54 protein-coding genes (2 of these 54 cut by a window edge) are annotated in these 55050 nt (G+C 71.7%); 33 read left to right on the top strand and 21 right to left on the bottom strand.

Annotated elements, in window-relative coordinates:
- Both ABZZ74_RS19850 and ABZZ74_RS19845 read right to left on the bottom strand, forming a co-directional pair.
- A protein-coding gene (locus tag ABZZ74_RS19850; RefSeq protein ID WP_356766577.1) for an acyl-CoA dehydrogenase family protein crosses the window boundary here: on the bottom strand, positions 1 to 775 show its 5' portion. It extends 362 nt beyond the left edge of the window; only the first 775 of its 1137 coding nucleotides appear in the window; it begins with the start codon at positions 773 to 775; its stop codon lies beyond the left edge, outside the window.
- A gap of 18 nt (positions 776 to 793) precedes the next feature.
- Positions 794 to 1561 carry an enoyl-CoA hydratase/isomerase family protein gene (locus ABZZ74_RS19845; protein ID WP_356766575.1) on the bottom strand — a complete coding sequence of 256 codons (768 nt, stop codon included), beginning with the start codon at positions 1559 to 1561 and terminating at the stop codon, positions 794 to 796.
- A 96-nt stretch (positions 1562 to 1657) separates the two neighbouring features.
- On the opposite strand from ABZZ74_RS19845, the gene ABZZ74_RS19840 reads away from it, so the two are divergent.
- Both ABZZ74_RS19840 and ABZZ74_RS19835 read left to right on the top strand, forming a co-directional pair.
- Positions 1658 to 2524: a crotonase/enoyl-CoA hydratase family protein gene (locus ABZZ74_RS19840; RefSeq protein ID WP_356766573.1), complete on the top strand. Its 867-nt coding sequence runs from the start codon at positions 1658 to 1660 to the stop codon at positions 2522 to 2524.
- Between the two features lie 132 nt (positions 2525 to 2656).
- Positions 2657 to 4057, top strand: coding sequence for a family 1 glycosylhydrolase (locus tag ABZZ74_RS19835; RefSeq protein WP_356766571.1), 1401 nt, complete (start codon positions 2657 to 2659; stop codon positions 4055 to 4057).
- On the opposite strand, the gene ABZZ74_RS19830 is transcribed toward ABZZ74_RS19835, so the two are convergent.
- Together ABZZ74_RS19830 and ABZZ74_RS19825 are read right to left on the bottom strand one after the other, a co-directional pair.
- Positions 4036 to 4536, bottom strand: coding sequence for a MaoC/PaaZ C-terminal domain-containing protein (locus ABZZ74_RS19830; protein WP_356766569.1), 501 nt, complete (start codon positions 4534 to 4536; stop codon positions 4036 to 4038). The two genes, ABZZ74_RS19835 and ABZZ74_RS19830, sit on opposite strands and share 22 nt — an antisense overlap.
- Positions 4537 to 4561: 25 nt before the next feature.
- Positions 4562 to 5383 carry an enoyl-CoA hydratase/isomerase family protein gene (locus ABZZ74_RS19825; RefSeq protein WP_356766567.1) on the bottom strand — a complete coding sequence of 274 codons (822 nt, stop codon included), beginning with the start codon at positions 5381 to 5383 and terminating at the stop codon, positions 4562 to 4564.
- A 108-nt stretch (positions 5384 to 5491) separates the two neighbouring features.
- Here ABZZ74_RS19825 and ABZZ74_RS19820 point away from each other — a divergent pair, with 108 nt between their 5' ends.
- Genes ABZZ74_RS19820 through ABZZ74_RS19805 form a run of 4 tightly spaced genes read left to right on the top strand, consistent with a single transcriptional unit; the run spans position 5492 to position 9080 of the window.
- The gene (locus ABZZ74_RS19820; RefSeq protein WP_356766565.1) at positions 5492 to 6610 is read left to right on the top strand and encodes an acyl-CoA dehydrogenase family protein; all 1119 of its coding nucleotides are present in this window, start codon (positions 5492 to 5494) and stop codon (positions 6608 to 6610) included.
- Positions 6611 to 6637: 27 nt separating this feature from the next.
- Positions 6638 to 7816 (top strand): acyl-CoA dehydrogenase family protein, encoded by a 1179-nt coding sequence (locus ABZZ74_RS19815; RefSeq protein ID WP_356766563.1) that lies wholly within the window; start codon positions 6638 to 6640, stop codon positions 7814 to 7816.
- On the top strand, positions 7813 to 8325 hold the full coding sequence (locus tag ABZZ74_RS19810) for a nuclear transport factor 2 family protein (RefSeq protein WP_356766561.1): 513 nt from the start codon (positions 7813 to 7815) through the stop codon (positions 8323 to 8325). The genes ABZZ74_RS19815 and ABZZ74_RS19810 overlap by 4 nt, the downstream gene beginning before the upstream one ends.
- On the top strand, positions 8325 to 9080 hold the full coding sequence (locus tag ABZZ74_RS19805; protein WP_356766559.1) for an SDR family oxidoreductase: 756 nt from the start codon (positions 8325 to 8327) through the stop codon (positions 9078 to 9080). The genes ABZZ74_RS19810 and ABZZ74_RS19805 overlap by 1 nt, the downstream gene beginning before the upstream one ends.
- A 10-nt stretch (positions 9081 to 9090) precedes the next feature.
- Here the strand turns inward: ABZZ74_RS19805 and ABZZ74_RS19800 are convergent, their stop codons facing one another.
- On the bottom strand, positions 9091 to 10287 hold the full coding sequence (locus tag ABZZ74_RS19800; protein WP_356766557.1) for a CoA transferase: 1197 nt from the start codon (positions 10285 to 10287) through the stop codon (positions 9091 to 9093).
- Between the two features lie 145 nt (positions 10288 to 10432).
- Between ABZZ74_RS19800 and ABZZ74_RS19795 the strand changes: the two genes are divergently transcribed.
- From ABZZ74_RS19795 to ABZZ74_RS19770, 6 genes are read left to right on the top strand one after another with little or no spacing between them, the layout of a single operon-like run.
- The gene (locus tag ABZZ74_RS19795) at positions 10433 to 10960 is read left to right on the top strand and encodes a PaaI family thioesterase (protein ID WP_356766555.1); all 528 of its coding nucleotides are present in this window, start codon (positions 10433 to 10435) and stop codon (positions 10958 to 10960) included.
- A 4-nt stretch (positions 10961 to 10964) separates the two neighbouring features.
- A complete protein-coding gene (locus ABZZ74_RS19790; RefSeq protein WP_356766553.1) occupies positions 10965 to 11813 on the top strand; it encodes an enoyl-CoA hydratase-related protein in 849 nt (282 codons plus the stop codon).
- Positions 11814 to 11831: 18 nt separating this feature from the next.
- Complete coding sequence (locus tag ABZZ74_RS19785; RefSeq protein ID WP_356766551.1) at positions 11832 to 12284, top strand: MaoC family dehydratase N-terminal domain-containing protein; 453 nt, start codon at positions 11832 to 11834, stop codon at positions 12282 to 12284.
- On the top strand, positions 12281 to 12703 hold the full coding sequence (locus ABZZ74_RS19780) for a MaoC/PaaZ C-terminal domain-containing protein (protein ID WP_356766549.1): 423 nt from the start codon (positions 12281 to 12283) through the stop codon (positions 12701 to 12703). Before ABZZ74_RS19785 ends, ABZZ74_RS19780 begins: the two co-directional genes overlap by 4 nt.
- 4 nt (positions 12704 to 12707) lie before the next feature.
- A complete protein-coding gene (locus tag ABZZ74_RS19775) occupies positions 12708 to 14198 on the top strand; it encodes a class I adenylate-forming enzyme family protein (RefSeq protein WP_356766547.1) in 1491 nt (496 codons plus the stop codon).
- The gene (locus tag ABZZ74_RS19770; protein ID WP_356766545.1) at positions 14191 to 15288 is read left to right on the top strand and encodes a serine hydrolase domain-containing protein; all 1098 of its coding nucleotides are present in this window, start codon (positions 14191 to 14193) and stop codon (positions 15286 to 15288) included. The genes ABZZ74_RS19775 and ABZZ74_RS19770 overlap by 8 nt, the downstream gene beginning before the upstream one ends.
- 49 nt (positions 15289 to 15337) lie before the next feature.
- Here ABZZ74_RS19770 and ABZZ74_RS19765 read toward each other — a convergent pair whose 3' ends face one another.
- Both ABZZ74_RS19765 and ABZZ74_RS19760 read right to left on the bottom strand, forming a co-directional pair.
- The gene (locus ABZZ74_RS19765) at positions 15338 to 16519 is read right to left on the bottom strand and encodes an amidohydrolase family protein (protein WP_356766543.1); all 1182 of its coding nucleotides are present in this window, start codon (positions 16517 to 16519) and stop codon (positions 15338 to 15340) included.
- 126 nt (positions 16520 to 16645) lie between these two features.
- Positions 16646 to 17449, bottom strand: coding sequence for an FCD domain-containing protein (locus tag ABZZ74_RS19760; RefSeq protein ID WP_356766541.1), 804 nt, complete (start codon positions 17447 to 17449; stop codon positions 16646 to 16648).
- 169 nt (positions 17450 to 17618) lie between these two features.
- Between ABZZ74_RS19760 and ABZZ74_RS19755 the strand changes: the two genes are divergently transcribed.
- Positions 17619 to 18446: an enoyl-CoA hydratase-related protein gene (locus ABZZ74_RS19755; RefSeq protein WP_356766539.1), complete on the top strand. Its 828-nt coding sequence runs from the start codon at positions 17619 to 17621 to the stop codon at positions 18444 to 18446.
- The gene (locus tag ABZZ74_RS19750; RefSeq protein ID WP_356766537.1) at positions 18443 to 19015 is read left to right on the top strand and encodes a DUF2889 domain-containing protein; all 573 of its coding nucleotides are present in this window, start codon (positions 18443 to 18445) and stop codon (positions 19013 to 19015) included. The genes ABZZ74_RS19755 and ABZZ74_RS19750 overlap by 4 nt, the downstream gene beginning before the upstream one ends.
- Here the strand turns inward: ABZZ74_RS19750 and ABZZ74_RS19745 are convergent.
- Entirely contained in the window at positions 19002 to 20228 is a 1227-nt protein-coding gene (locus ABZZ74_RS19745) for an acyl-CoA dehydrogenase family protein (RefSeq protein ID WP_356766533.1), read from the bottom strand. The two genes, ABZZ74_RS19750 and ABZZ74_RS19745, sit on opposite strands and share 14 nt — an antisense overlap.
- 124 nt (positions 20229 to 20352) lie before the next feature.
- On the opposite strand from ABZZ74_RS19745, the gene fabG reads away from it, so the two are divergent.
- Genes fabG through ABZZ74_RS19720 form a run of 5 tightly spaced genes read left to right on the top strand, consistent with a single transcriptional unit; the run spans position 20353 to position 25819 of the window.
- The gene (gene fabG, locus ABZZ74_RS19740; protein ID WP_356766531.1) at positions 20353 to 21099 is read left to right on the top strand and encodes a 3-oxoacyl-ACP reductase FabG; all 747 of its coding nucleotides are present in this window, start codon (positions 20353 to 20355) and stop codon (positions 21097 to 21099) included.
- A 33-nt stretch (positions 21100 to 21132) separates the two neighbouring features.
- Entirely contained in the window at positions 21133 to 22362 is a 1230-nt protein-coding gene (locus tag ABZZ74_RS19735; RefSeq protein ID WP_356766530.1) for an acetyl-CoA C-acetyltransferase, read from the top strand.
- Position 22363: 1 nt separating this feature from the next.
- Positions 22364 to 23803 carry an OB-fold domain-containing protein gene (locus ABZZ74_RS19730; RefSeq protein WP_356766528.1) on the top strand — a complete coding sequence of 480 codons (1440 nt, stop codon included), beginning with the start codon at positions 22364 to 22366 and terminating at the stop codon, positions 23801 to 23803.
- Positions 23800 to 25008 (top strand): acetyl-CoA acetyltransferase, encoded by a 1209-nt coding sequence (locus ABZZ74_RS19725; RefSeq protein ID WP_356766526.1) that lies wholly within the window; start codon positions 23800 to 23802, stop codon positions 25006 to 25008. Before ABZZ74_RS19730 ends, ABZZ74_RS19725 begins: the two co-directional genes overlap by 4 nt.
- Before the next feature lie 16 nt (positions 25009 to 25024).
- On the top strand, positions 25025 to 25819 hold the full coding sequence (locus tag ABZZ74_RS19720; protein ID WP_356766524.1) for a glucose 1-dehydrogenase: 795 nt from the start codon (positions 25025 to 25027) through the stop codon (positions 25817 to 25819).
- A 64-nt stretch (positions 25820 to 25883) separates the two neighbouring features.
- Here ABZZ74_RS19720 and ABZZ74_RS19715 read toward each other — a convergent pair whose 3' ends face one another.
- Complete coding sequence (locus ABZZ74_RS19715; RefSeq protein WP_356766522.1) at positions 25884 to 28580, bottom strand: branched-chain amino acid ABC transporter permease/ATP-binding protein; 2697 nt, start codon at positions 28578 to 28580, stop codon at positions 25884 to 25886.
- Positions 28581 to 28707: 127 nt separating this feature from the next.
- Here ABZZ74_RS19715 and ABZZ74_RS19710 point away from each other — a divergent pair, with 127 nt between their 5' ends.
- The 4 genes from ABZZ74_RS19710 to ABZZ74_RS19695 are packed head-to-tail and all read left to right on the top strand — an operon-like array spanning position 28708 to position 33438.
- Positions 28708 to 29946, top strand: coding sequence for an ABC transporter substrate-binding protein (locus ABZZ74_RS19710; RefSeq protein ID WP_356766520.1), 1239 nt, complete (start codon positions 28708 to 28710; stop codon positions 29944 to 29946).
- A 15-nt stretch (positions 29947 to 29961) separates the two neighbouring features.
- Complete coding sequence (locus ABZZ74_RS19705) at positions 29962 to 30687, top strand: ABC transporter ATP-binding protein (RefSeq protein WP_356766518.1); 726 nt, start codon at positions 29962 to 29964, stop codon at positions 30685 to 30687.
- A gap of 10 nt (positions 30688 to 30697) precedes the next feature.
- Positions 30698 to 32041, top strand: a complete 1344-nt coding sequence (locus ABZZ74_RS19700) for a hypothetical protein (protein WP_356766516.1) — start codon at positions 30698 to 30700, stop codon at positions 32039 to 32041.
- The gene (locus ABZZ74_RS19695; RefSeq protein ID WP_356766514.1) at positions 32038 to 33438 is read left to right on the top strand and encodes an acyl-CoA reductase; all 1401 of its coding nucleotides are present in this window, start codon (positions 32038 to 32040) and stop codon (positions 33436 to 33438) included. Before ABZZ74_RS19700 ends, ABZZ74_RS19695 begins: the two co-directional genes overlap by 4 nt.
- Here ABZZ74_RS19695 and ABZZ74_RS19690 read toward each other — a convergent pair.
- Together ABZZ74_RS19690 and ABZZ74_RS19685 are read right to left on the bottom strand one after the other, a co-directional pair.
- Positions 33413 to 34498, bottom strand: coding sequence for a HAMP domain-containing sensor histidine kinase (locus tag ABZZ74_RS19690; RefSeq protein ID WP_356766512.1), 1086 nt, complete (start codon positions 34496 to 34498; stop codon positions 33413 to 33415). The genes ABZZ74_RS19695 and ABZZ74_RS19690 overlap by 26 nt on opposite strands.
- Before the next feature lie 10 nt (positions 34499 to 34508).
- Positions 34509 to 35204 (bottom strand): response regulator transcription factor, encoded by a 696-nt coding sequence (locus ABZZ74_RS19685; RefSeq protein ID WP_356766510.1) that lies wholly within the window; start codon positions 35202 to 35204, stop codon positions 34509 to 34511.
- 87 nt (positions 35205 to 35291) lie between these two features.
- On the opposite strand from ABZZ74_RS19685, the gene ABZZ74_RS19680 reads away from it, so the two are divergent.
- Positions 35292 to 35933 carry a M15 family metallopeptidase gene (locus ABZZ74_RS19680; protein ID WP_356766508.1) on the top strand — a complete coding sequence of 214 codons (642 nt, stop codon included), beginning with the start codon at positions 35292 to 35294 and terminating at the stop codon, positions 35931 to 35933.
- A 23-nt stretch (positions 35934 to 35956) separates the two neighbouring features.
- Positions 35957 to 37036, top strand: a complete 1080-nt coding sequence (locus tag ABZZ74_RS19675) for an endonuclease/exonuclease/phosphatase family protein (protein ID WP_356766506.1) — start codon at positions 35957 to 35959, stop codon at positions 37034 to 37036.
- A 247-nt stretch (positions 37037 to 37283) separates the two neighbouring features.
- On the opposite strand, the gene ABZZ74_RS19670 is transcribed toward ABZZ74_RS19675, so the two are convergent.
- The 4 genes from ABZZ74_RS19670 to ABZZ74_RS19655 all read right to left on the bottom strand — a co-directional run bounded on the left by ABZZ74_RS19670 (position 37284) and on the right by ABZZ74_RS19655 (position 40082).
- Entirely contained in the window at positions 37284 to 38285 is a 1002-nt protein-coding gene (locus ABZZ74_RS19670) for a glycoside hydrolase family 43 protein (protein WP_356766725.1), read from the bottom strand.
- Positions 38285 to 38572: a DUF1905 domain-containing protein gene (locus ABZZ74_RS19665; protein ID WP_356766504.1), complete on the bottom strand. Its 288-nt coding sequence runs from the start codon at positions 38570 to 38572 to the stop codon at positions 38285 to 38287. The genes ABZZ74_RS19670 and ABZZ74_RS19665 overlap by 1 nt, the downstream gene beginning before the upstream one ends.
- 74 nt (positions 38573 to 38646) lie before the next feature.
- Positions 38647 to 39822 carry an SPFH domain-containing protein gene (locus ABZZ74_RS19660; RefSeq protein ID WP_356766502.1) on the bottom strand — a complete coding sequence of 392 codons (1176 nt, stop codon included), beginning with the start codon at positions 39820 to 39822 and terminating at the stop codon, positions 38647 to 38649.
- 11 nt (positions 39823 to 39833) lie between these two features.
- Positions 39834 to 40082, bottom strand: coding sequence for a hypothetical protein (locus tag ABZZ74_RS19655; protein ID WP_208779198.1), 249 nt, complete (start codon positions 40080 to 40082; stop codon positions 39834 to 39836).
- A 191-nt stretch (positions 40083 to 40273) separates the two neighbouring features.
- Between ABZZ74_RS19655 and ABZZ74_RS19650 the strand changes: the two genes are divergently transcribed.
- Entirely contained in the window at positions 40274 to 41470 is a 1197-nt protein-coding gene (locus tag ABZZ74_RS19650) for an acyltransferase (protein WP_356766500.1), read from the top strand.
- A 5-nt stretch (positions 41471 to 41475) separates the two neighbouring features.
- Here ABZZ74_RS19650 and ABZZ74_RS19645 read toward each other — a convergent pair whose 3' ends face one another.
- Positions 41476 to 41949 carry a helix-turn-helix domain-containing protein gene (locus ABZZ74_RS19645; RefSeq protein WP_356766498.1) on the bottom strand — a complete coding sequence of 158 codons (474 nt, stop codon included), beginning with the start codon at positions 41947 to 41949 and terminating at the stop codon, positions 41476 to 41478.
- A gap of 93 nt (positions 41950 to 42042) precedes the next feature.
- On the opposite strand from ABZZ74_RS19645, the gene ABZZ74_RS19640 reads away from it, so the two are divergent.
- The 6 genes from ABZZ74_RS19640 to ABZZ74_RS19615 all read left to right on the top strand — a co-directional run bounded on the left by ABZZ74_RS19640 (position 42043) and on the right by ABZZ74_RS19615 (position 50113).
- Complete coding sequence (locus ABZZ74_RS19640; RefSeq protein ID WP_356766496.1) at positions 42043 to 42537, top strand: PaaI family thioesterase; 495 nt, start codon at positions 42043 to 42045, stop codon at positions 42535 to 42537.
- A gap of 480 nt (positions 42538 to 43017) precedes the next feature.
- Complete coding sequence (locus tag ABZZ74_RS19635; RefSeq protein WP_356766494.1) at positions 43018 to 45750, top strand: glucosidase; 2733 nt, start codon at positions 43018 to 43020, stop codon at positions 45748 to 45750.
- The gene (locus ABZZ74_RS19630) at positions 45747 to 47195 is read left to right on the top strand and encodes an alpha-amylase family glycosyl hydrolase (protein ID WP_356766492.1); all 1449 of its coding nucleotides are present in this window, start codon (positions 45747 to 45749) and stop codon (positions 47193 to 47195) included. Before ABZZ74_RS19635 ends, ABZZ74_RS19630 begins: the two co-directional genes overlap by 4 nt.
- Positions 47196 to 47251: 56 nt before the next feature.
- Positions 47252 to 47917 (top strand): NUDIX domain-containing protein, encoded by a 666-nt coding sequence (locus ABZZ74_RS19625; RefSeq protein ID WP_133048066.1) that lies wholly within the window; start codon positions 47252 to 47254, stop codon positions 47915 to 47917.
- Between the two features lie 72 nt (positions 47918 to 47989).
- Positions 47990 to 48973, top strand: a complete 984-nt coding sequence (locus ABZZ74_RS19620) for an aldo/keto reductase (RefSeq protein WP_356766490.1) — start codon at positions 47990 to 47992, stop codon at positions 48971 to 48973.
- 408 nt (positions 48974 to 49381) lie between these two features.
- Positions 49382 to 50113 (top strand): hypothetical protein, encoded by a 732-nt coding sequence (locus ABZZ74_RS19615; RefSeq protein WP_356766723.1) that lies wholly within the window; start codon positions 49382 to 49384, stop codon positions 50111 to 50113.
- A gap of 600 nt (positions 50114 to 50713) precedes the next feature.
- Here ABZZ74_RS19615 and ABZZ74_RS19610 read toward each other — a convergent pair.
- Complete coding sequence (locus tag ABZZ74_RS19610; protein WP_356766488.1) at positions 50714 to 51271, bottom strand: dihydrofolate reductase family protein; 558 nt, start codon at positions 51269 to 51271, stop codon at positions 50714 to 50716.
- A gap of 55 nt (positions 51272 to 51326) precedes the next feature.
- A complete protein-coding gene (locus ABZZ74_RS19605; RefSeq protein ID WP_356766486.1) occupies positions 51327 to 52268 on the bottom strand; it encodes a sigma-70 family RNA polymerase sigma factor in 942 nt (313 codons plus the stop codon).
- Positions 52269 to 52286: 18 nt separating this feature from the next.
- Between ABZZ74_RS19605 and ABZZ74_RS19600 the strand changes: the two genes are divergently transcribed.
- Positions 52287 to 53105, top strand: coding sequence for a DUF427 domain-containing protein (locus ABZZ74_RS19600; RefSeq protein WP_356766484.1), 819 nt, complete (start codon positions 52287 to 52289; stop codon positions 53103 to 53105).
- Here the strand turns inward: ABZZ74_RS19600 and ABZZ74_RS19595 are convergent.
- The 3 genes in view from ABZZ74_RS19595 to ABZZ74_RS19585 are tightly spaced (at most 15 nt apart) and all read right to left on the bottom strand, a layout consistent with a single transcriptional unit that may run on beyond the window.
- Positions 53068 to 53604, bottom strand: a complete 537-nt coding sequence (locus ABZZ74_RS19595) for an NUDIX hydrolase family protein (RefSeq protein WP_133048061.1) — start codon at positions 53602 to 53604, stop codon at positions 53068 to 53070. The two genes, ABZZ74_RS19600 and ABZZ74_RS19595, sit on opposite strands and share 38 nt — an antisense overlap.
- 15 nt (positions 53605 to 53619) lie before the next feature.
- Positions 53620 to 54756, bottom strand: coding sequence for an amidohydrolase family protein (locus ABZZ74_RS19590; RefSeq protein ID WP_356766482.1), 1137 nt, complete (start codon positions 54754 to 54756; stop codon positions 53620 to 53622).
- A 1-nt stretch (position 54757) separates the two neighbouring features.
- On the bottom strand, positions 54758 to 55050 hold the 3' portion of the coding sequence (locus ABZZ74_RS19585; protein WP_356766480.1) for a glutamine synthetase family protein. 1111 nt of this gene lie beyond the right edge of the window; only the last 293 of its 1404 coding nucleotides appear in the window; its start codon lies beyond the right edge, outside the window; the stop codon is at positions 54758 to 54760.

Below are 55050 nucleotides of genomic sequence, written 5' to 3'. Positions count from 1 at the left end.
GGACCTTGGCGTACTCCACCGCCATGTCGAGCGCGCGGGAGGCCACCCCGACCTGCTCGGCGGCCAGTGCGACGACGGCCCGGTCCAGGACCTGGGCGACCAGGTCCCAGCCGTCGCCGTGCGTCCGCAGCCGGGTCGCCGGAACCTCGAGGTACTCCAGGCGGGCCTGCCGGCGGGTCGGGTCCAGGGTGGGCAGCGGCGCACGCGTCAGACCGGGCGCGTCACCGTCCACCACGAAGACGCCGATCCCGTCGGCGGCGCGCGCCACGGTGAGCACGACATCGGCGGCCGCACCGTCGAGCACGAACGTCTTGTGCCCGGTCAGCAGCCAACTGCCGCCGGACTCACGGGCGGTGAGCCCGACCCCCGCCGCGTCCCAGCGTGCCGAGTCCTCGGTCAGGGCCAGCGTCGCGACGAGCTCTCCTGCCGCCAGCCCCGGCAGCAGACGCTTGCGCGCCTCCTCGTCGGCGCAGCGCAGCAGCGTGGTCGTCGCCAGGACGGCGGAGGACAGGATGGGCGCGCACAGCAGGGCGCGGCCCGTCTCCTCCATGACCACGCCCACCTCGACCGGCCCGCACCCGGCCCCGCCGTACTCCTCGGGCACGGCGAGCCCCTGCAGGCCCAGCTCCGTGCCCATCCGGCGCCACAGCGCCCGGTCGAAGCCCTCGGCGGTCTCCATCAGACGCCGTACCTCGGTCTCCGGCGAGGTGGCCGTGAGGAACGCCCGTACCGTGCGGCCGAGTTCCTCCTGCTCCTCGCTGAACGCGAAGTCCATCCCGTGCTCCTCTGCGGTTCAGCGGCGGCCGCGTGCGGCGATGATGCGCTCGACGGCGGCGATGTGGTCCGGTGCGTGCATGGTCTCCCGCTCGGCGAGCAGGGCCGGCTCCATCACCGTGTCGAGGGCCTGCTCCAGATGCCGGTTGACGGCGCGCTTGGTCTCGCGCAGGGCCTGCGCGGGCAGGGCCGCCAGCCGTCCGGCCAGGTCCATGGCCTCGTCCATGAGCTTGTCCCTGGGCACGGCGCGGTTGGCGATGCCGAGCCGGACCGCGTCCTCGGCGCTCACCCGTTCGCCCAGGAAGAGCAGCTCCTTCGCCCGGGTCAGGCCCACGAGCAGCGGCAGCACGTACGCGCCGCCGTCGCCCGCGACCAGTCCGACCTGGACGTGCGGGTCGGCGACGTACGTGTCGTCGGCGATCAGCACGAGGTCGCTGAGCAGGGCGAGACTGCAACCGAGGCCCACGGCGGGGCCGTTGACCGCCGCGACGACGGGCAGGGGGCAGCGGACCAGGCCGGTGATGATCCCGCGCGCCTCGTCGACCTGCCGCTGCCGGAAGGCGCCGTCGCGCTGGACGCGGGTCATGGTGTCGAGGTTGCCGCCGGCGCTGAACGCCCGTCCGCGCCCCGTCAGGACGATCACCCGTGCCTCCGGATCGGCGGCGAGGTCGGCCCACACCGACGCGAGGCCGGAGTGCAGCTCGTCGCTCATCGCGTTCAGCTGCTCGGGCCGGTTCAGCTCGACCAGCCGGATGGGCCCGACGGCCGTCACCACCAGATCCGTCATCTTCGCCGCCCTCGTCCAGGGATCCGTCATTAGAGTTGAATGCTATAACTAATTAAGCTTTCTGGAAACCGGGTCGCGGAGTGACGGAGGACGCGCATGCCGCAGCGGGAGTACGAGACCGTACGGGCCGAGCTGGCCGACCGGATCCTCACGGTCACCCTCGACCGGCCGGAGAGGCTCAACGCCTTCAACCCGCGCATGATGCAGGACCTGCTCGACGTCCTGGACGCGGCGGACGCGGACGACGAAGTGCGGGTGATCGTGGTGACCGGCGCCGGACGCGGTTTCTGCGCGGGCGCCGACGTCAGTTCCGGCGGTTCGTCGTTCGACCACCGCAAGGCGGGCGCCTGGCACCGGGACACCGGCGGCCGGGTCGCGCTGCGGATCTTCGCCAGCACCAAACCGGTCATCGCGGCGATCAACGGCCCGGCGGCGGGTGTCGGGGCCAGCATGACCCTGCCCATGGACATCCGGCTGGCGTCGACGACCGCGAAGTTCGGCTTCGTCTTCGCCCGTCGCGGCATCGTGCCCGAGTCCGCCGCGAGCTGGTTCCTGCCCCGGGCGGTCGGCATGCAGCGGGCCATGGAGTGGGTGGCCACCGGCCGCGTCTTCGGCCCCGAGGAGGCACTGGCGGCGGGGCTGGTCCGCTCCGTCCACCCGCCGGAGGAGCTGCTCCCGGCGGCGTACGCCCTGGCCCGGGAGATCGCCGAGAACACCTCGGCGGTCTCCGTCGCCCTGTCCCGTCAGATGATGTGGCGCATGCTCGGTGAGCCCCACCCGATGACCGCGCACCGGCTCGACTCACGGATCATGAGCCAGATCGGCGGCGGCCCGGACCCCGTCGAGGGCGTCGAGTCGTTCCTCGCCAAGCGGCCGCCCGCCTTCCCCGGCCTGGTGAGCAAGGACATGCCGGCCGTGTACCCCTGGTGGGGGGAGGAGGAATTCCGGCCGTTCGGGGAGTAGCCGGCGGTCCACACGCTTTACATACCGACGAGATGTGGCCGAAACATTGTCGTGCTTTGCATGAAGTGTTAGCGTCCGGTCGGCGGACATTCAGTTGAATGCGCTAAACCATTGACCGCCTGGACGGTAACCATGAGCGATGGTTTCCTGCATGAATCGCTGCGCGGAGTCGACTGGGGGGTCGCCACCGCGGACACCGTCGCGGCCCCGCAGCCGCCCGCACAGGAGCGCGGCGGGCACTTCGGACAGTGGACCGACGACATCCGGCACCTGCTCGGCGTCACCGCGGACACCCACCGCATGGTCGCGGGCTGGCCGCTGCTCCAGCCCGACGGCCCGGGAAGCTGGGACCGGCGGGCACTGGACCGGTGCGAGCGCGCGCTCGACGCCCTGCTCACCCAGGGGAAGCGGCCCGCTCTCACCCTGGTCGACCGCACGCTGCCTTCCTGGCTGGACGACGCCGGAGGCTGGCTCGCCCGCGACACCGCCGAGCACTTCGCCGCGTACGCCGCCGAGCTGGGCCGCCGCTTCGGCGACCGGGTGGAACGCTGGATCACCTCCACCGACCTGGCCGGGCCCACCCTCGCCGACCATGTGGCCGGAATGTACTCACCGGGCCGCGGCGCGGGCCGCGCCGGTCTCCCCGCGGTCCACCACATCCTCCTCGCCAACGGACTCGCCACCCAGGCCCTGCGTGCCGCGGGTGCCGCAGGCCGCATCGGGACCACGGTCACCCTCGTGGGCGGCTACCCGGCCACCGACGACCCCTACGACCGGCTCGCCCTGGAGCGCCTGGAGAGCTGGACCAACCGCATCTTCCTCGACCCGCTGCTGCTCGGCGAGCACATGGTGACCGAGGACGACCTCGCGCCCGTGCCGGCCACCGGCTGCGTACGCCCCGGCGACCTGGACGTCATCACCACCGCCCAGGACCTGCTGGCCGTCTCCTGGCACACGCCGTTCCGCGTCACCGCGCCCGAGAACCTGCCCCGGGTGCTGCCGAGCGCGAAGTGCCGCAGCGCCCTCAACGAGGTCAACCGGCTGCTCGTCGGCCTCGGCTTCGCGATCGTCCCCTTCGACGAGGTGGAGACCACCGCCTACGGCTGGCCCATCATCCCCGAGGGGCTCGCCGACGCCGTCGCGGGCCTGTGGGACCTGTACGGGGACCTGCTGCCCCCGCTGTCCGTCGTCGACAACGGCATGGGCGACCTGGACCTGGTCGACGGCGCGGGCAACCGCGACGACACCCGGCGCCGGGCGCTGCTGCGCGCCCGGCTCTCCTGGCTGGCGGGGCTCGTCGACGCCGGAGTGGAGGTGTGCGGCTACGAGTACTGGTCGGTCCTGGACAATCTGGAGGCCAAGTTCCGCTACACCCGCCTGTACGCGATGGCCGTCCCCGACCACGAGCTCGCGCCCCGGCCCGCGATGCCGTCCGACTGGGTGCGCGGCGGAGCCTTCGCCGCCCCGCCCGCCGACGGCCCGCGGACCGGCCTGACCCTGGTGACCCCCGCTCAGGGCGCCGGCGCCTCGTAGTTCCGGCCCCGGATCAGCCGTACCGGGCAGTAGACCAGCACGTCCTCGTCCCGCTGGTTGCGCACGGTGACCCGGCTGGTCACCACGCCCCGGCCGGGCTTGCTGGAGGGGCGCGAGCCGGTGGTCTCCACGACGGCGTACAGCGTGTCGCCGACGTACACCGGCCCGTGCACGGTCAGTTCCATGTGCAGGAAGGCGAGGCCCGTTCCGTGCAGGACGTTCGTCTGCAGGACGAGGCCCTCGGCGAGGCAGTACGTCAGGCCGCCGGGTACCAGCCGGCCCGTGTAACCGCCCTCCGCCGCGTGCGTGGCGTCCCAGAACAGCGGCTCGGTGAAGCCGCCCCAGGTGACGAAGTTGACCAGGTCGGTCTCGGTGACGGTCCGGCGGGCGGTCCGGAAGACCTGCCCGACCGGCATCTCCTCGTAGGTCAGCCCCTTCACCAGGGGCGGGATGTCGGTCGTCGTGTCCTGCGCGGTCATGGGTCGGATCCTTTCGGTGGCGTCGTCACAGGTCGAGCGGGTGCTTCTCGGCCACGGCCGCGAAGTCCGGGGAGCGCTTGTCGCGATGGGCCGCCAGGCCCTCGACGACCTCGTGGCCCGCGAACCCGAAGAACTCAAGGCCCAGCGAGGCCTCGAAGGCGGGCTGGGCGGTGCGGTACCAGTGGTTGAGGGACCGCTTGGTCCAGCTGATCGCGCTCGCGGGACCGGCGGCCAGGACCTTCGCCACGCGCAGCGCCTCGGCGTGCACCTCCTCGTCGGCCACGCACTTCGACACCAGTCCGATCCGCTCGGCCTCCTCACCCGTGAGGGCCTCGCAGGTCAGCAGGTAGTACTTGGCCTTGGCCATGCCGCACAGCAGGGGCCAGCAGATGGCCGCGTGGTCCCCGGCCGCGACCCCGAGGCGGGTGTGTCCGTCGACGATCTTCGCCGTGCGGGCCGCGATCGAAATGTCCGCCAGCATGCCGATGACCAGCCCGGCCCCCACGGCCGGCCCGTGGATCGCGGAGACCACCGGCTTGGAGCAGTTCATGACCCCGTACACCATGTCCCGCGCCTCGCGCATCACCCGGGCGCGCACCGCGTGGTCCTCGGTCAGGGCCTGGATCGAGTCGAAGGTCCCGCCCGCGGAGAACGCCCGGCCCGCCCCCTGGACCAGCACCGCCCGGGTCAGCTCGTCCCGGTCGATCACCGGCCAGATGTCGGCCAGTTCGCCGTGCATCCGCGGGTCCACCGCGTTGAGGTTCGGAGCGTCGAGCACGACACGCAGCACGCCGGACGCGGGCCGCTCGAAGGTCAGGCTCGTGAACGGGGCATAGGGATCGGTCACGTCGCGCTCCTGGCGTAATCAGTGCGGATACTATAATTATCTAACTGTATCGAGCGGAGAGCGGCAAGCGTTCGGCAGCCGCGTCGTAGCGAGGACGGGAAGTCCGGCATGGATCTCACCTTCAGCGAGGAACAGGACGAACTGCGCTCGGTCGTACGGTCCTTCCTGTCCAAGTACTCCGACGAGGCGGCCGTGCGTCGGCTGTCCGCCGACCCGCGCGGCCACGACGCCGTCGTCTGGCGGCGGATGGCCGGCGAGCTGGGCCTGCAAGGGCTCGCCGTACCGGAGGAGTACGGCGGCTCGGGCTTCGGCTATGTCGAACTCGGCGTCGTCTTCGAGGAGGCGGGCCGCGCGCTGCTGTGCGAGCCGTACTTCGCCACCGTCGCCCTGGCCGCCGAGACCCTGCTGCGCTGCCCCGACGACCAGGCGCGGGCCGACCTGCTGCCGGGCATCGCCTCCGGCGCGACGATCGCCACCCTGGCGCTCACCGAGGACAGCGGCCGCTGGGACGAGCCCGGTATCCGTCTCACCACCCACCACACCCCCGGCGGCTGGCGGCTGACCGGCGCCAAGACCTACGTCCCCGACGGCCTGCTCGCCGACCTGCTCCTGGTCGCCGCCCGCACTCCCGCGGGCGTCAGCCTCTTCGCGGTCGCCGCCGACGCGCCGGGCCTCACCCGCGCCCCTCTGCCCACCCTCGACCAGACCCGCAAACAGGCCCGCCTGGAGTTCGCCGACACCCCGGCCCGTCTGATCGGTGCCGAGGGCGCGGCGTGGCCCGTTCTCGAACGCGCCCTGGCCACGGCCTCGGTCCTGCTCGCCGCCGAACAGGTAGGGGGAGCGGCCGCAGCGCTCGACGCCGCCGTGGACTACGCGCGCATCCGGGTGCAGTACGGGCGGCCCATCGGCTCCTTCCAGGGGGTCAAGCACAAGTGCGCCGACATGCTGGTGGAGATCGAGTCCGCCCGCTCGGCCGCGTACGCCGGGCTGTGGGCGCTGGACGCCGGGGACGAGACGGAGACCGCCGTCGCCGCCGCCCTGGCGCAGGCCTTCTGCTCGGAGGCGTTCACCAAGGTGGCCGGCGACAGCATCCAGGTCCACGGCGGCATCGGCTTCACCTGGGAGCACCCCGCGCACCTGTACTTCAAGCGCGCCAAGAGCTCCGAGGTGCTGCTCGGCACACCGTCGTACCACCGGGAACTGCTCGCCGCCCGGCTCGGCATCTGAGATCTCCAGGAGAAGGGAGAAGCGGACATGGAGCTGGACTTCGGACCCGCGGTGCGTGACTTCCGCGAGGAACTGCGGGACTGGCTGGCGGACCATCTGGTGGGGGAGTTCGCCGAGCACCGGGGCGTCGGCGGCCCCACCGACGGCGCGGCCTGGGAGGTCCGCCTGGCCTGGGACCGCGAGCTGTCCGCCGGGGGGTGGCTGGGCGTGGGCTGGCCGCGGGAGTACGGCGGCAGAGGGCTCGGACTCCTCGAGGAGATCGTCTTCGAGTACGAGTACGCCCGCGCGAACGCCCCCTACCGGGCCACCGGCAACGCCCTCGACCTGCTCGGCCCCATGCTGCTCAAGGTGGGCGGCGAGGAGCAGAAGAAGCGGTTCCTGCCGCCGATCCTCGCTGTCGAGGAGCTGTGGGGCCAGGGCTTCAGCGAACCCGGCGCCGGCTCCGACCTGGCCTCGGTGCGCACCCGTGCCGAGCGCGACGGCGAGGCGTGGGTGGTGAGCGGACAGAAGGTGTGGACGTCCTTCGGTATGCACGCCGACTGGCTCTACGTCCTCGCCCGCACCGACCCGGACTCCGTCCGGCACAAGGGGCTGACCATGCTGCTCCTGCCCACCGACCAGCCCGGTGTGGAGATCCGCCCCATCCGCAACCTCGCCGGCCAGGACGAGTTCGCGGAGGTGTTCCTCTCCGACGCGCGCACCGGCGCCGGCATGGTCGTCGGCGAGGTCGGCCAGGGCTGGCGCACGGCGATGGCCACGCTCGGCATCGAACGCGGCACCACGCTCCTGCCCCAGCAGCTCACCTTCGAGCGGGAGGCCGAGTCGCTGATCGAGCTGGCCCGGGAGCGCGGCGCGCTCGACGACCCGATGCTGCGCCGCCGCATCGTCGACGCCTGGATCTCCGTGCGCGTCATGCGCACCACCAACCTGCGCACCCTCGCCGAACTCACCGCGGGCCGCACCCCGGGTGCCCAGGCCACCACGGCCAAGCTGTACGCCTCGACCCGGCATCAGCAACTCGGCCACCTCGCACAGGAGTTGGCGGGCCCGGCCGGGCAGATCGTCGGCGCGGACTACGGCCTGGACACCCGGCAGCGTTCCTTCCTGCTGTCCCTGGCAGAGACGATCTACGGCGGGTCCAGCGAGATCCAGCGCAACATCATCGGCGAGCAGATCCTGGGCCTGCCGAAGGAGCCGCGGCCATGACGCCGATCGAGGACCGTCTCGACCGCGTCGAGTCCCACCTCGCCATCCAGCAGCTGCCCGTGCGGTACGCCCTGGCCGTGGACGCCCGCGACCTCGACGCCTGGACCGGCTGCTTCCGGCCCGATGTGGACATGGGGCGCCACGGCCAGGGGCGGGAGGCGCTGCGGACGTACATCGAACCCCTCGTCCGGGGCTTTCGCCGGTCCGTCCACCAGGTGTGCGGCCACCGGATCGAGTTCACCGGCCGTGACACGGCCACCGGCTCCGTCTACTGCCGCGCCGAGCACGAGGTGGGGGAGCGGTGGATCGTCATGGCCATCCGCTACCTCGACGACTACGCGCGCGTGGACGGCGAGTGGTTCTTCTCCCGGCGCCGCGAGCAGCACTGGTACGCGGCCGACGTGACCGAGCGCCCGCAGCAGGTGGGATTCGCCGGCTGGGAGGGCGCCGGGGAACCGGCGCTGCCGGACGCCTTCCCCTCCTGGGGATCCTTCTGGAAGGAGTCGTGATGCGGCGGCTGGCGGGGAAGACCGCCCTGGTCACGGGCGGCGGACAGGGCGTGGGCCGCGGCATCGCGCTCGCGCTGGCGGCCGAGGGGGCGGCCGTGGTGATCACGGGCCGGACCGAGGGCAGACTCAAGGACACCGCGCGGGTGATCGCCGAGCGCGGCGGGCGGGTGCACACCGTCGTGGGGGACGTGGGCGAACGGGCCGACGTCGAACGCATGGTGGCGGAGACGGTCCGCGAGTTCGGCGGCCTCGACGTGCTCGTCAACAACGCGCAGAGCTCCGTACAGCGCCGTCTGGAGCAGACGTCGTTCGACGACGTCGAACTCGCCTATCGCAGCGGTCCGTTGGCTTCCTTCCACGCGATGCAGGCGGCGCTGCCACATCTGAAGGCGAGGCGCGGCAGCGTCGTCAACCTCGGTTCGTCGGCCGCGGTGCTGGGCGAGGCGGGGTTCGCGTCCTACGCGATGGCCAAGGAGGCCATCCGGGGGCTGAGCCGTGTCGCCGCGCGGGAGTGGGGACCGTACGGGATCCGGGTGAACGTCGTCTGCCCGGCCGCGCTGAGCCCGGCGGCCGAGGAGTACTTCGACGCCCATCCGGAGAAGGCCGAGCAGGTGGTGGCCGGCATCCCGCTGGGCCGGATGGGAGACCCGGAGACGGACATCGGGCGGGCGGTGGCCGCGCTGGTCAGCGACGACATGGCCTATCTGACCGGTGCCACGCTGATGCTGGAGGGCGGCCGGACCCTGATCGGATAGGGGCGGCGCGTCAGACGACGCCCCGACCGCGCAACCCGCGGACCTGATCCTCCGTCAATCCCGCCACCTCGGCCAGCACTTCGGCGGTGTGCTCGCCCAACGCCGGTGGCGGGGCGTACCCCTCGACCGGTGTCGCCGCGAACCGGATCGGATTGGCGAGCAGTGGCAGCCGCCCCGACACCGGGTCCTCGACCTCGACCAGCATCTCCCGGTGCCGTATCTGCGGATCGGCGAAGACCTCGGGCATCTCGTTGAACGGCCCCGCGGGGACGTCGTGTTCGTCGAGTACGGCCAGCCACTCGTCCCGGGTCCGGGTGCGCATGACCGCCTCCAGCACCGGCAGGATCTCCTCGCGGTGGGCGATGCGCGCGGACGTGGTGGCGAACCGGGGGTCCTGGAGCAGGTCGGTGCGGTCGGCCGCCGCGCAGAAGGCGGCGAACTGCTTGTCGTTGCCGGCCACCAGGAAGAGCGGCTTGTCCGCGCACTGGAAGGCCTGGGAGGGGATGCCGCCGTAGCCGCCGTTGCCGCGCCGGGCCGGTACCTCACCGGAGACCAGGTAGTTCATCGCGAAGTGGGAGAGCGAGGCCAGTCCGCAGTCCAGCAGGGAGAGGTCGATGAACTGGCCCTCGCCGGTCGCGTCCCGGTGCCGCAGGGCCGCCAGCACGGCCGTCGCGGCGTACAGGCCGGTGAGGATGTCGACCATGCTGACGCCGACCTTCATCGGCTCCTCGGGGTGCCCGGAGACGCTCATCATCCCCGACATGGCCTGGAAGATGCCGTCGTAGCCCGGACGTTCGGCGTACGGACCGGTCTGGCCGAAGCCCGTCACCGAGAGGTAGACGAGCCGGGGGTTCAGCTCCCGCAGGCTCTCCGCGTCGAGGCCGTACTTCGCCAGCGTGCCCGTGCGGAAGTTCTCGACCAGCACGTCCGACCGGGCGGCGAGGGCACGGATCACCTCCTGCCCCTCGGCGGTGGCGTGGTTGACGGTGACCGACCGCTTGTTGCGGTTGCAGGAGAGGTAGAAGGCGGCGGTGTCCGTGCCGGGGGCGAACGGGGGTCCGTACGTACGGGAGTCGTCACCCGTACCGGGGCGCTCGACCTTGATCACCTCGGCCCCCAGGTCGGCCAGCAGTTGGGTGGCCAGGGGAGCGGCGAGGACGCGGGACAGGTCCAGGACGCGGATCCCGGCCAGGGCGGTCGACGGCATCGAGGTCCCCCTCTGTTCACAGACAGCCAATGAGTTATATAAATAATACATCTAGCGGTTGGAGTGATACCCGCTTGATTGCTCAACTATCCAAATCATGTAACTATATGGATCGGCCGACCGGCCGGGACCGGAGGGCGTGCTGATGACCGTCGCGGCGAGGACCCTCACCGAACAGGAACAGCGCGAACGCCGGGTGTGGTTCCGGGCCCGCTGGGAGCGCGGGGTCGCCTTCAACCGGCACTGCCGCATCCGGGTGACCCGCTGGGACGCGGAGGCCGTGGAGATCGTGCTGCCCTACGCCGAGTCCCTCTCCGCCCACGAGGACGTCTTCCACGGCGGTGTCATCTCGGCGCTCATCGACACCGCCGGCGCCGGAGCCGTCATCGCCGGACACGACTTCACCCACGGGAGCCGGCTCAGCACCGTCTCGATGTCCGTGCAGTACCTCGCCCCCGCCCGCGGCCAGGAGGCCGTCGCCCACGCGCGCTGCGTGCGGCGCGGCCGCAGGCTGCACTTCGCGGACGTCGACGTGCTGACCGACGGGCGCCTGTGCGCGCGGGGTCAGGTGGTGGTGAGCATCTCCGGGGAACGGCCCGGCGTCGGCGACCCGATCGATCCCCACGATCCCCTCGACCACCTCGCCCCCATCGACTCCCTGACGGAGGAGTGACCGCATGACCGAGGAACCCGCCCAGGACGACCTGGTGCTGTACGAGGTCGACGAGGACGGTGTCGCCACCGTCACCCTCAACCGGCCCGAGCGAAGGAACGCCTGGAGCATCCCCATGGAGCGCCGCTTCTTCGCGCTCCTCGACGAGGCCGCGCAGGACCCGGGCGTCCGGGTCGTGATCGTCACCGGCGCGGGCAAGGCCTTCTGTCCCGGGATGGACGTACAGCGCCTGGAACAGAACGCCCAGCCGGGTCAGTCCCTCAACCTCCAGGCCCGCGTCCCCATGTACAGCAGGCGCACCCTGCCCAAGCCGATGGTCGCCGCCGTCAACGGCGCCTGCGCGGGCATCGGACTGGTCCAGGCGCTGATCTGCGACGTCCGCTTCGCCGCCCGCGGGGCCCGTTTCACCACCGCCTTCACCCGGCGCGGTCTGGCCGGCGAGTACAACCTGCCGTACGTGCTGCCGCGCGTCGTCGGCCTGGAGAACGCGCTCGACCTGCTGCTGTCCGGCCGGGTCTTCGACGCCGACGAGGCCAAGGCCCTCGGCCTCGTCAGCCGGGTCGTCGAACCCGAGGACCTGCTGGACGCCGCCCGCGCCTACGCCCGGGACATCGCCCGCAACTGCTCCCCGCGCGCCATGGCCGTCGTACGCCACCAGGTGTACGGCGACCTGGACCGCACCTTCACCGACGCGCTGGCCCGCTCCTACTCCGCCATGGAGTTCTTCGCGGGCTCGCCCGACTTCCGGGAGGGCGTGGCGAGCTTCATGGAGAAGCGGGAGCCGAAGTTCGAGGGCCTGCCGCCGGACTTCGACCCCGACGAGGCCACCCGCGACGCGTTCCTGCCGTACTGACCGAGGAGGTCTTCGAGGATGACAGGGCAGCCGTTCCCCGTCGAGGCCGGGCACATCATGATGTTCGCCCGCGCCATCGGCGACGAACACCCCGCGTACCAGGGCGAGTCGGCCCTCGCCCCGCCCACCTTCACCATGGCGAGCGCGCACTACGACCCCGACTACCACCTGCGGCCCAAGCCGGACCTGGAGTGGTTCGGCTCCGGCGGCGGACCCGGTGTGATGGCCGAGGGCGGCGGCGGACTCCACGCCGAGCAGCACTTCGAGTACCACCGCCCGGTGCGCGCCGGCGAGACGCTGTACGCGCACACCGTTCCGGGGCGCAGCTGGGAGAAGCAGGGCCGCAGCGGCCGGCTGCTGTTCAGCGAGCGTGTCACCGAGTACCGGGACGCCGACGGGCAACCGGTGGTCAGCGCCGTGACCGTGGCCGTCGTGCCCGAGGGCCCCGCCACCCCGAAGGATGCCCGATGAGCCTGAGCAGCAGTGACATCAAGGTCGGCGAGACGCGTGAGAGCGTCCTCGTCGAGGATCTGAAGCGGACCCGGATCGTGCAGTACGCGGGCGCCTCCGGGGACTTCAACCCCCTGCACACCGACGAGCGGTTCGCCGTCGAGGCGGCCGGATACCCCGGTGTCTTCGCCCACGGCATGCTCACGATGGGCATGACCGGCCGGGTCCTGACCGACTGGGTCGGCCCCGAGTCGCTGCTGCGCTACGGCGTGCGCTTCAAGGTGCAGGTCTGGCCCGGCGACACCCTGACCGCCACGGCCACCGTCGAGTCGATCGAGGACACACCGGACGCCCCGGTCGCCCACTTCTCCCTGCGCACGGTCAACCAGGACGGCGTCGAGGTGGTCACCGGCACCGCGACGGCCCGCCTGGACCCCTGATCCGGTGACCACCGCGCAGCAGTCCGGGCAGGCGGACACCGTGCCGCAGTCCGGGCAGGAGACCACCTGGACCGCCATGGTGAGCCGTGCCTACGACCACGATCGCCCCGCCGTCCGGTTCGGTGACCTGGTGTGGAGTGGCCGCGAGCTTCTCGATCGGGCCGGGGGCGCGGCCGACTGGCTGGACTCGCTCGGTCCGGAGCCCGGCGCTCCTCTCCCGGCGCTGGTCGCCACCTCCGCCGATGCCCTCGCGCTGGTGATCGGCGGGGCCGGTTCCGGGCACCCGCTCGCGCCACTCGGTGTCCGTATGACCGCGCACGAGATCGCCGCCGTGGTCAAGGGGATGCCGGCCCGGGTGCTGCTCGCGCAGCCCGAGTTCGCCGACCTCGCCGGACAGGTCGCCGAGCTGTCCGGCCGACGGGTCGCCATGGTGCCCGAACTGAGCAGCAGGGCACGGGCGTTGGCGGCCGAACCCGATCAACTCGCCGCCGTACTCCACACCTCCGGCACCACCGGCCTGCCCAAACCCGTGCCCATGACCCAGCGGCGGCTGGCCGCCCGGGCCCGGGTCAACGGGCGGCTGTGCGGGCTCGCCCCCGACAGCTTCTACGGCGGCAGCGCCCCCTTCCACCACATCGCGGGCCTCGGCAACATCGCCGTCGCCCTCGCCGCCGGCGCGCTGATCACCGGCCTGTCCCGTTTCAGCGTCGAGGGCTGGACCCTGCTGCGAGACCTCGGCACCACTCACACCAGCATGGTCCCGGCGATGCTGGAGACCCTGCTGGCCGCGGGCGAGGCACGCCACCCGAGCCTGCGGACCCTCCAGTACGGAGGTGCGCCCGTGCGTCCCTGCACCCTGCGGCGGACGTACGAGGCGATGCCCGGCGTCCGCATGCTCAACATGTTCGGACAGACGGAGGGTTCGCCGATCAGCGTGCTCACTCCCGAGGACCACCGGGATGCGGTGGCCGGACGCGCCGAGTTGCTGCGTTCGGTGGGCCGTCCCGCCCCCGGCGTCGAGATGAGGGTCGACGGCGCCGGACCGGACGGTGTCGGCGAGATCCACGCCCGCGCCGGCCATTTCTTCCGCGTCGACGCCGAGGGCTGGCTGCACAGCGGCGACCTGGGCCGGATCGCCGACGACGGCTACCTCTACCTCCTCGGCCGCCGCACCGACATGATCATCCGGGGTGGTGAGAACGTCCACCCGCTGGAGGTCGAGACGGTCCTGACCGCGCATCCCGGTGTGGCGGACGCGGCGGTGACCGGCGTGCCCGACGAGCGGCTCGGTCAGACGGTCGTCGCCTTCGTCGTGCCGGCCGACCCCGCCGCCCCGCCCGAACCGGCGGCGCTCAGAAGCCATACCCGGGCCCGGCTGTCCGGGTTCAAGGTCCCGGTGCGCTGGTGGTTCGTGGACGACCTGCCGCGCAACGCCAACGGCAAGGTCGTACGCCGTGACCTGCGGGAGCCGTACGAAGGAGAACCCCATGGCTGAGCCCGTCGACCCGAACCGCCTCGACACCCTCCTGGACCGGATCCGGCGGGAGGTCGAGCACGGCCCCCTGCCGTCCGCGCAGGTCGCCGTCGCCCACGACGGGCGGCTGGTGGCCTTCGAGACCTACGGCGACGCCCACCCCGGCACCCGCTACGTCCTGCAGTCCGTCGGACGGTCGATCGTCGCCGGCGCGGTGTGGAAGCTGATCGGCGACGGGCTCCTGGACGTCGGTGAGCGAGTGGCCGCGATCATCCCGGAGTTCGCGCCCAACGGGAAGGAAGCGGTGACCGTCGAGCAGGTGCTCACGCACACGGCCGGGTTCCCCTTCGCGCCCCTCGGACTCTCCAAGGCGCTGGACCGGGAGCAGCGGCTCGCCGCCTTCGGACGCTGGCGGCTCGACTACCCGCCCGGGACCCGCTTCCAGTTCCATCTCACCTCCTCCGCCTGGCTGATCGCCGAGATCGTCGAACGGCGTACGGGCCTGGCCTTCGCCGACTACCTGCGCGAACGGATCGTGGAGCCGCTGGGGTTGTCGTCGATCGAGCTCGGCGTGCCCGTGGACCGGCAGCCGGGCTCCGTGGCCCCGATGCTCGCCACCGACCGCACGGACGACACGCAGGAGCCCGACCCCTGGGGGCCGTGGTACCTGTCCGACCCGAAGGTCCTGGCGGCCGGAGAGCCCAGTCACGCCCTGGTCGCCACCGCCGCCGACGTGGCCCTGTACTTCCAGGCGCTGTTCCACTCCGGCCTGTGGAAGCCGGAGGCGGTCGCGGAGGGCATCCGCATCCGGTTCACCGACCACCCGCACGGGGAGCGGATCTACGGGGGCGGCGGAGGACGTCGTACGAGCATGGGGCTGTTCGTGACCGTGGCCGGTCCCGACGCCGGCAGCAACCTGCCGTCGGCCGGCTCGCCCGCGCTCTTCGGCAGCGCCGGAGCCGCCTACCAACTGGGCTTCATGGACCCGGAGTCGGGCCTGTCCTTCGCCTGTCTGTGCAACGGCTACCCGCTCGCCGGCTACGACCACTCCGCGCACGGCACCGCCCTGCTCGACGACATCGCGAACCTGGCGGCGGGCCTGGTCGGTTAGGGGCTCTGCCCTACCGGCCGGCCCGCCGCCAGGCGGGGTCCTGCGAGGCTCAGCGGCTGATCAGCTGCTGGGCGTTGTTGAACATGATGTCGTCCTGCGCGGACTCGTCGAGTTCCGCGATCAGCTTGCGGAAGTCGGCCGGGGCGGCGAGGCCCTCCGCGTGCGGGAAGTCGGAGCCCATGACGATGGACTCGTGGTAGCCTAGGCGCCGGACGACGTCCACGATGTCGTCCTCGGGGTAGGGCACCACCCGGACGTGCTTGCGGAAGACCTGGCTGGGGCGCTCCTCCAGCTGCCCGCCGACCCAGGGGCCGTTGCGGCCCATGCCCCGGCTCTTGTCCATGTGGCGCACGAAGTGCGGCACCCACTCGGAGCCGAACTCGGAGACCAGGATGTTGATGTCCGGGAAGCGCCCGAAGAGGTTGTCGAAGATCAGCGCGGACAGCGTCTCCTCGATGGGACGCTGGCCGTAGGTGTTCTGCCACTGCCAGGCCGACATCCGGAAGTGGATCGGGTTCGGGTCGAAGCCCCAGGAGGGGGCGACCTGCGAGTTGTAGTAGAACTCGCTGATGTGGTAGCAGACGCTCGCCTTGGCCTCGTTGACCAGCTTCCAGAACGGGTCGAAGTACGGGTCGCCCGGCGAGCGGCCGTAGACCGGTCCGGTGGGCAGCAGGATGAAGCGGGCGCCCTGTTCCAGGACGTACTCCAACTCCTTGACCGCGCTGGGCAGATCGCGCAGCGAGAGCAGGGCCGGGGCGTAGATGCGGCCCTGGTGGTTGAAGCCCCAGACCTCGTTCATGTAGCGGTTGAACGAGTGGTAGTTGGCGTAGAGCGGCTCGACGCCCTTGACGTACTCCTCGGCCACCAGCGCCCAGCCGCCCGGATACATGATCGTCTGGTCCAGGCCCTGTTCGTCCATGATCCGCAGCCGCGCCTCGCGGTTCTGGTACGCCTCGTGCATCGGCTCGAACTGGTAGGTCTCCTCAGGATTGCCCGAGGCCATCGCCTTGAGCATCTCCTTCAGCGAGCCGGGACGGTAGACCTGCCCGAACTCGGGCTCCAGGCAGACGACGATGCGGTCCCCGGCGAGGATCACCTCCCGCCCGTCCGGCAGGGTCACCGGTGCGACCGCCGCTCCGAGGAACTCCTTGGGAAGGTAGCGGGTGAAGGAGTCCCGCTCCTCGTACATGTGCTGGTCGCAGTCGAAGATGCGCTTGCGGTGTTCGGCCATGGCCGTCGCCTCCGGACCCCTGGTTCTGTTTCAATGCAGCCTATTCAGTGCTCCTTCTATAATTATCTAACTGTTTCTTGGAGGCAAGGGGTACGTGACGAGAGGCTCACCCGCGCGGGGTGCGCGTCAGTCGATGAGCTCCAGGACGGTCTTGGGTCCGGCGGCGTTGACCACGTCGTCCGCGCTGGAGATGTGCCGCTGCCAGAGCTTCTCCGCCTCGTCCGCCTTGCCGGACTCGATCAGGCCGATGAGCCTCACGTGCGCCCGGTGGCCCTTGAGGGCCTGCGCCTTCTGGGTCTCGGCGTCCGTGGCGGCTGCGGTGTAGGAGGCGTTGGCCCGGTCGATGATGTTGCGCACCATGCCGCACAGCAGGATCAGGGTCTGATTGCCGGTGAGTTCGACCAGCAGGGCGTGGAAGGCGTCCTGTGCCTCGACCAGGGCCAGCGGGTCGTCCAGGACCGCCTTCTCGGCGGCCACCGCCTCCCGCAGTCGGTCGATGTCGGCCGCGGTGTGCTTCGCGGCGAGCTGGCGGGCGCAGGGCGGCTCGATGAGCGCCGCCGCGCGGTAGAGGTCGCCCAGCGTGGCGCCGCGGTACTCGAGGATCAGGCCGGCGAAGCGGGCGGCGACGTCCGCGTCGGGCGCGCTCACCCGGGCGCCGCCGTGGGCGCCGCGGCGCACCGTGATCAGGGACTCCGACTCCAGGACGCGGAAGGCCTCGCGCAGGGTCGGCCGTGAGATGCCGAACTGTTCCATCAGTCCCGACTCGGGCGGCAGCGCGTCCCCCGGCTTCAGTTCGCCCCGGACGATCTGGCGGCGCAGGTGCGCGGCGACCAGTTCGGCGGTCTTCGGCACCCGCACCTGGCGTCCGACGCGGCTGCGGGCGGGGGCGGGCACGGCCGCCGTTTCACTTGCGCGGGCTGCCTCGGCCACGGTGGGCTCCTCATATAGCAAAATGAATCGTCTTAGTGCATCGAGGGTACCAGGTCAAGGGATGGTTGATCATGTCCTCGTCCGCCCTGGTCTGGCGCCGGTGCCGCTCCGTGGGATATAGATGATTCATATAGCTATTAAACGTCCCCGGCCCGTGGGAGTGACCTCGATGACCGAGCAGGCGACCCCGGTGATCCTCACCGAACTCACCGACGACGGGGTCATGATCCTCACTCTGAACCGGCCGGAGCGGCACAACGCCTGGACGCTGGAGATGGAGCTGCTCTACAACGAGCTGTTCGACCGGGCGGAGACGGATCCGCGGGTGCGGGCGGTGGTGCTGACCGGCGCCGGACGCAGCTTCTGTCCCGGGATGGACATGAGCGTGCTGGACGGGGCCTCCTCCGGCGCCCGGCCATGGCCCACCGGGCAGCTGCCCCCGCGCACCCGCCCCATGACCTTCCCCAAGCCCGTGGTGGCGGCCGTCAACGGTGCCTGCGCGGGCATCGGGTTCAACCAGGCGGTGATGTGCGACGTCCGGTTCGCCGTGCCGCAGGCCAAGTTCGCCGCCGCCTTCAGCGCCCGCGGACTGGTGGCCGAGGACGGGGTGTCCTGGATCCTGCCCCGGCTCGTGGGGCACGGCAACGCCGCCGACCTGCTGCTGTCCTCGCGCCGGATCACCGGAACGGAGGCCCTGGCGATGGGCCTGGTCAACCGCCTGGTCGAGCCCGACGACCTGCTCCCCGAGGCCCTCGCCTACGCCACCGGGCTGGCCCGCTCGGCGAGCCCCTACGCGATGTCCCTCATCAAGCGGCAGCTCGCCGACGACCAGGCGCGGACCTTCGCCGAGAGCAGCCAGAGGGCGGCGGAGCTGCTGGCGGTGGCCAAGCGCGCCCCGGACTACCGGGAGGGCGTGCTCAGCTTCATCGAGCGCCGCCCACCGGCCTTCCCGGCGCTGGGGGAGGACGCGTCGCAACTGGAGGGGACCTCGTCATGACCCGGACCGAACTGCCGTTGCACCGCCGTACGATCACCGTCACCGCCTTCGAGGAGGGTGCCGGCGAGATCTCGGTCGAGGCGGAACTGCGCGACGAGCGCCCCTGGGAGCGGCTGCCGGGCGGCACCGTCCACCGTATGGTGCTGGCGGTGCGGGTGCGGCTCGCGGACATGGTGGTCGTGGCGGCCGAGGCCGGCATGAAGGACTTCCCGCACGCCGAGTGCCCGCGGATCGCGCCCGCCTTCGAGGGTCTGGTCGGGCTCAGCGTGGCCGGCGGCTACAACCGGGCCATCCAGGAGCGGTTCCGGGGCGTGTCCGGCTGCACCCACCTGTACGAACTGACCCGCGCGCTCGGGCCGGCCGTCGTCCAGGCCGCCATCTCGGCCCGCAACCGCGCGGGCGGCCCGGCCTCCCACGACCCGCGCGCCACCGCGTGGGTGCTGAACAGCTGCCACGTCTGGGCGCCGGACGGTGTGGGCCTGCGCAAGATCGAGGCGGGCTGGACGCCGGGCCCCGGTCCCCGCCCGGTCCCGGAGCTCGGCGTCTTCGAGGCGTCTAGGGACGCGTGAGCCGGGGCTCGCGCGGCAGCCCCAGCACCTTCTCCGCGAGGATGTTGCGCTGCACCTGGGAGGTGCCCGCGTAGATCGTGCCGGAGCGGGCGATCAGATACGTCGTCGACCAGGACGCGGAGGAGTTCGCCGCGCCGGGGTCGTCCGTGCGGTACGTGCGCAGGGGCGGCCGGCCGACCGGCACCTGGCCGTGCAGACCCATGATGTCCATCGCCAGGTCGGTGACCTCGGTGTGGTACTCGCTCCAGTACAGCTTGGCGATCGAGGACTCGGGACCCGGCTCGGCGCCCTTGAGCCAGCCGGTGAGGATCCGGTAGCCCAGGCAGCGCATGATCTCGACCTTGGACCAGCACCAGGCGATCCGCTGCCGGATCACCGGGTCCCGGTCCTTGCCGTACTGTCGCGCGAGTTCCACGAGGCGTTCCACCTCGGCCCGGAACAGAATCGGGTTGGTCGCCGCCTCCTCCCCGCGCTCGACGCCCAGCAGGCTCTGGGCGACCGTCCAGCCGTTGTCCACGCCGCCGACCACGAGGTCGGCGCGGGTGCGGGCGCCGTCGAAGAAGACCTCATTGAAGTGCAGCTGCCCGCTCATCATGCGGAACGGCCGTACCTCGACGCCGGGTTGGTCGAGCGGGACCAGCAGGAAGGAGATGCCCCGGTGCTTGGGGGCCTCGGGGTTCGTCCGCGCCAGGACGAAGATCCAGTCGCTGTGGTGGGCGCCGGAGGTCCACACCTTCTGGCCGTCGATCACCCACTCGTCGCCGTCCCGTACGGCCCGGGTCTTGAGGGAGGCCAGATCGGAGCCCGCGTCCGGCTCGGAGTACCCCTGGCACCAGGTGTCCTCGCCGCTGAGGATGCGGGGCAGGAAACGGCTCTTCTGCTCCTCGGTGCCCCAGCGCAGCAGCGTGTTCGCCAGCATCTTCACGCCGAAGGTGTCCTGCGGCAGCCCGAACGGCACCCCCGCCCGGGCGAGTTCCTCCATCAGGACGACCTGGTGCAGCTTGGACAGGCCACGGCCGCCGTACTCCTCGGGCCAGGTCAGGGACAGATAGCCGCGCTCGACGAGTTGCCGGCGCCAGGTGCGGGCGAAGGCCCAGGCGGCCTCCTCGTCCAGGGCGCCGATGCCGCTCCAGTCGGCCGGCAGCGACGCGTCGAGGAAGGCCCTGACCTCCGCGCGGAAGGTCTCGGTCTCCGGGGGATAGCTGATGTCCACCTGCGTGCACTCCTCGTCCGGCGCTGCCCGCACAGCTGATCGCTGTATTGATTGTTTCAGCATAATAGGTTATCTATTTAACACGGAAGTGGAGTGAAGAGGTTCGAGTCGGAAGCGGGCTGACATGGGACTGCTGGACGGCCGGAACGCGGTGATCACCGGCGGCGCACAGGGCATCGGCTTCGAGATCGCCGGAGTCCTCGGCGGCGCGGGCGCGAGTGTCGTCCTCGGCGACATCGACGAGGGCGCCGCGGCCGACGCCGCGAAACGCCTCGCCGACCAGGGCGTGGCCGCCAGCTCGCTGCGCTGCGACGTCACCGACGAGGACGAGGTCGCCGCCCTCGTGGCGCACTGCGCCGACACCTTCGGCCCGCTCGGCGTCATGGTCAACAACGCCGGCATCACCCGGGACGCGACCCTGCGCAAGATGCCCCTCGCCGACTTCCGCGCCGTCCTCGACGTCCACCTCACCGGCGCCTGGAACGGCACCCGGCACGCCGCCGAGGCCATGCGCGCGCACGGTCAGGGCGGCAGCATCGTCAACATCTCCTCCATCGCCGGCAAGGTCGGCAACTTCGGCCAGACCAACTACAGCGCCGCCAAGGCCGGCCTGGTCGGCCTGACCAAGGCGTCCGCCAAGGAGCTCGCGAAGGCGGGCGTCCGCGTCAACGCCGTACAGCCCGGCCTGATCCGCACCGCCATGACCGAGGCGATGCCCCGGGCCGCCTGGGACGCGAAGCTCGCCGAGATCCCCCTGGGCCGCGCGGGCGAACCCGCCGAGGTCGCCCAGACCGTCCTCTTCCTCGCCTCCGACATGGCCAGCTACATCACCGGGGCCGTGGTCGAGGTGACCGGCGGCCGGTACATGTGAGCCCGCCGAACCCGCTGACGAAAGGCATGACCGATGCGTGACGCGGTGATCTGCGAACCGATCCGGACCCCGGTCGGCGGCTACGGCGGAGCCTTCCGCGACGTCACCGCGGCCGAACTCGCCGCCACCGTCGTCCGGGCCCTGCTGGACCGCACCGGAATCCCGCCCACGGCCGTCGACGACGTGCTCCTGGGCCAGTGCTACCCCAACGGCGAGGCCCCCGCCATCGGCCGCGTGGCGGCACTGGACGCCGGACTCCCCGTGGAGGTGCCCGGGCTCCAGATCGACCGCCGCTGCGGCTCCGGACTGCAGGCGGTCATCACCGCCGCGATGCAGGTGCAGACCGGCGCGAGCGACCTCGTGCTCGCCGGGGGCGTCGAGTCCATGAGCCGGGCCGAGTTCTACACCACCGACGTCCGCTGGGGAGTGCGCGGCGCGGGCACCACCCTGCACGACCGGCTGGCCCGGGGCCGGGTCACCTCCGGCGGCGTCAACCACCCCGTCCCCGGGGGGATGCTGGAGACCGCCGAGAACCTGCGCCGCGAGTACGGCATCCCGCGCGAGGAACAGGACGAACTGGCCCTGCGCTCGCACCAGAAGGCCGTCGCCGCCCAGCGGGAGGGCCGGTTCGCCGACGAGATCGTGCCGGTCGCCGTGCGGACCCGGCGGGGCGCGACGGTGGTCGACACCGACGAACACCCGCGCGCCGACTCCTCGCTCGAGAAGCTCGCCGGGCTGCGACCGGTGCTCGGCCGCCAGGACCCGGAGGCCACCGTCACGGCCGGCAACGCCAGCGGCCAGAACGACGGCGCCGCGCTCTGCGTGGTCACCCACCCCGAACGCGCCGCCGAACTCGGCCTGCGCCCGCTGGGCCGCCTGGTCTCCTGGGCCGTCGTCGGCGTACCACCCGAGACGATGGGCATCGGACCCGTGCCCGCCACGGCCCGGGCCCTGGAGCGTGCCGGTCTGAAGCTCGCCGACATCGACCTGATCGAACTCAACGAGGCCTTCGCCGCTCAGGTCCTCGCCTGCACCCGCGAATGGGCCCTCACCGAGGCCGACTTCGAGCGGCTGAACGTCAACGGCTCCGGCATCTCGCTGGGCCACCCCGTCGGCGCCACCGGCGGCCGCATCCTCGCCACCCTGCTGCGCGAACTCGACCGCCGCCAGGCCCGCTACGGCCTGGAGACCATCTGCCTCGGCGGCGGCCAGGGCCTGGCAGCCATCTTCGAACGCACCGGCAACGCCACTGGAGGACGCTGACATGGCCGGACTGATCGCTTACGGCGCCCATGTGCCGTACCACCGCCTGGCCCGCGCCGATGTCGCCGCCGCCCTCGGGTCGGCGCCCGGACGCGGCACCCGCGCGGTCGCGGGCTACGACGAGGACACCACGTCCATGGCCGTCGAGGCGGCCCGCACCGCCCTGGCCCGCGACGGGCTGCGCGCCCGCATCGGCCAGCTCTTCCTCGCCACCGCGGCGCCCGCCTACCTCGACAAGACCAACGCGACCGCCGTGCACGCCGCGCTCCGCCTCGACGAGCACGTCCTCGCCGCCGACATGGCGGGCTCGGTCCGCTCCGGCCTCGGCGCGCTGGTCACCGCCGCCCGCTCCCCGATCCCCACCCTGGCCGTCCTGTCCGACCTGCGCACCGGCCTGCCCGGCGGAGGCGAGGAGGTCCTGGGCGGCGACGGCGCGGCGGCGTTCGTCTTCGGCGGCCACCGCAACGGAGCGCCGGTCATCGCGGAGCTGCTGGCCCATGACACCGTCAGCGACGAACTCCTCGACCGCTGGCGCCTGCCGGGCGCCCCCGCCTCCCGGGTGTGGGAGGAACGCTTCGCCGAGGAGATCTACGTCTCCCTCGCCGACAAGGCCCTGACCGCCGCCCTCGACCAGGCGGGACTGGACCGGGGCGCCGTCGACCATCTCGTCGTCTCCGGCCTGCACGCGCGAGCCTGCGCGACGGTACGGCGGAGCGCCGGCACCCGTCCCGAGGCGGTGGTCCCGGACCTCACCGACGCGATCGGCAACGCCGGCACCGCCCAGCCCGGCCTGCTCCTCGCCGACGTCCTCGACCGTGCGGCGCCCGGCGAGGTCATCGCCCTCGTCGTGCTCGGCGACGGCGCCGGAGTGCTGCTGCTGCGCGCCACCGACGCGCTGCCGGCCCACCGCAGCGGCCGCCCGGTCGCCGCGCAGATCGCCGCGGGCAGCGCCCCGATGCCGTACGCCACCTACCTCTCCTGGCGCGGCCTGCTCGACCGCGAACCGCCCCGCCGCCCGGACCCCGAGCCGCCCTACGCCCCGCCCGCGCACCGCCGCACCGCCTGGAAGTACGGCTTCGTCGCCGCCCGTTGCGAGAAGTGCGGCACCCGGCATCTGCCGCCGGACCGGGTGTGCACCAGCTGCCACAGCGTGGACGCCATGGCCGACGAGCCGATGGAGCACGTGCACGGCACGGTCGCCACGTTCACCGTCGACCGGCTGGCCCACACGCCGAGCCCGCCGATGCTCGTCGTGGTCGTCGACTACGACGGCGGCGGACGCTTCCGCTGCCAGCTCACCGACGCCACCGAGGCCGACGCCGTCATCGGCGCCCGGGTGGAGATGACCTTCCGGCGCACGGTCACGGCGTCCGGCATCCACAACTACTTCTGGAAGGCCCGCCCGGTGCGCACCGGCGAGACCGAGGAGACACAGGGATGAGCTCACACGGAATCCGGGACCGGGTCGCGATCGTCGGCATGGGCTGCACGCCCTTCGGCGAGCACTGGACCCGGTCGGCCGACGACCTGCTGGTCGACGCGGTGGGGGAGGCGGTGACCTCGGCCGGGGTCACCCTCGACGACATCGACGCGTTCTGGTTCGGCACCCAGGCCTCCGGCGTCTCCGGCCTGACCCTCAGCCGCGCCCTGCGCCTGCCGAACAAGCCGGTCACCCGCGTCGAGAACATGTGCGCCACCGGCTCGGAGGCTCTGCGCAACGCCTGCTACGCCGTCGCCTCCGGCGCCTACGACGTGGCCATGGCGGTCGGCGTGGAGAAGCTCAAGGACTCCGGCATGTCCGGGCTGTCCGGGACCGCGATCCCGGGCGCGGGCGACGACAGCCGCGGCGAGATCACCGCGCCTGCCAACTTCTCCCTCCTCGCCCCCGCCTACGCCGCCAAGTACGGCCTCGCGGAAGAGGAGTTGAAGGACGTCATCACCCGCATCGCCTGGAAGAACCACGTCAACGGCGCCCGCAACCCCCGCGCGCAGTTCCGCAAGGAGGTGCCGCTGGACCGCATCCGCTCGGCCCCGATCGTGGCGGGCATGCTCGGCGTGTTCGACTGCTCCGGAGTCTCGGACGGCTCGGCGGCGGCGATCGTCGTACGCGCCGAGGACGCCTACCGGTACACCGACAAGCCCATCTTCGTGAAGGCGCTGTCCTTCGTCGCCGGCCCCGCGGACGGCCTCCTCGACCCGGAATACGACTTCACCACCTTCCCCGAGGTCGTCGCCTCCGCCCGGGAGGCCTACCGGCAGGCGGGCGTGAGCGACCCGCGCACCGAACTCGCGCTCGCCGAGGTCCACGACTGCTTCACCCCCACGGAGCTGGTGCTGATGGAGGACCTCGGCTTCTCCGCACGCGGAGAGGCATGGAAGGACGTCAGCAGCGGGGCGTTCGACCTCGACGGCTCGCTGCCGGTCAACCCGGACGGCGGTCTCAAGGCCTTCGGCCACCCCATCGGCGCCTCCGGCCTGCGGATGATGTTCGAGGCGTGGCTGCAACTGCGGGGCGAGGCACCGCCGGAGCGCACGGTGCCGTCCGTGGCCCGCGGGCGCTCGCTGGCCCTCACCCACAACCTGGGCGGCGGGCCCGGCGAATGCGTCTCCTTCGTGTCCATCGTCGGCAGTGAACTCACCGAGTAGGAAAGGCGGTCGGGGCATGGGACGACTCGACGGCAAGATCGCCGTCGTGACCGGGGCGGCGTCGGGCATCGGCGCCGCCACGGCACGTCGGGTGGCGGACGAGGGCGCGGACACGGTGGTCGCGGATCTGAATCTCGACGGAGCCAAGGCGGTGACGGAGGAGATCCGCGCCGCCGGAGGATCCGCGACGGCGGTCCGGGTCGACCTCGGTGACATCGACAGCGTCCGGGCCATGGTGGCCACGACCGTCGAGACGTACGGCGGCCTCGACGTGCTGCACAACAACGCGGCGGCCACCCACCTGGCCGCCCGCCAGGACCTCGCCGTCGTCGAGGCCGACCCGGCGGTGTGGGACGACACGATGCGCATCAACCTGCGCGGCACCATGGTCGCCATCCAGGCCGCCGTCCCGCACATGATCGCCCGGGGCGGCGGCTCCGTCATCAACACCTCGTCCGGGTCCGGCCTCTCGGGCGATCTGCGCAATCCCGCCTACGGGGCCTCGAAGGCCGCGCTCATCAACCTCACGCAGTACGTCGCCACCCAGTACGGCAAGCAGGGAGTGCGCTGCAACGCGATCGCGCCCGGATTCATCGTCACGCCCGCGAGCGCCGGTTCGGCGCACGGCGCGATCCGGGAGGCGATGCTGCGCCACCACCTCACCCCGCGCCTGGGCCGGCCGGAGGACGTCGCCGCGGCGGTCGTCTTCCTGGCCTCCGACGAGTCCGCCTTCATCACGGGGCACACCCTGCGCGTGGACGGCGGACTGCTGTCCCACGCGCCCTACGTGGCGGATCTGCGGGACGCCTGACAGGGCTGCCCGGCGAGAGCCGGAGGCGCTCACAAGCGGCTCCGGCTCACGGCCGTGCCCGCGCTCAGGCCAGCGCCTCCGGTTCCAGGTCGCCCAGGTACGCCGCCCGCACCGCCGGATCCCGGCGCACCTCCTCCGGCGTACCGGCGCAGATCCGGCGCCCGAAGTCGAGGACGACGACGTGGTCGCAGACGCTCATGACCATGTCGACGTCGTGCTCGACGAGCAGGACCCCCATGCCCCAGTCCTCGGCCAGTCGCCGTACCAGGTGGGCCAGTTCGCGCGTCTCGTCGTCGGACAGCCCGGCGGCCGGCTCGTCGAGGAGCAGCACGGACGGAGAGGCCGCCACCGCGCGGGCGATGGCCAGCAGCCGCCGCTCCCCGTACGACAGTTCCGCCACCGGCCGGTCGAGGCTGTCCTGGAGCCCGAACTCCCGTACCGCGACGAGCACATGACCCGGAAGGGGACGGCTGCCGGGTCGGATCAGGTCCGTGAGGTACGCCCATCGGCCGGGCCGCTCGCAGGCCGCGGAGAGGTTGTCCCGGACCGTCATGTCCTCGAACAGCTCCAGCGACTGGAAGGACCGGCTCAGTCCGGCCGACGCCCGCCGGTGCACCGGCAGCCGGGTCAGGTCCCGCTCGCCGAGGCGCACGCTGCCGGAACCGGCCCGGGTGAAGCCGGTGACGGCGTCGATGGCGGAGGTCTTGCCGGCGCCGTTGGGACCGATGAGCCCGACGATCCGGCCCGGCTCGACGTCCAGCGAGAGTCCGTCGACGGCGACGACACCGCCGTAGCGCACGGTCAGGTCCCGGACGTGGAGGGCCAGCGGCGCGGCGCGGGAGACGTCCGCCGCGGGCGCAGGCTCGTCCTCGCCCGCCTGCGCCGTGTCCCTGCGAGGCAGGCGGTCGCGGATGCGCGCCGCCGGTCGGCCGGTGTCCTTGCCGATGCCGTCCTGGTTGCCCACCAGCGTGAGCACCAGGACGACCCCGCCGATCAGCGGCATCCACGCGCTCAGCCCGGGCAGCACCCAGTCCCCGAAGCGCGCGCCGACCGTGCCCACGGCGAACATCGCCCCGAACAGCGGCCCCACGAGGAAGCCCACACCGCCGATGACGGCGAGTCCGAGCGCGGTGATGGAGTCGAAGCTCGCGAAGTCGGAGAAGACCACCGAGGTGGAGCGGAAGCCGATGAGCACACCGGCGAGGGCGGCGATGGCCGCGGACAGACCGAAGGCGTAGAGCTTGGCCGCGCGGACGTCGATGCCGAGCGCGGCGGCGGCCCGCTCGTTCGCCCGTACGGCGACGAGGCGGCGGCCGGTCCTGCCGCGCCGTACGTTGGCGACCACGAGCGTGGCGGCGACGAACAGCACGAGCACCACGGCGGCGTACCGCTGCGGGTGGTCGACTCCGGAGATGCTGATCCCGAAGAGGGTCTGGCTGCCCACCGCGATGCCGTCGCTGCCGGTGGTCGTCGACAGGCCGGTGTTCTGGAAGACCATCGCCTCCAGTGTGGTGCCGAGGCCGAGCGTGATGATCGCCAGGTTGACGCCCCGGGTGCGCACCGCGGGGAGGGCGAACAGGAGGCCGATGGGGACTGTGCCCAGCACACCGGCCAGCAGGGCCAGTTCGAAGGGCCAGCCCCAGTCCGCCGCCGCGTGCCCGGCGATGAAGGCGCCGGTGCCGGCGAGGGCGTAGGCCGCGAGGGAGACCTGACCGGCGTACCCGGTGACCACGACGATCGACAGGATGATCAGCGAGAGCACCAGGGTGCTGGTGATCGCGTCGGCCCACAGCGGTGTGGACACGCTCACCAGGACCAGCCCGACCACTGCGGCGAACGCCAGCGGCAGGGGGCGCACCCTGCCGCTGCCCAGCGCCGGCAGCCGGTCCAGGAAGGTGCCGCGCAGGGGCAGCGCCCGGCCGCGGGCCACCAGCACCAGGGCGATGAACAGGAACGGCACCGACGAGGCGAGTCCCGTCACTCCGGAGCCGAACCGGGTGAGCTCGGACTGCACGAGACCGATGACCAGACCGCCGGCCAGCGTGACGGGGAACGAGGAGAACCTGCCGACCAGCGCGGCGGCCAGCGCGCTCAGCAGCAGGGTGGTCAGCCCGGAGACCGACAGGCCGATGACCGGCACGATCAGGATGCCGGTGAGTCCCGCGAGCGCCGAGCCGAGGGCCCAGTTGCCGGTGGCGATCACATCGGGGGACCAGCCGAGCGAGGCGGCGGCGTGCTCGTTCTCGGCGACGGCGGTGGTGCCCAGGCCGAACAGGGTGCGCCGGTAGAGGAGATGGAGCAGCGCGGTGACGGCGAGCGCGATGCCGAGCAGCCAGACGCGGTCCTCGGAGATGGTGGCCCCGGCGATCGTCAGCAGGCGGGTCGGCAGTTTGCCGGGCACCAGTTGCAGGCTGTCGCCGTAGCGTTTGACGGCGACGGCGGTGAGCACGATGAAGACCGCGAGCGTGCCCACCAGCCGGGCCAGGATGGACGCCCGGCGCAGCGGCCGCAGCACCAGCAGATGAGTGAGCACGCCCAGCAGCGCGGAGGTGAGCACCCCGCACGCGACGGCCGGCCAGTACGGCACGCCGTGGTTGGCGGCGAGCTCCCACTGCACGTAGGCGCCGGCCATCCCGATCGCGCCATGCGCGAGGTTCAGGACACCGGAGCCCCGGTAGACCAGCACGATGCCGTGCGCGGTGAGCGCGTACAGAGCGCCGAGCCCCAGGCCGAGCAGGGCGAAACGCAGGATGTCGTCCATCGGGGGAACCTCCCGGAGGTCAGCCAGACAGCACATTTATTTAAATAATTGTGCCGAGAGTACTTCACTAACCTCAAAACGCACCCCATGCTGTTCGCCAACTCGACGACGAGCCCGCGGAGGGGCCATGAACGACTCACACCGACGCAGAAGTGCCGCAGCGACCTGTCTCGCGGTGACCGCAGCCCTGCTCGCAGCAGGCTGCGGGGGAAAGGCGTCGGGCAGCTCGACGCAGACCTCCCTGAAGGGCGCGCCGGTCAAGGTGATGGTGTGGAACCCGGAGGACACGCAGGGCAGCGCCCAGCCGGGGGTGCGGCTCACCGCCCAGGCCTACGAGAAGTGGATCAACGCCAACGGCGGGATCAAGGGGGGTCCGCTGAAGGTGCTCACCTGCAACGAGAAGAACGACCCCGACGAGGCCGAGAAGTGCGCCCAGCAGGCGGTGGCCGACAAGGTGGTCGCGGTCGTGGGGTCGTACAGCCTCGCGGGTGACCGCTACATGCCCATCCTGCAGAAGGCCGGCATCCCCTACCTCGGCGGGACCGGCGTCTCAGCCGCGGAGTTCTCCAACCCGCTGTCGTTCCCGGTCAACGGGGGCACCCCGGCGGTGTTCGCGGCGCACGGCCGGCAACTCGTGCAGGAGGGCTGCAAGAAGATCGCCGGCGTCCGGTACGACCTGGCGGCCGCCGCGATCGTCTCGCAGTTCCTGACCCTCGGAGCGACCTCCGTCGGAGGGACACCGGTCAAGGACATCAAGGTGCCGCTCACCGCCACCGACCTCGCCCCCCAGGTCGCCGCCGCCACCAAGGGCAGCGACTGCGTCAGTGTCATCCTGGGCACCGCCTCGGGCCTGTTCGTGAAGTCGTACGTCCAGTCCGGCGCGAAGACGAAGCTCGGCAGCGTCGTCGGCAACCTCACCCCGCAGCTGGCCGCGAGCACCGGGGGAAGTGGCGGCCCGCTGGAGGGCGCCGCGATCACCGGCTACTACCCGCCGGCCTCCGACCCGGCCTGGAAGGACTTCGTGGCCGCCGCCAAGGGCGCCAAGGACATCGACACCTCCAACGGCGCCGACGAGACGACCTGGGTGGCGTTCAAGGTCTTCACCGAGGCGGCCAAGCAGCTTCCCGCGATCTCGGCCAAGGCCCTGGTGCAGGAGCTGAACACCACCTCCGGGATCGACACCGGCGGTCTGACCCCCGCGCTGAACTGGAAGGCCTCGACAGCCCTGCCCATCAAGGGCCTCGACCGCATCCACAACACGACCGCCACCGAACTGACCATCCGCAACGGACAGATCGAGTGGGCGAAGGCGGGGTCGACCTTCGTCGACGTCCGGAAGGTGCTGACGGCCACACCGGCCGGCTGACCGAGGGGAACGTCCGTGCACGACACCGAGCCCTTGATCGAAGCCCGTGCCCTGAGCGCTGGATACGGCAGCCAACCCGTCCTGCGCGACCTCGACCTGGAGGTCCGCCCCGGCGAGGTCGTCGCCCTGCTCGGACCCAACGGCGCGGGCAAGACCACCACGCTGCGGGCGCTGTCCGGGGAACTCGCCCCGATGGGCGGCGAGGTGCGCTGGCTGGGCGACACCGCCCGCGCACCCCTGCACCGCCGCGCCCGCCAGGGCCTGGCCTACGTGGGGGAGCGGGCGGTCTTCACCGGCCTCGACACCGCGGACAACCTCCGGGTCGGCCGGGTCACCCCCGAGCAGGCGCTGGAACTCTTCCCCGAACTGGAGAAACGCCTGAAGACCGGCGCGGGCATGCTCTCGGGCGGCGAGCAGCAGATGCTGTCGCTGGCCCGCGCGCTGAGCCGCTCGCCCAGGCTGCTGATCGCGGACGAACTGTCCCTCGGGCTCGCCCCCCTCGTCGTCGACCGTCTGCTGCGCGCCGTACGCCGGGCGGCCGACCGGGGCCTCGGGGCGCTGCTGGTGGAACAGCACGTGCGCAGGGTGCTGGACATCGCCGACCGCGTGTACGTCCTGCACCGCGGCCGCGTCGCCATGACCGGCACCCCGGCGGAACTCCGCGGCGACCTCGACGCGATCGAGTCGTCGTACCTGACCGCAGGGACGACTGCGGAAAAGACAACCTATGCAACCGATTGAGGTGGGTGCTGTGTCCGGCGCACGCGCACAGATCCGATCCCTGGTCCTGTCCGGCGACACCTTCGACCAACCAACCGAAGAGACGAGGGAGTTGCAGCTCGAAGCCGCGCGGGAGGCCTTCACCGCCCACCGCGAGCGCATCCCGCTGCTGCGCACCCGCGCGGAGGAGACCGGCGTCAGCGAGGTCACGGCCCTCGACGACCTCGTCCCCCTGCTCTTCTCGCACACCAGCTACAAGTCCTACCCCGTCTCCCTGATCACCGCCGGCCGATGGGACCGGCTGCTGCGCTGGTACACGACCGTTTCCACGGTCGAACCCGGGGAGGTCGACGTCGACGGTGTACGCGACATCGACGAGTGGACCGAGCGGATCACGGCCGCCGGCCACCGCCCGTACATCACCAGCGGCACCTCCGGGAAGGTCTCCTTCCTCAACTGCGCGGCGAGCGACCTGAGTTTCCTGCACGACATCCTGGAGCACCTCACCTGCTGGCCCGACCCCCTGCCGCCGAAACCCACCCGACGCGGCTATCTGCTCGCCCCCGCGAGCGGCCCCATGCGTTCCATCGACGGCTTCCGGTGGCACGCCGAGGTCTTCGCCCGCGCCGGCGAGACCCGACTGCTCACCGACGACCCGCTGCGGGTGTCGGAACTGATGAGCAGCGCGCTGCTGCGCCGCAGGATCGCCGAGGGCACCGCCACCCCGCAGGAGATCAGCTCCTACGAGACCGCCTCCGAGGCCCGCGAGGCGGAGATGGACGCGGCCGTGAGCGCAATCGTCGACGACATCGCCGCCCACCGCGACGAACCGCTGCTCATCGCCGGCATGAACAACCAGCAGTTCGCCCTGATCCAGGCCCTGCGCGCCCGTGGCGTCCCGGACGGGGGCCTGCACCCGGACACGCTGGTGCTCAGCGGCGGCGGCAACAAGGGCCGTGCCCTGCCCGAGGACTACCAGCGGCAGTTCGCCGCCTTCTACGACGGCGTACGGCGGGTGCGCAGCTACGGCATGACGGAACTCCAGGGCTCCTGCCTCGCCTGCGAGAAGGGCCACTACCACGTGCCGCCGTGGGTGATCCCGCTCGTCCTCGACCAGCAGGGCGAAACCCTGCTCAACCCCGAACACGGCGTGGTGGAGGGCCGGTTCGCCTTCCTGGACGTCTCCCTCGAGGGCCGCTGGGGCGGACTGATCAGCGGCGACCGGGTCTTCGTCGACTTCTCGCCCTGCGACTGCGGCCGGCCGGGCCCCGCCGTCCTGCCGGACATCCAGCGCTACGGCGACCTCGGCGGCGACGACAAGATCACCTGCGCGGCGACACTCGACTCCTATGTGCGAGGGATGATCCACGGATGACCGGCACCACCCTCGACAGCACCGCGGCCGCCCCGGTGGCCGTGGTCCATGTCATCCGCGGCGAGGTCGACGAAGGCCCGCACGTCACCCATGGTCGCCCCGGAGCCGCCTTCACCGCACCCGCCCTCGACCTGGACCGCCTCGTGTGGCCCCGCACCGAGCCGGGGCCCGCCTTCCAGACACCCACCGCCGAGATCGTCGACCTGCTGGTGGCGACCGGCGACGCCCTCAAGGCGGACCGGGACGGCCTGCTCGCCGAAGCGCTGGAGCGGATGACAGCCGTCAGCCCGCTCCCCGCCGAGGTCCTCGAACGCGCCTACGCCGTGCTGTGGCGCAGCTTCCGCCGCCCCGCCCTGTACGCCCAGATCGACCATGAACTCGGCGGCGCCGACGTTCTCGACGGCTGGCGCGAGGTGCGCCTGCCCGAGGGCCGGGTCGCGGCCACCCGCGCCTACCCGCCACGCCTGGTGCACATCATCGCGGGCAACGCTCCCGGCGTCGCCGCGATGTCCGTGGTACGCGGCGCCCTCACCAAGGGCGTCAACCTGCTCAAACTCCCCTCGAACGACCTGTTCACGGCGACCGCGATCCTGCGCACGATGGCCTCCGTCGCCCCCGGCCATCCCGTGGTGCGCTCATTCTCCGCCGCCTACTGGCGCGGTGGCGACGAGGCGGTGGAGAGCGTGTTGTTCCGCCCCCAGTTCTTCGACAAGCTCGTCGCCTGGGGCGGCGAGGGCACGATCCGCGGGGCGCTGCGCTACGTCGGCCCGGGCTTCGAGCTGGTCTCCTTCGACCCGAAGACCTCCATCTCGCTGATCGGCCGCGAGGCCTTCGCGTCCCCCGAGAGCCTGGCCGAGGCCGCGGAGGCGGGGGCCGCCGACGCCACCTTCTTCAACCAGCAGGCGTGCGTGGCCAGTCGCTTCCAGTTCATCGAGGGATCACCCGAGGACGCCGACCGCTATGCCGCCCTGCTGTGCGAACGCCTGGGCGTGGCAAGGGAGTTCAGCTCCGAGCGCGGCCCGCGGGTCGCCGCGGAACTGCGTGAGGAGATCGACGTACTGCGCTCCCTCGCGCCCGACTATCGGGTGTGGGGCGGTTACGACGGCACGGGTCTGGTCATCCGCTCCCCGGAACCGGTGGACTTCCACCCGGACGGAAAGATCGTCAACGTCGTCCCGGTCGCCGCGCTGACCGACGCCGTCATGCACGCGGGGGTCGCCACGCAGACGGTCGGCGTGTACCCCGACGCCCGCAAGGCTGGGCTGCGCGACGCTCTCGCCTGCGCCGGCGTCCAGCGCGTGGTGTCCCTCGGCGGGGCGGGCGGCATGCCACCGGGCCTCTCCCACGACGGCTTCTACCCGCTGCAGCGGCTCATGCGCTGGGTGAACGACGAGTGACGACCCCGGCGGAAGCCCGCGAGGGCAGCTCCACGGCGACCCGGAGCCCGCCCGCGGAGCGCGGGGCGAGGGTGAGGGTCCCGTCGTGGGCCTCGGCGATGGTCCTGACGATGGCCAGGCCGAGGCCCACGCCGGAGTGGTCGGTGTGAACGCGCTCGGTGCCGCGCCGGAACGGCTCGGTGAGCGTCGAGGCCAGCTCCGGGGTGAGCGTGTCGCCCGTGTTCTCGACCGTGAGGACCACGGTCCCGGGGCGGACATCGGTGGTGACCCACACAGTGCCCTTCTCCGGCAGGTTGTGGACGATCGCGTTGTGCACGAGATTCGTGGTCAGTTGCAGCAGCAGCGCCTGCGAGCCGGTCGTGGGGGCGATCTCGCCGTAGGTCTCGATGGTGACGCCGTGCTTCTCCGCGAGGGGGAGGAGGGTTTCGGTCGCCTCTTCCGCCATGAGGGACAGGTCGACGTCCTCCCGGCTGAAGGACCGCTGCTCGGCGCGGCTGAGCAGGAGCAGCGCCTCGGTCAGACCGATCGCCCGGGTGTTGACGGCGTGGAGCCGGTCGATGATCTCCTCGGTGTCGTGGTCCGGATCGGTGCGGGCCACGTCGAGCAGGGTCTTGGAGATCGCCAGCGGGGTGCGCAGTTCGTGCGAGGCGTTGGCCGCGAATCTGCGCTGCTCGGCGACGTGCGCCTCGAGCCGCGCGAGCATCGTGTCGAAGGCGTCGGCGAGTTCACGGAACTCGTCCGTCGGGCCCGGCAGCCGGATCCGGTGCGAGAGCGACCCGTTCGCGGCCGTACGGGTGGCGTCGGTGATCCGCGTCAGGGGGGCCAGCATCCGGCCGGCGAGGAACCACCCGCCCCCGAGACCGAACACCAGCAGGAACCCCAGCACGACGGCCGCGATCGGAGCGAAAGCGCGCAGCACGGCACCCTGGTAGCTGGGATCCATGATCAGCCCGATGTGGGGCACCCGGATCAGGAACACCCACCCGGCCATGAGCAGCAGAACTCCGGCCACCATGACGAACCCGGCGTAGCTGAGCGTGAGTTTGAGGCGGACGCTCATCCCCGGCGCCCTATCCATGGCCCGCCCCCTCGTGTCCGGCCTCCGCCTGCGGGTCGATGCGGTAACCGACGCCCGGCACGGTGGCGATGACCCAGGGCTCGCCGAGTCGCTTGCGCAGCGCCGAGACAGTGATCCGCACGGCGTTGGTGAACGGGTCGGCGTTCGCGTCCCACGCCCGCTCCAGTAGTTCCTCCGCGCTGACGATCCCGCCCTCGGCGGCGACGAGGACCTCGAGCACCGCGAACTGCTTCCTGGTCAGCGCCACATAGCGGCCGTCCCGGTAGACCTCCCTGCGGAACGGGTCCAGCCGCAGACCCGCGATCTCCCGCACCGGGGGCCTGTTGTGCGCGCGTCTGCGGTCGAGTGCTCTGAGCCGGAGCGCGAGTTCCTGGAGTTCGAAGGGTTTCGTGAGGTAGTCGTCGGCGCCCAGTTCGAACCCGGAGGCCTTGTCGTCGAGACGGTCGGCCGCGGTCAGCATGAGGATCGGCATGCCGCTGCCGGAGGCCACGATCCGTTTCGCGATCTCGTCACCGGAGGGTCCGGGGATGTCCCGGTCGAGCACGGCGATGTCGTAGGAGTTGACGCGCAGCATGTCCAGAGCGGTGTCGCCGTCCCCCGCGATGTCGGCCGCGATCGCCGCCAGGCGCAGACCATCGCGGATGGCCTCCGCCAGATAGGGCTCGTCCTCCACGATCAGCACACGCATGCTCTCGATGCTAGGAGCCGGGGCATATCGCCGGCATATCGAAAACCGCATACGGGCCGGCAACACCGCGCCGCCTTGACTGGCGGCATGACTGGAACCCCGCCATCAGCGCGCACCTCGACACACCGGATCCACTGGCTGTTCGCGGCCGTCGTCGCCGCCGTCGTCCTGTCCGCCGTCATCGCAGCCCTCTGTTACCGGTTACCCGGGTCCGCGTCCTCCTCCTCGGACGCGTCACTGTCGGTTCCTCGTCTCAGCCGCCATGGCGGCGCGCTGGGCGAGGCGGACGGTGTCGTCCCCGACGGCGTGACGGTCTTCGACGACACGGTTCCCGCGGTGGCCAGGCTCGACCCGGACCTGCTCAAGGCCCTCCGCCGGGCCGCCACGGACGCCGGGGACGACGGGCTCGAGTTCCGTGTCAACAGCGGCTGGCGTTCGGCGGCCTACCAGAACCGGCTGCTCGGCGAGGCGGTCGCCAAGTACGGCTCCGAGGCCGAGGCCGCCCGCTGGGTCGCCACCGCGGCCACCTCCCCGCATGTCTCCGGGGACGCTGTCGACATCGGACCCTCCGACGCGACGGCATGGCTGTCCGAGCACGGCGCCGCGTACGGGCTGTGCCGGATCTACCGCAACGAACCCTGGCACTACGAACTGCGGCCCGAGGCCGTCGCCCACGGCTGCCCGCACATGTACTCCGACCCCACCCAGGACCCCAGGATGCAGAAGTGACCGACAGCGAGCGAGGACCGACGATGACGCAGGTCGACACGACCGGGACCGGACGGACCGGCCCCGACCACGCGGACACCGGCCCCGGTCCCTGGCGCGCGGGCGTCCGCCGGGCGATCCGTGGCTGCTCCCGGCCGGAGCCCTGGAAGCGCGGCCCGGTGCTCGCGGCGCTGGCGCTGCTGCTCGGTCTGCTCATGCTGCTGCACGGGAGGATCCCGAACCGGATCGGCCATCTCGGCAGCCTGGTGGAGACGTTCCTGCCGTGGTTCGGCCTGTTCGTCCCGGTGCTCCTCGCCGGCGCGCTCTGGCGTCGCTCCCTGTCGGCGGTGACCGCGCTGCTGCTTCCCGTCACGGTGTGGCTGAGCCTCTTCGGCGGACTGCTCACCGACAAGTCCCACCCGGGCGGCGACCTCACTGTCGTCAGCCACAACGTCGCCGCCGACAACCCCGACCCGGCCGCCACCGCCCGTGACCTGGCCGCCTCCGGCGCCGACGTGCTGGCCCTGGAGGAGATCACCGACCAGGACCGGGGCACGTACGAGAAGGAGTTGGCGAAGACCTACCGGTACCACACGGTGCTGGGCACGGTCGGGCTGTGGAGCAGGCTGCCCCTGTCGGACACCCGGCCGGTCGACATCGCGACCGACTACGGGCCGCTGGCGGCCACCAAGCCGGCCGCCGAGAAACTGACCTACAACCGGGCACTGCGCACCACGGTCACCACCCGGCAGGGGCCGCTGGCGGTGTACGTCGCCCACCTGGGGTCCGTGCGCGTGAACCCCAGGGTCGGCTTCTGGACGGACTCGCGGGACAGAGGCGCGCAGGCGCTCGCCAGGGCCGTCGCCGACGAGCCCACCCGGCGGGTGGTGCTGCTCGGCGACCTCAACGGCACCATGGACGACCGCGCCTTCGCGGGCCTCACATCTCAGCTGCGCTCGGCGCAGGACGAGGCCGGAGCCGGCTTCGGCTTCAGCTGGCCGGCGAGGTTCCCGGTGGAGCGCATCGACCAGATCCTGGTCAGGGGAGTGCGGCCGGACAGCGCCTGGGTGCTCCCGGCCACCGGCAGCGACCACCTGCCGGTGGCGGCGCGGGTGAGCTGGTGACCGACCCGGCCGGGGCACTCTCGGGCCGCCCCGGCCGGGTCGGTCGTCCCCGCGCCGTCGGAACCGTCGCCCGCGGGGAGCCCGGCCGGCGCCGGCCCTTCGCCCGGCCGCCGAGGGTGTGGTCGTGGGCTGCCTGCGGGGCGCCGCGCCGGCAGGCGCCCGGGGTCACCACGCCCCGCTGTCCCGCCGGAGTCCACCGCGGACCGAAGTGCCTCATCGGCCGCGGCCCGCCGGGAAACGCAGTGGCTCACCCGCCGCCGTCGAGGTCCGTGCGTTGGCGCAGCACGCGCAGCTCATGGCCGTGCAGCCGCATCTCGTACAGCTTGCCGCGGGCGTTGTCGAAGGGGCGGTGCAGGATCATCATCAGCTCGCCCTCGAAGGTGCGGAAGAGCATGCCGTGCCCGCTGTCGTCCCGGACCAGTGGCCGGTGCTGTTCCCAAGGGCCGGTCAGGTCACCGGACTTGGAGACGGCGTAGGTCTGGACGTAACCGCCGCTGATGTTCCCGTCCGGGCCGACGGTGTTCTTCTCGTACGTCGACCACAGCATGAGCAGCGAGCCGTCGGGCGTGCGGTACAGCTGGGGGCCGTCGGTGATGTAAGGCGGGAGCTGAGCGGGCACGCCGGCCGGGATCTGCCCGCCGAGCCAGGACGCGTCCGACGCCTTGAACAGGAAGACAGGGTCCCCGATCGGCCGGGACAGATCGGGCGCCAGCCGGATCGCCTCCATGGTGCCGTCGACCGTCTGCAGCCACTCGTGCGCATACACCATCCAGGGCTGTCCGGACGGATCGACGTGCAGCGTGCCGTCGAGGGTCATGAGGTGCGCGGGCGGGGTGGGGCGGGACGCGTCGACGACGGTGAAGGGACCGAGGAGCGAGTCGGAGACGGCGGTGATCGTGCCGCGCATGTGGTTGGCCAGCTGGAAGGGCGTGCCCCACCGGTTGGGCGGGGGGACGGGAAGCGGTCTGTTCTCGTCGTGCAGGGTGGTGAACAGGTAGTAGCGGCTGTCCCATGGACGGACCTCCGGGGCCCAACCCCCGTCGCTCGCCCAGATCCCCGGCTGCTCGCCGGCCAGGAAGACCACGACGGGCCGCTGCCACTCACGCAGGTCGCGGCTGCGATACACCATCGTGCCCACGCCCTCCACACCCGACACCGACGGGTCGTTGGACGTGTACAGGTGGTACGTACGGGACGTGTCGTCGGCGACGACGAACGGATCGTGCAGCGGCATGTCGGGAAGCAGCATCACAGCCGTACCGTCATCCGTATCGCCACGTCGTCTCCCGCGGACAGCCCGCTCGGCACGCGGACGGCGTTCTTGAGCGGCAGCAGATAGCCGCCGTCCTTGGGGAACAGCGAGGTGGCGAAGGCGGTCCCGCCGATGCGGGCCTCGACCGGGATGACGCCCCAGCCGTAGGAGGCCAGCGCGGCCACCTCGCGGATGTCGGCGCACTCCTGGTCCGGCACGGACACGAAGTAGTAGGGCGCCGGGCCGCGCCACTCGATCACCCGGCCCGTGAAGGCGAGTTCCACGCACTCAGCTCCGCTTCTCGAGAGGGGGCCAGAGTACGCCGAGGTCCCCGCCGGGACGGGGACCTCGGAGCGGATCAGTCGACGTTGACCGGACCGTCGTCGGACTTGCGCTCGTTCTTCGCGCGCAGCTCCAGCACGCCGTTGCCGGACGGGCGGCTCTCGCCGTCCTGTCCGCCGCTGAGGTTCTGCCGGACGGAGTCCAGGATCGTCAGACCCTGCGAGACCAGACCGGCGGCGATCTCACCGAGGCCGTCCGCGCCGTTGAGGACGTTGACGTTGGCGCCGGCGAGACCGCCCGCGGCCTCCTTCACGATCTGCGGCAGCTGGTCGATCAGCATCCGGTCCAGCGCCACCCGGTCGTACGACGCGGCCGCCTCGGCCTGGATCTTCATGCGCTGCGCGTCCGCCTGGGCGAGCAGCCGGATCCGCTCGGCCTCCGCCTCGGCCGGCTTCACGATCTCCGCCACCAGCTGCTGCTGGCGCAACTTGGCCTGCCGCTGGGCCAGTTCGGTCTGCGCGGCGAGCACCTCCTGCTGGGCGTGCGCCTGCGCCAGCGGTCCGGCCTGCGCGGCCTGCGCCTGCGCGCGGTCCACCTCGGCCGAGTACGCGGCCTGGACGACGGCTGTCTGCCGGGCGTACTCGGCCTGCTTGCGCGCCGCCTCCTGCTGCGCTTCGGCCGCCGTCTGGGTGGCCTGCGCCTGCGCGATCTGGGCCTGCCGCTGGATGGCCGCCCGGTGCGGCGCGGACATGGCGTCGATGTAGCCGGCGTCGCCGTCGTCGATCGACTGGATCTGCAGCGAGTCCACGATCAGACCGATCTTCGCCATCTCGGTCTTGGAGGTGTCCAGCACCTCCGCGGCGAGCTTCTGCCGCTCGGTGACGATCTCCTCGACCGTCATCGAGCCGATGATGGCCCGCAGATGACCGGCGAAGATCCGGCCGGTCAGCACCGACATCTGCTCCTGGTCCGAGAGGAAACGCTGCCCGGCGTTGATGATGCTCTCGGTGTCGTTGCCGACCTTGAACGCGATGACGGCGCGTACGTTCAACGCGATGCCCTGCCGGGTCACACACGTCTCCGTGACCTCGGACTCGCACATCGCCAGCGTGAGGAAACGGGTCTTTCGGAAGAACGGCAGCACGAACTTCCCGTGCCCCGTCACCACCCGGAACGGCGCGCCCCCCAGTCCCCGCCTGCCACCCGAGATCAGCATCGCCTCGTCGGGAGCGGGAACGCGGTAACCGAACATTCTGTTACTCCTCAGTCCGCGTCGGCACGGTCGCCGATCGCTCCGAGTGGATCCCTCCACTCGATGACGCCGACCTCACGACACCCACGTGACTCGATCACGAGCACCGTCGCCCCCGTCGGCAAGGGTTCGTCGGACCAGGCTATGAAGGTCTCCGAGCCGCCCCGGACCGGCACCAGGACCTCACCGGGACCCGCGGTTCCCCGAGTCCCGATGAGCACCTTCCCGATGCAGCCGATCACGGCCTCGTCCTGCGGCATCACCGGCCGACCTCCCACGCTGTGGCCCACGATTCCGACGATAGACCCACCGGTAACCGCTGCCTAACACCAGGACGGATCTCGTAACCAGAGCCATCGGTGTGACGTTGTCCACGGGACCGATTGGAAGATGACGAACAGGCAACGCTCCCTTTCATGCCCCGTACGCACATCCCCGGAAGGGCGACCCGATGACGACGGCGACCAGGGCGCCCGGGACACCGCCCGCCACCGCCACCGAGACCACCGCCACCGAGACCACCGCCACCGAGACCACCGGCACCGAGACCACCGGCACACCGAAGAACAGGATTCCCCGCCCCGCCGCGGCGCCCACGCTGCCGTCGCTGACCGGACTGCGCTGGATCGCCGCGCTGCTGGTCTTCGGACTGCACGTGCACAACTTCCATTACTTCGACGGCACCGGCCAGCGCGTGATGACGTGGGCCTTCGGCGCCGGAGCCAACGGAGTGTCGTTCTTCTTCGTGCTCTCCGGCTTCGTCCTGATGTGGTCCGCGCGGCCCGGCGACCGCGCATGGCCGTTCTTCAGACGCCGCGTCGCCCGCATCCTGCCCGTCCACCTGGTCACCGCCGCCGTCGCCCTCGTCATGGCCCTCACCCTGGCCCACCAGCACAGACCGACCCTCACCGCGGGCCTGGCCAACGCCCTCCTGGTGCACTCCTGGTGGCGCCCCTGGTGGCAGACCCTCGACCCCGTCAGCTGGTCGCTGGCCTGCGAGGCGTTCTTCTACGGCACCTTCCCCCTGCTCGCCCTGCTGCTGCGCCGCCTCGGCGCCCGGGGCTCGGCGGCCCTGGCCGGGCTCGCGCTGCTGGCGGTGTTCGTGCTGGCCTGGGCGGACGCGCACCACTGGGCGGACCAGCCGCTGTACTCCTTCCCGGCCGCCCGGCTGCCCGAGTTCGTGATCGGCGCCGCCGTGGCCCGGCTGGTGCTGCTCGACCGCTGGCGCGGGCCCGGTCTCGAGGCCTCGCTGGCCCTGGCGGTCATCGGCTACTTCCTGGTGCCCCAGGTCACCTCCGGCTACCCCGCCACGACCTGCACGGTCATCGGCTTCGCGCTGCTGATCCCGGCCGCGGCCGTCGCGGACCTGCGCGGTCTGCCCTCGCTGTGGCGGCGCCGGTGGCTGGTGCGACTGGGGGAGCTGTCCTTCGCCTTCTACATGATCCACCTGCTGGTCCTGCGGGGCGCGACCAGCCTGCTCGGCACCTCCCCGCGCTTCGGTGTGACCGCGGGCCTGGTCACCACGGCCGTCGCGTTCACCGTGTCGCTGGGGCTGGCCTGGGTGCTGTACGAGGCGGTGGAGGTACCGGCGCGAAGCCTGCTGCTGCGCAGGCGGCCCGCCGTCGGGCGGCCCGCACTCGAACGGTAGGGCGCCTACGGCTGCGGCACGGGCCGTGCGGCCGGTCCCGGGTGGACGGTGACCTCGGTGGGGGCGAGGGCGGTGTGCTCCTCGGGGCACTCGACCACGACCCGCACCGGGGCGCCGCAGTCGCGGTGCCGGATCTCGATGACCGGGCCCTCAGGATTGGCGACGTACGTCTCGCCCCACTGGCGCAGCGCGACGAGGACGGGCCACAGATCGCGGCCCTTGGGGGTGAGCCGGTACTCGTGCCGGGTCCGGCTGCCCCGCTCCTGGTAGGGCACCGTGTTGAGGATCCCGGCGGCGACCAGCTTGCGCAGCCGGTCGGAGAGGACGGCGTCCGAGAGACCGACATGGCGGCGCAGCTCGTCGAAACGGCGCACTCCGTTGAAGGCGTCCCGCAGGATCAGCAGCGTCCACTTCTCGCCGACCAGGTCGAGCGTGCGCTGGACGGTGCAGTTCTCCGTGCTCATCTCCAGCCACTTCATAGCGGCCATGGTAGGCCCCTGACTCTGTCATTGACAGTCAGCTCGGCGCACGGCTAGCTTCGGGGGAAATAGTCAGGGAGATGGTGCAGGCGCATGGAACGCACGCGGACGTACGACTGGGAGGATCCCGCGATCTCGGCGGGAGCCGTGGGACGCGGCTCGGGGCTGGAGTTCCTGCGGGAGATCCTCGCCGGGCGCCTGCCCGCCGCGCCGATCGCCGCCACCTTGGGCATGGCCCTCGAAGAGGTGGACCACGGGCACGTTGTGTTCTCCCTGGAGCCGGGAGAAGAGCACTACAACCCCATCGGCAGCGTCCACGGCGGCGTCTACGCCACGATGCTCGACTCCGCGACCGGCTGCGCCGTGCAGTCCATCCTGCCGCAGGGCATGGCCTACACCTCGCTGGACCTGACGGTGAAGTTCCTGCGCCCGGTCACGGCCGAGACGGGCAAGGTCCGTGCCGTCGGCAGCGTCGTCAGCAGCGGCCGCCGCACCGCCCTCGCAGAGGCGAAGCTCCTCGACCCGACCGACCGCCTCCTCGCCCACGCGACGAGCAGCTGCCTGCTCTTTCCCGTGCCGGCCGCCTGAAGCCCGACGGTTCCTTCCTCGGTCACGGCCAGTGTCGTCGCAACAGATCTCGAGGCCGAGGCACTGGCCGTTGCGGCGCGAGGGCGGGTGCTGGGCGGTGCCAACCGTGGTTCCGGCGGCCGGACGCCCGAGGCGGCCGTGTGCGCTCCGGCCGACCGCGTGCCGGCCCACGCGACCGGCAGCCGCATGTTCTTCCCGCTTAGACGCAGCCTGCCTCACCCGGCTGACGACGGTGCGCGGCACCGGCCGGCCACACACGGCCGGCGTCCACGCAGTACACCGCGCTCTCCTGGCTGGCGAGATATGTTCCCCGTAGCGGCCGCCTGAGAGACAAAGCCTCTCCAGTGACCCCTCCACGGGGCTGACGACGCTCCCCGGGGCCGATCGGCAGGGGGAAGTCCCCCCTCCGCCGCTCAGGCATTGCGGCGCCGCGCGGGACCGTCGAGGCTGGGTGCGTTGCCCGGGTACGAGGAGGCGGTCATGGTGGCGGACAGCGGTGTGACGGGCGCCGAGCGGCAGCGGCTCGCGGACGCCGACGCGTCCCGGGCCGACTGGCGCCGCTGGGGGCCCTACCTCAGCGAACGCCAGTGGGGGACCGTACGGGAGGACTACAGCCCCGGCGGCGACGCCTGGTCGTACTTCACCCATGACCAGGCCCGCTCCCGCGCCTACCGCTGGGGCGAGGACGGCATCGCCGGCGTCAGCGACGACAAGCAGCGGCTCTGTTTCGCGCCGGCCCTGTGGAACGGCCGCGATCCGATCCTGAAGGAGCGGATGTTCGGCCTGACCAACCAGGAGGGCAACCACGGCGAGGACGTCAAGGAGTACTACTTCCACCTCGACTCCACGCCCACCCACTCCTACATGAAGTACCTCTACAAGTACCCGCAGGGCGAGTTCCCCTACGCCGACCTCGTGGACACCAACCGGGCCCGCACCCGGCACGACTTCGAGTACGAACTGCTCGACACTGGGGTCTTCGACGAGGACCGCTACTTCGACGTCTTCGTCGAGTACGCCAAGGCCGGCCCGGAGGACCTGCTGATCGAGATCAGCGTCCACAACCGCGGCCCCGACGAGGCGACCCTGCACCTGCTGCCGACCCTCTGGTTCCGTCACACCTGGTCCTGGGCCGGCGGAACCGCCGTACCGAGCCTGACGAAGACTCCCGACGCCATCCGCGCCGACCACGAGGAACTGGGCCCGCGCTGGCTCTACCACGACACCGACGCCACCGCCCTGTTCACCGAGAACGAGACCAACAACGAGCGCATCTTCGGCAGTCCGAACACCACGCCCTACGTCAAGGACGGCATCGACCGCTGTGTCGTCCACGGCGACACCGCCGCCGTCAACCCGGCACAGACCGGCACCAAGGCCGCCCTGCACACCGTCCTGACCGTGCCCGCCGGTGACGGCGTGACCGTCCGGCTGCGGCTCAGCGACCGTGAACTCACCGACCCCTTCGGCGACTTCGCCGCGACGATGGACGCGCGGCGGACCGAGGCCGACGCCTTCTACGACAGCGTCCTTCCCGACGGCATGGGCGAGGACGAGCGGCGGGTCGTGCGGCAGGCACTCGCCGGGATGCTGTGGAGCAAGCAGTACTACTACCTGGACGTCGAGCGCTGGCTCGCCGAGCACGGGGTGGACCCCCTGGCCGCCGACCCCCGCCTGCGCAACAGCGCCTGGTACCACATGGTCAACGACGCGGTCATCTCGATGCCGGACACCTGGGAGTACCCCTGGTTCGCGGCCTGGGACCTCGCCTTCCACACCATCGCCCTGGCCATGGTCGACATCGGCTTCGCCAAGTCCCAGCTGGAACTGCTGCTGCGCCGCCTGTACCTGCATCCCAACGGCCAGATCCCCGCGTACGAATGGAACTTCGGCGACGTCAACCCGCCCGTGCACGCCTGGGCGACCCTCTTCGTCTACGAACTGGAGAAGCACCGCACCGGGAAGGCCGACCGCGCCTTCCTGGAGAACGCCTTCCAGAAGCTGACGAAGAACTTCACCTGGTGGCTCAACCGCAAGGACGTCGACGGCAACAACGTCTTCCAGGGCGGCTTCCTGGGCCTGGACAACATCGGTGTGTTCGACCGCAGCGCCCCGCTGCCCACCGGCGGTCACATCGACCAGGCCGACGGCACCGCCTGGATGGCGCTGTACTGCCAGAACCTCCTGGAGATCGCCATCGAACTCGCCGTCGACAACCCGGTCTACGTCGAGCAGGCACAGATGCTGTTCGAGCACTTCGCCTGGATCGCCGTCGCCATGAACCGCATGGGCAAGGACAACGCCAGCCTGTGGGACGAGGAGGACGGCTTCTTCTACGACGTGCTGCGGCTGCCCGACGGCAGCGCGCAGCCGATGAAGGTGCGCTCGCTGGTCGGCCTGATCCCGCTGGCGGCGACCAGTGTGATCGGCGGCCGGGCCCACCGTGTCTTCCCCGAACTGGTCGAGGGAGCGAAGGAGTTCATCAAGCGGCACCCGGCCGTCGAGGCCTTCGTCGACCAGAACGTCAGGGCGGCGCCCGACGCGGACGGCCGCTACCTCTTCGCCCTGTTCGGCGAGGACCGGCTGCGCCGCATCCTGGCCCGGATGCTCGACGAGGAGGAGTTCCTCGGCCCGCACGGCATCCGGTCCCTCTCCCGCTACCACGCGGCCCACCCGTACACCTTCGACGTGCACGGCGAGACCTACGGCGTCGGCTACCTGCCCGCCGAGTCGGACTCCGGCATGTTCGGCGGCAACTCCAACTGGCGCGGCCCGGTGTGGTTCCCGATGAACCTCCTGCTGATCCGCGCCCTGCTGAACCTGCACGCCTACCACGGGCCGGACTTCACCGTGGAGTGCCCGACCGGCTCCGGGCGGCAGCTGAACCTCTACGAGGTCGCCCGCGAGATCTCCGACCGCCTCACCGCCACCTTCCTGCGCGGCGAGGACGGCCACCGGCCCGTGCACGGAGCGCAGCCCAAGTTCGCCAAGGACCCGCACTGGAAGGACCTGATCCTCTTCTACGAGTACTTCCACGGCGACAACGGCGCGGGCCTCGGCGCCTCCCACCAGACCGGCTGGACCGGCTTGGTCGCGGCCACCGCCACCGTGTTCCGCGCGATCAGCGCCGACGACTGGCGGCGCGGCGGGCGCGACTCCCTGCGGCCCCGGGACGAACGGCTCACGACCCACGAGGAGGAGCCCTTCTCATGACGGTGATCCACGAGATCAACACCCTCGTCTGGCTGCGCGAGTTGAGCACCCGGTACGACCGTCCGGTCACCCTGGGCGACGTACCGGAGGAGGCCTGGGACGAGGTCGCCGTGCCGGGCGTCGACACCGTCTGGCTGATGGGCGTCTGGGAGCGCAGCCCCGCCGGACTCGCGATCGCCCTGCGCGACGAGTCCCTGCTCGCCTCCTTCCGCCATGCCCTGCCCGACCTCACCGAGGCGGACATCGCCGGATCGCCGTACTGCGTACGGAACTACGTCGTCGACGCCTCCCTCGGCGGCCCGGAGGGCCTCGCCGAGGCGCGCGCCCGACTCGCCGCGCGCGGCCTGCGGCTGATCCTGGACTACGTCCCCAACCACGTCGCCCCCGACCACCCCTGGCTCGCCGAACGCCCCCGCTGCCTGATCCGGGGCAGCGCGGACGACCTGGCCCGGTCGCCCGAGGCCTTCCTGGAGGCCGCCGGGCAGATCTACGCCCGCGGCCGCGACCCCTACTTCGCGCCCTGGCCGGACGTCGTCCAGCTCGACGCCTTCAGCGACGACCTGCGCGCGGCTACCGTCGACACCCTCGTCTCCATCGGCGACCAGGCCGACGGCGTGCGCTGCGACATGGCGATGCTGCTGATGAACGACGTCTTCGCCAAGACCTGGGGCGAGAAGGCGGGACCGCCGCCGGCCGAGGACTTCTGGCCGTACGTCGTCCCGCGCGTCCGCGCCCGCCACCCCGACCTGCTGTTCGTCGCCGAGGCCTACTGGGACCTCGAATGGGCGCTCCAGCAGCAGGGCTTCGACCACTGCTACGACAAGCGCCTCTACGACCGCCTCCTGCACGAGGACGCTGACGCGGTCCGCGGCCACCTCCAGGCCGGCCTCGGCTACCAGCGCGGCCTGGTCCGCTTCCTGGAGAACCACGACGAACCCCGCGCCGCCGCCACCCTCCCCGGCGACCGGGAACGCGCCGCGGCGATCACCGTCGCCACCCTGCCGGGCGCCACCCTCTGGCACGAGGGCCAGTTCGAGGGCCGCACGGTCCGCCCGCCGGTGTTCCTCTCCCGCCGCCCCGAGGAGCCGGTCGACGAACAACTCCGTGCCTTCTACGGCCGGTTGCTCCCGGCGGCCGCCGCCGTGCGCGACGGCGAGTGGCGTCTGCTCCCCGTCACCGGCTGGCCCGACAACGACACCCACCGCAACCTGCTCGCCTGGTCCTGGACCGGCCCCGGCACCCGCCACCTCGTCGTCGTCAATCACTCCGACGCCCCCGCCCAGGGCCAGATCCCGCTGCCCTGGCCCGACCTGGCCGGAGCCCCGCACCGGCTCACCGACCTGGTGACGGACCTGACGTACGACCGCGACGGCGACGCGCTGCTCGCTCCGGGGCTCTTCGTCGACCTGCCCGCCTGGCACTCCCACGTCCTGAGCGCGGCCTGACGGGGGCCGTGATAGACAGCGACCATGACCTGCTCACGCACGACCGGCGGTGACCTGTGACCGCCGGCATCGACACCCCGGACCGCCGCGGCCGCACCGGCCTGGACAGAACCGGCCTCGACCTGACCGGAAACCCGCGCGTGAGGGTGCGCGAGGTGAAACTGCTCTCCAGTCACTGGTACGTGGAGCGCGCCACCACCTTCGACTTCCAGCATGCCGACGGCACCTGGAGCAGCCAGCAGCGCGAGACGCACGACCGCGGCAACGGCGCCACCATGCTCCTGTACGACACCGACCGCGAAACCGTGCTCCTCACCCGGCAGTTCCGCTTCCCCGTCTATGTCAACGGCCACCCCGACGGCATGCTGATCGAGACTCCGGGCGGACTGCTCGACGACGATGACGAGCACCCCGAACTCACCGCGCGCCGCGAGGTGGTGGAGGAGACCGGGCACACCATCGGCGAGGTCGAGCACGTCTTCGACGTCTACATGAGCCCCGGTTCGGTCACCGAGCGCGTCAGCTTCTTCGCCGCCGCCTACGGACCCTCCACCCACACCCACGAGGGCGGCGGCCTGGAGGAGGAGGGCGAGGACATCGAGATCGTCGAACTGCCCTTCCGCCGCGCCCTGGAGATGATCCGCACCGGCGAGATCAACGACGCCAAGACCATCATGCTGCTGCAGTGGGCCGCTCTCGACGGACCCTTCGCGAAGGGTTGACCTCAAGCGCACTTCAAGAGGAAGACTCCCGTTCGTAGCAGGCAATCCGGGCACGAACGGGAGGACACACCCATGAAGTACCGCACGATCGGAACCGACCCGGCGCACCGCCGGGAGGTCAGCGTCCTCGCGCTGGGCGCCATGCTGTTCGGCTCCCGCACCGACGAGAAGACGTCGTACGCCCTGCTCGACCGGTTCGTCGAGGCGGGCGGCACCTTCATCGACACCTCCGACAACTACGCCTTCTGGGAGGACGGCGGCCAGGGCGGCCAGAGCGAGGAACTGCTCGGCCGGTGGCGGCGCAGCCGCGGCGTCGGCGACGAGATCGTCATCGCGACCAAGCTCGGCGCCCGCCCCCTCGCCCCCGGCACCAGCTACGTCGACAACCCCGAGGGTCTGTCCGCGAAGGTCATCCGCGAGTCCGCCGAACGCAGCCGCGAACGGCTCGGCGTCGAGAAGCTGGACCTGCTGTACGCGCACATCGACGACCCGGCGGTCCCGCAGCGCGAGACCGTCGAGGGTTTCGCCGGACTCGTCGCCGAGGGCACGGTCGGTCTGCTCGGGGTGAGCAACCAGGCCGTGTGGCGGGTGGAGCGGGCCCGGGCGATCGCCGCCGCGGCCGGGCTGCCCGGCTACCAGGTCCTCCAATACCAGCACAGCTATCTGCGCCCCCGCACGGACGTGCCGAGCGACCTGTTCCCCGACGGCAGCCTCGGCGCCGTCGACCCGCAGCTGCTGAGCTATCTGCGGGCCGAACCCCGCCTGACCCTGGTCGCCTACTCACCCCTGCTGAAGGGCGCCTACGTCCGCCCCGAGCGGCTGCCGCACGACTACGACCACCCCGGCACCCCGCCCCGGCTCGCGGCCCTGCACGAGGTGGCCGAGGAGACCGGCGCGAGCGTCAACCAGGTCGTCCTCGCCTGGCAGTTGGGCTCGGACGTCCCGACCGTCCCGCTGGCCGGCGCCTCCTCGCTCGCCCAGCTGGAGGAGAACCTCACCGCCGTCGACCTGGAACTGACGGCGGACCAGCGCTCGAGGCTGGACGCGGCGAACTGAGAGCGGCCTGCCGGGTCTGAGCGCGTAGCCCGCGAGGGCCGTATACCAACCGCCGGTGCGGCGCACGAAGACGGGCAGTGCGGCGAAGCCCACGGCGAACAAGAGGACGAGCAAGAGATCGGCTCTCCTGGGTACACGCAGGACAGCACAGAGCCAACGGACCAGCACGGACAAGACGTCGCCGATGTCGCCAGGTCGACGGGAACAGTCGGTCAATGGTTGTACACGTGACAGCCCCGAAATATTCACAGAAGCTTTAACCAAGGGTTATGAACGACCCGAGCGGATTTCCGGTCCATACGGTGGGGGCCGTGTTCGAGAGACGGGGGAATCTTGCTTATCAGGGGGACCGACCTGGTCGAACGGGGTGAGGGACAGCCCCAGGCCGTGTGGTGGTGGCGGGCTCTGCTGTTCCTGTGGCGCACACTGCGCGGCGAGTGGAACGGCATCATCGCCGACCCGGTACGGCAGCTGAGACGCCGCGGGCTGCCCGCGCTGTCGCTCGCCTTCCTCGCCGCCTTCGGCGTCATCTTCTTCCACGCGATCGCCCAGCACCCGGCCGGCGCGACCGCCGTACGGCTGCTCGGCGGCGTCTACGCCGACCTGCCGCTGTGGCTCGCGCTGCTGCGCACACCGGTGTCGCTGTACGTGCCCGCCCTCGACCTGCCGGTGTGGGCGGGCATCACCCAGCTCTTCCTGGCCTTCGCCCTGGCCGAACTCGCGCTCGGCCGCGCCAGAACCCTCCTCATCTCCTACGTCACCACCCTGGCGGGCACCCTCACGGTCCGGGTGATGCTGGCGATCGGGCCGGGCTGGCACGGCATCGGACTGCCGCCGGAGATCGGGCAGGTCCTCGACACCGGCCCGTCCGCGGCCGTGGTGGGCCTGTTCACGTACATCTCCGTCGTCCGCCGTGCCCCCATCGTGTTCACGCTGACCGGTGGCTCGATGGTCTGGGAGTCGATCGCCGTCCCCAACCTGGCGGGCCGCGAGCACCTCATCGCGGTCGCGGCCGCCATCGTCCTGGCCCTGTTCCACGAGCGCAGCCGCGGACGACGCCCCGACGGACCGTCCTCCCCGACCACCCCCGGTGCCGTCCCGGCCCCATACCCCATGGCCGGTCCCTCACTGCTGCGGTGAGGGCGCGGCAACGCGGTCGTGACCGCTGTCGGCCTGGTCCAGGAGCGTGACCGCGGACGACGGACCGGCGGACCGTCCGTGCCGGCCACTCCCGGTGCCTTGCCGGCCCGGTGTCCCCATGGCCGGTCCCTCGCTGCTGCGGTGAGGGCGCGGCGGCGCGGTCGTGACCGCTGTCGCCCTGGTCCAGGAGCGTGGCCGCGGACGACGGACCGGCGGACCGTCCGTGCCGGCCACTCCCGGTGCCGTGCCGGCCCGGTGCCCGGCGGCGGGTCCCTCGCTGCTGCCGTGAGGGCGTGGCGGCGCGGTCGTGACCGCCATCGTCCTGGCCCTGGTCCACGAGCGTGGCCGCGGACGACGGACCGGCGGACCGTCCGTGTCGGCTACTGCCGGTGCCTTGCCGGCCCGGTGCCCGGCGGCGGGTCCCTCGCTGCTGACGTGAGGGCGCGGCGGCGCGGTCGTGACCGCTGTCGCCCTGGTCCAGGTGCCCCGGCGGACCGTCCTTGCCGGCCACCCCCGGTTCCGTCCCGGCCCCGTGCCCCACGGCCGGTCCCTCGGTGCTGGTGTGAGGGACCGGTCGTTACGCCTGCGGACGCGCCCTTCTCAGGCCGGGGTCCTCGCGTAGCGGGCGAGGGTGGCGGGGCCGGCCCGTTCCACCGACAGGCACTCCAGATGGACGGGGGAGGTGTCGGTCGGGAAGAGCCGGCCGCCGGTGCCGACGAGCGTGGGGAGGGTGACGAGCCGGTACTCGTCGACCAGGTCCTCGGCCATCAGCGCGCGGGCGACGCCGAGACTGCCCATGACGACCACGTCCCGCCGCTCCCGCTTGACGGTGTCCACCAGGTCGCCCTCCAGGAGACGGGAGTTGGACCAGGCCGAGACGTCGGTGAGGGTGCGCGAGGCGACCAGCTTCGACGCGCCGTTCATCCGCAGGGCGAAGGGGGTGTCGCGCTCCGGCCACAGCCGCGAGAACTGCTCCCATGTGGTCCGCCCCAGCAGCAGAACCCCCTCGTCCAGGCTGGTCCCCAGCTTGAACCTGTCCCCGGCGACCACCTCCGGGCCGTGTCCGAACAGCCAGCCGCCGCCCGGTGTCCCCTCGGAGCCGTCCGGGTCGGTGACGATCCCGTCCAGGGTGGTGTACGCGATGACGATGACGCTCATGTCCGATGTCCTCTCGATCGGTGTCACCGGTACGTACCGGTGACACCGGCCGGACTCATCGCTCGCCGGGAAACCCGTCGAAGAAAATCTCTCGGGGCAGGTCGAACGGTTCGAGCAGCCGCGGATCGGCGAACACCACGTTGCGGGCGACCAGACCGCCGGCCACCGTGAACACCTGCAGCGAATGCAGCCGGTGCGGCCCGCCCTCCGCCCCGGGCGCGTAGGCGGCGAGCGCCGGCTGTCCGTTCGCGGTGAGCGGCCGGCTGAGCCAGCCCGTGCCGCGCATCGCGAACACCCGCTCCATGAACAGGCCGTACCGCTCGCTCCCGCGGTACCACAGCGGCACCGGCGGCATCTCCAGGATCGCGTCGTGCGTCAGCAGCCGGACCAGCCCGGGCACGTCCCCCGCCTCGAACGCCCGCGCGTACCGCCCCACGGCCTCCCGCGCCCCGGCGTCGTCCGGCTCGGTCACCTCGCCGGGATCGCCCACGCCCGCCAACGCGACCCGGGCCCGCTGCAGCGCGCTGTTCACGGCGGCGACCGTCGTCTCCAACTGCTCGGCCACCTCGGCGGCACTGAACTCCAGCACCTCCCGCAGCACCAGCACGGCCCGTTGCCGTGCCGGCAGCACCTGCATGGCCGCCACCAGCGCCAGCCGCAGATCGGCCCGCGCCTCGACGTCGTAGCGGCTGTCGGGGAACGGCTGCAGCCAGGGAACGTCGAAGGCCGGGGTCAGCGGGACGCCCGGATCGTCGCTCGGCGCGCCCAGCCCCGAGGGCAACGGGCGTCGCGCCCGCCCCTCCAGCGCGGTCAGACACACGTTGGTCGCGATCCGGTACAGCCAGGTCCGCAGCGAGGCGCGGCCGGCGTCGTACCGGTCACGGGCCTTCCAGGCCCGCAGCAAGGTCTCCTGCACCAGGTCCTCGGCCTCGTGGAACGAGCCCACCATCCGATAGCAGTACGCCACCAACTCGCCCCGGTACGGCTCAAGGTCCATGGGGTTCATCATGGACCCATGAGTGGATTTCCCACCGCACAGTCCGTCCGCAGCACCCCCGAAGGCCTCCTGTGGGAGCCGAGCGAGCGCCGGGTGCGAGGCCGCAAGGGCGACGTCACCGTCGTCGACAGCCGGCACCCCGTCCTCGTCTGGGAACCGTCACTGCCCGTACCGCAGTACGCCTTCCCGCGCGGCGACGTACGCGAGGACCTCCTGCGCCCCGCGAAACGCCCGCGAACCGGGTCCCACACCGGATCGACGGTCTTCTACGACCTGGAGATCGACGGCGAAGTGCTGGAGAACGCCGCCTGGACTTTCCCCTCCGCCGACCTCGCCGACCACATCGCCTTCGAGTGGTTCCGGCGCAGCGGCAAGGGCCTCGACCACTGGTACGAGGAGGAGGAAGAGATCTTCGTCCATCCCCGGGACCCGCACAAACGCGTCGACGCCCTCGTGAGCAGCCGCCATGTCCAGGTCACGGTCGACGGCACCCTCGTCGCCGACACCCACCGGCCCGTGCTGGTCTTCGAGACCGGCCTGCCGACCCGCTACTACATCCCGCGTGAGGACGTCCGCATGGACCTGCTCACCCCCACCGACCACCACACCGGCTGCCCCTACAAGGGCACCGCCGAGTACTGGTCGACGCCCGGCGGGGCGAATCTCGTGTGGAGCTACCCGGATCCGCTGCCCGCCGTGGGCGCGATCCAGGGACTGCTGGCCTTCTTCAACGAGGCGGTCGACATCACCGTGGACGGGGAGCGGCTGGAGCGCCCCGTCACACCGTTCAGCGCGCTGTTCACACCGAGCAGCCCACGTGGGCCAGCGCCTGCCTGAGCAGCACCCCGTGCCCGCCCGGCATCTCGCTCTGCACCGCCTCCGACACGGCCTCCTGCGGACTGAACCAGACCAGGTCCAGGGCGTCCTGCCGGGGCCGGCAGTCACCCGTCACCGGGACCACGTAGGCCAGCGACACCGCGTGCTGACGCGGGTCGTGGTATGGCGTGACGCCCTGGGTCGGGAAGTACTCGGCGACGGTGAAGGGCTGCAGCGAGGCCGGGATCCGGGGCAGCGCCACCGGGCCGAGGTCCTTCTCCAGGTGGCGCAGCAGGGCGTCCCGGACGCGCTCGTGGTGCAGCACCCGGCCGGAGACCAGGGTCCGGCTGACCGTCCCGTCCGGCCCGATGCGCAGCAGCAGGCCGACGCTGGTGACTTCGCCGCTGTCGTCGACGCGCACGGGCACGGCCTCGACGTACAGGATCGGCATCCTGGCACGCGCCATCTCCAGCTCGTCGGGGGAGAGCCAGCCGGGCGTGGTATCGGTCATGTCAGACATTGCTTGATCATACTTTCAGGAGGCGCCGGGCAGGCGGTATACCCGGCGTGCGTTGTGTGCTCCCGCCCACTCCGCCAGGCGCAGCGCGTCGGGCAGGTCCAGTTCGTCGTCGTCCACCCGCTCCTGGAGCAGAGCGGCCAGCGCCCGGCGGAAGGACAGCGCGCCCAGACAGTGGAACTCGGCCACACCGTACGCGTCCGAGCTGTACAGGAGTTTGCGGAAGGGCGTGATCTCGAGGGCCTCTTCCAGCACGGCACGTGCCCGCGCCGGGCCGACATGGTGCAGGGCGAGGCCCACGTCCAGATACACCTGCTCGAAGACCGCGGCCAGATGGGCGGCCTGGCGCTGGTAGGGCCAGCAGTGCAGCAGCATCACCGGGATCGTCCCGGCGGTCAGGTGCAGCCAGTCGGTGAGGTGGGCGGGGTCCGAGCGGTGCAGCCGGATGTCGTTGTCGCCGAGTCCGACGTGGAGTTGGAGCGGCAGGCCCAGGTCGACGGCGGTCCACAGCAGATGCCGTACGAGCACCGGGTCCGCCAGCCGTCCGGCACCGCTCGCGAGCAGGCGCCGGGCCGCCTCGGTGACCTCCGCGTCGGAGGGGCGCGCCGGGTCCAGGTCGAAGCCGGTTCGGTAGGCGGCCACCGACTTCACGCCGACCACGCCCGGCCGCCGTACCGCCTCCAGCGCGGCCACCCGGAACCGGTCCGCGTACTCGCCGGGCTCGCCCCCCTGCGCCGCCACCTCCTCGGCGACGCTCTCCAGCCGCACTATCTCGTACGCCGTCCCGCCCACGGGCTCCACCAGTTCGGCGGGTGTGGTGAGACGCTCCGGGGCGTACCCGGTGTCCACACAGAACACCTCCGTCCCCGCGGCGGCGAGGAAGCGGCGGTGCACCTCGCCGGGGCCCAACTCGGCGCGCCGGGCGAGGTATGCGTCGGGCTGCGCGTGGCGCGGGAGGTCCAGCAGGGGAGCGCAGTGGCGGCGGATCGCGACGCCCACCGGGCTGTCGAAGGTGGAGATCCCGGGCCAGGCCCCGCCCTCGGTGATCAGCGTCTCGAAGGCCTGCCGGTCCAGGTCGCCGGTGACCACGCCGTGGCAGTGGTGGTCCACCAACGGCAGGGCGTCGAGCGCCTCCTGGACGGGGCCGGTGGGCATCTCAGTACTTCCAGCGGTAGGCGGCCGCCACCTGTTCGTCGTCGTAGCCCTCGACCGCGGCGATCTCCCCCTGACGTACGGCGATCACGGCGTCCGCGAGGACCGGCCCGAGCGCGGCCCGCAGCCGCTCGTCCTTGCGGAACTCTTCCACGGCCTCCCGCAGCGAGGCCGGCAGCCGGCGCACATCCCGGGTCGCCGCCTCGGCCTCGCCGAGGCGGGCCGGGTCGCCGGTGATCTCCTCGGGGAGGGGCGTGGACGAGGTCAGCCCGTCCAGGCCAGCCGCGATCACGCAGG

This window comes from Streptomyces sp. NPDC006476 (genome assembly GCF_040612015.1).
GTDB classification, from domain to species: Bacteria; Actinomycetota; Actinomycetes; order Streptomycetales; family Streptomycetaceae; genus Streptomyces; species Streptomyces griseorubiginosus_B.
The sequence above is the reverse complement of the archived record's forward strand: the minus strand, read 5'-3'. Positions and strand labels throughout refer to the sequence as shown.

Bases quoted from the DNA above. Each gene is read 5' to 3' on its own strand.
- ABZZ74_RS19810 (WP_356766561.1), top strand. From the start codon at position 7,813: ATGACGCCGATCGAGGACCGTCTCGACCGCGTCGAGTCCCACCTCGCC.
- ABZZ74_RS19820 (WP_356766565.1), top strand. From the start codon at position 5,492: ATGGATCTCACCTTCAGCGAGGAACAGGACGAACTGCGCTCGGTCGTA.
- ABZZ74_RS19840 (WP_356766573.1), top strand. From the start codon at position 1,658: ATGCCGCAGCGGGAGTACGAGACCGTACGGGCCGAGCTGGCCGACCGG.
- ABZZ74_RS19645 (WP_356766498.1), bottom strand. From the start codon at position 41,949: ATGAAGTGGCTGGAGATGAGCACGGAGAACTGCACCGTCCAGCGCACG.
- ABZZ74_RS19675 (WP_356766506.1), top strand. From the start codon at position 35,957: ATGACGCAGGTCGACACGACCGGGACCGGACGGACCGGCCCCGACCAC.
- ABZZ74_RS19830 (WP_356766569.1), bottom strand. From the start codon at position 4,536: ATGACCGCGCAGGACACGACGACCGACATCCCGCCCCTGGTGAAGGGG.
- ABZZ74_RS19620 (WP_356766490.1), top strand. From the start codon at position 47,990: ATGAAGTACCGCACGATCGGAACCGACCCGGCGCACCGCCGGGAGGTC.
- ABZZ74_RS19780 (WP_356766549.1), top strand. From the start codon at position 12,281: ATGAGCCTGAGCAGCAGTGACATCAAGGTCGGCGAGACGCGTGAGAGC.
- ABZZ74_RS19785 (WP_356766551.1), top strand. From the start codon at position 11,832: ATGACAGGGCAGCCGTTCCCCGTCGAGGCCGGGCACATCATGATGTTC.
- ABZZ74_RS19790 (WP_356766553.1), top strand. From the start codon at position 10,965: ATGACCGAGGAACCCGCCCAGGACGACCTGGTGCTGTACGAGGTCGAC.
- ABZZ74_RS19695 (WP_356766514.1), top strand. From the start codon at position 32,038: ATGACCGGCACCACCCTCGACAGCACCGCGGCCGCCCCGGTGGCCGTG.
- ABZZ74_RS19655 (WP_208779198.1), bottom strand. From the start codon at position 40,082: ATGCCGCAGGACGAGGCCGTGATCGGCTGCATCGGGAAGGTGCTCATC.
- ABZZ74_RS19730 (WP_356766528.1), top strand. From the start codon at position 22,364: ATGGCCGGACTGATCGCTTACGGCGCCCATGTGCCGTACCACCGCCTG.
- ABZZ74_RS19710 (WP_356766520.1), top strand. From the start codon at position 28,708: ATGAACGACTCACACCGACGCAGAAGTGCCGCAGCGACCTGTCTCGCG.
- fabG (WP_356766531.1), top strand. From the start codon at position 20,353: ATGGGACTGCTGGACGGCCGGAACGCGGTGATCACCGGCGGCGCACAG.
- ABZZ74_RS19660 (WP_356766502.1), bottom strand. From the start codon at position 39,822: ATGTTCGGTTACCGCGTTCCCGCTCCCGACGAGGCGATGCTGATCTCG.
- ABZZ74_RS19635 (WP_356766494.1), top strand. From the start codon at position 43,018: ATGGTGGCGGACAGCGGTGTGACGGGCGCCGAGCGGCAGCGGCTCGCG.
- ABZZ74_RS19795 (WP_356766555.1), top strand. From the start codon at position 10,433: ATGACCGTCGCGGCGAGGACCCTCACCGAACAGGAACAGCGCGAACGC.
- ABZZ74_RS19650 (WP_356766500.1), top strand. From the start codon at position 40,274: ATGACGACGGCGACCAGGGCGCCCGGGACACCGCCCGCCACCGCCACC.
- ABZZ74_RS19610 (WP_356766488.1), bottom strand. From the start codon at position 51,271: ATGAGCGTCATCGTCATCGCGTACACCACCCTGGACGGGATCGTCACC.
- ABZZ74_RS19605 (WP_356766486.1), bottom strand. From the start codon at position 52,268: ATGGACCTTGAGCCGTACCGGGGCGAGTTGGTGGCGTACTGCTATCGG.
- ABZZ74_RS19630 (WP_356766492.1), top strand. From the start codon at position 45,747: ATGACGGTGATCCACGAGATCAACACCCTCGTCTGGCTGCGCGAGTTG.
- ABZZ74_RS19805 (WP_356766559.1), top strand. From the start codon at position 8,325: ATGCGGCGGCTGGCGGGGAAGACCGCCCTGGTCACGGGCGGCGGACAG.
- ABZZ74_RS19735 (WP_356766530.1), top strand. From the start codon at position 21,133: ATGCGTGACGCGGTGATCTGCGAACCGATCCGGACCCCGGTCGGCGGC.
- ABZZ74_RS19770 (WP_356766545.1), top strand. From the start codon at position 14,191: ATGGCTGAGCCCGTCGACCCGAACCGCCTCGACACCCTCCTGGACCGG.
- ABZZ74_RS19685 (WP_356766510.1), bottom strand. From the start codon at position 35,204: ATGCGTGTGCTGATCGTGGAGGACGAGCCCTATCTGGCGGAGGCCATC.
- ABZZ74_RS19715 (WP_356766522.1), bottom strand. From the start codon at position 28,580: ATGGACGACATCCTGCGTTTCGCCCTGCTCGGCCTGGGGCTCGGCGCT.
- ABZZ74_RS19640 (WP_356766496.1), top strand. From the start codon at position 42,043: ATGGAACGCACGCGGACGTACGACTGGGAGGATCCCGCGATCTCGGCG.
- ABZZ74_RS19815 (WP_356766563.1), top strand. From the start codon at position 6,638: ATGGAGCTGGACTTCGGACCCGCGGTGCGTGACTTCCGCGAGGAACTG.
- ABZZ74_RS19800 (WP_356766557.1), bottom strand. From the start codon at position 10,287: ATGCCGTCGACCGCCCTGGCCGGGATCCGCGTCCTGGACCTGTCCCGC.
- ABZZ74_RS19725 (WP_356766526.1), top strand. From the start codon at position 23,800: ATGAGCTCACACGGAATCCGGGACCGGGTCGCGATCGTCGGCATGGGC.
- ABZZ74_RS19680 (WP_356766508.1), top strand. From the start codon at position 35,292: ATGACTGGAACCCCGCCATCAGCGCGCACCTCGACACACCGGATCCAC.
- ABZZ74_RS19595 (WP_133048061.1), bottom strand. From the start codon at position 53,604: ATGTCTGACATGACCGATACCACGCCCGGCTGGCTCTCCCCCGACGAG.
- ABZZ74_RS19755 (WP_356766539.1), top strand. From the start codon at position 17,619: ATGACCGAGCAGGCGACCCCGGTGATCCTCACCGAACTCACCGACGAC.
- ABZZ74_RS19765 (WP_356766543.1), bottom strand. From the start codon at position 16,519: ATGGCCGAACACCGCAAGCGCATCTTCGACTGCGACCAGCACATGTAC.
- ABZZ74_RS19590 (WP_356766482.1), bottom strand. From the start codon at position 54,756: ATGCCCACCGGCCCCGTCCAGGAGGCGCTCGACGCCCTGCCGTTGGTG.
- ABZZ74_RS19845 (WP_356766575.1), bottom strand. From the start codon at position 1,561: ATGACGGATCTGGTGGTGACGGCCGTCGGGCCCATCCGGCTGGTCGAG.
- ABZZ74_RS19750 (WP_356766537.1), top strand. From the start codon at position 18,443: ATGACCCGGACCGAACTGCCGTTGCACCGCCGTACGATCACCGTCACC.
- ABZZ74_RS19720 (WP_356766524.1), top strand. From the start codon at position 25,025: ATGGGACGACTCGACGGCAAGATCGCCGTCGTGACCGGGGCGGCGTCG.
- ABZZ74_RS19600 (WP_356766484.1), top strand. From the start codon at position 52,287: ATGAGTGGATTTCCCACCGCACAGTCCGTCCGCAGCACCCCCGAAGGC.
- ABZZ74_RS19835 (WP_356766571.1), top strand. From the start codon at position 2,657: ATGAGCGATGGTTTCCTGCATGAATCGCTGCGCGGAGTCGACTGGGGG.
- ABZZ74_RS19670 (WP_356766725.1), bottom strand. From the start codon at position 38,285: ATGCTGCTTCCCGACATGCCGCTGCACGATCCGTTCGTCGTCGCCGAC.
- ABZZ74_RS19690 (WP_356766512.1), bottom strand. From the start codon at position 34,498: ATGAGCGTCCGCCTCAAACTCACGCTCAGCTACGCCGGGTTCGTCATG.